Here is a 57,413-nt window from a genome sequence, read left to right on the forward strand (position 1 = left end):
TTGTTCGGGACGGTTGATGCGGTCCCAGTATTTGCTCACCGCTTTGAAGGCATCGTTGGTGCTGATGCTCAGGTCATGGAACTGCTCGATCTGTTGCAGCACCGGGTCCGGTTGGCGACTGGCGTAGACATCGCCGGGCAACAGCAGCAAGGGAATCCGGTTGGCGGTGGCCGTCGCCGCAGCGGTCAGCATGTTCGCTGCACCGGGGCCGACCGAGGAGGTGCAGGCGTAGATCTTGCGCCGTAGATTCTGCTTGGCAAAACCGATGGCGGCGTGGGCCATGCCCTGTTCATTGCGGCCCTGATGGACGATCAGGTCACCGCTGTCCTGTTCCAGCGCCTGGCCGAGACCGAGCACATTGCCGTGGCCGAAAATGGTGAAGATCCCGGCGACGAATTTGCTTTGAACCCCATCGACCTCGACGTACTGGTTATCGAGGAATTTCACCAGGGCCTGGGCCATGGTCAGTCGTGTTGTGGTCATGTGCGATCCTTCAATATACGAAGAAACCTTGTGGGAGCGAGCCTGCTCGCGATGACGGTTTTACATTCAACATCAATGGTTGCTGTCACACCGCTATCGCGAGCAGGCTCGCTCCCACAGTTGATCTCCATCAGTCTGACAGCGGTGTCAGGCCAGGGAGTTCTTCAGGTGATCCATGCTCGCGCCGATCGCCTGGCGGATATCCGTCAGCCCGTGCACGCTGTCGGCAAACGGCTCGAACGACAGGTAGCCGCTGTAGCCGGTGCTGAGCAAGGTATCGATCTGCGCCGCGTTAGCGAGGATGTCGCCCTCGCCCACCAGCACCCGATGACCATCGCGGATGGTCGCCAGTGGCGCTTGCGCGTCCTCGACGCCCGAGATGTGCACCAGCCCGGTCAGCTCAGGGAAGAACTCGTGTTCACTGGCCAGATGATGGTGAAAGGTGTCATGCACCAGACGGAACACATCCAGCCCGCCAATCGCCTTGATCGCATCCACTGCCGTGCGTTTGCGCCGCAGCGAACACTCTTCGAAACCCAGCGGTTCGATGAAACCGAGAATCCCATGCTCGCGCAGGATCGGCGCCAGTTCACTCAATGCGGTGCGCAGGCCGGCGCTGCGTTCGGCTTCGTTGCGCGGGTCGGTGCGATCGTTCAGCGGGCACATCACCAACCCTTGCGCGCCGCAATCACGGGCATAGGCGGCGAGTTTCAGGGTTTGCGCACGGCGCTCGTCGTTCCAGACATCGAACGGGTACAGCGCGTTGATCGACAGCACCTTGATTCCGTGTGTGGCGCACAACTCACGAACGCGTCCGGGCGGCGTACCGTCTTCAATCTCGATGCCCTTGAGGTCGTTGCGGATCTCGATGGCATCGGCTTTCAGGGCTACCGCCAGTTCAATGAATTCCGGCAGCGACAAACGTGGGGCAACCATACGGTTCAGGGCGAAACGCAGGGGCTGGCTCATTATTCTTGATCTCCGCACTCAAGGTGTTTATTTGGCAGTGGGCATGCTGAACTCAGGGCCTTTGGCGATGCTGTCCGGCCAGCGCTGCATGACGCTTTTGTAGCGGCTGTAGAAACGAATGCCTTCCTCACCGTAGGCATGGTGATCGCCGAACAATGAGCGCTTCCAGCCACCAAACGAGTGCCASGCCATCGGYACSGGRATCGGYACGTTGATGCCGACCATGCCGACCTTGATGGTGCGGGCAAACGCCCGGGCAATCCCGCCGTCGCTGGTGAAGCAGGACACACCATTGCCGAATTCGTGGGCGTTGATCAGCGCCACCGCACTGGCGAAATCCGCAACCCGGACGATGCCCAGCACCGGACCGAAGATTTCCTGCTGGTAGATGCTCATCTCGGTCGTGACTTTGTCGAACAGCGTTGCACCGACAAAGAAACCATTCTCCGCACCCGGCACCTTGAAGCCGCGGCCATCGACGATCAGTTGCGCGCCCTGGGCCACGCCTTGATCGATGAAGCCTTCGACCTTGGCCTTGTGCTCGGCGGTAACCAGCGGCCCCATGTCGCTGTCGCCCTGCATACCGTTGCCGACCTTCAACTGGTCGATACGCGGCAGCAGTTTGGCAATCAGCTTGTCGCCAACATCGCCCACGGCCACGGCAATCGAGATCGCCATGCAGCGTTCGCCGGCCGAGCCGAATGCAGCGCCAATCAAGGCATCGGCGGCCTGATCCAGATCGGCGTCAGGCATCACGATCATGTGGTTCTTCGCCCCGCCCAGCGCTTGCACGCGCTTGCCACGGGCCGTGGCTTGCTGGTGGATGTACTCGGCAATCGGTGTCGAACCGACAAACGAAATGGCTTCGATGTCCGGGTGCTGCAGCAACGCATCAACCGCGCTCTTGTCGCCCTGCACCACGTTGAACACACCGTCCGGCAAACCGGCTTCAGTGAGCAGGCGCGCCATCAGCAAACTGGCCGACGGATCACGCTCCGAAGGTTTGAGGATGAAGCAGTTACCGGTGACCAGCGCCAGCGGAATCATCCACAGCGGCACCATCACCGGGAAGTTGAACGGCGTGACCCCGGCGCAAACGCCCAATGGCTGACGCAGGTTCCAGTTGTCGATGCCGCCACCGATGTTGTCGCTGAATTCGGTTTTCAGCAGGTTCGGCGCACCGCAGGCGTACTCGACGATCTCGATGCCACGAGTGACTTCACCCTTCGCGTCGGAAAAAACTTTGCCGTGTTCGCGGCTGATGATTTCCGCCAGCTCATTGTGATGACGGTCGAGCAGTTCCTTGAACTTGAACATCACCCGCGAGCGGCGCAGCGACGATTGCTCGGACCAGGCCGGGAACGCCCGCAATGCCGAAGCCACGGCTTCATCGACGGTCTGCTGGCTGGCCAGCCCGACCCGCGCCTGAATCGCGCCAGTGGCCGGATTGAAGACATTGCTGAAGCGCTCACTGCCAGTGTCCTGCACCTGGCCGTTGAGGTAGTGGCCGATAAACGGGACGTCGCTCATTGTTTTTGTTCTCCAGTGCGTCTTCAGAATTCAGAGGTCCAGCAGCCAGCTGTGCTGCGGATCGTTATGGAACTGCCAAACCCGTTTCGGGCCGGCCATGACATTCAGGTAATACGACTCGTAGCCGTAAGGCACGCTGACCGGGTGATAGCCCTTGGGCACCACCACCAGATCGCTGTTTTCCACGGCCATGGCCTGATCGATAGAGCGGTCATCGGTGTAGACCCGCTGAAAAACGAAGCCTTGCGGTGGGTTGATCTGGTGGTAATAGGTCTCTTCGAGAAAGCTCTGGTGCGGCAGGTCGTCGGTGTCGTGCTTGTGCGGCGGGTAGCTCGACGAATGCCCGGACGGCGTGCGCACTTCCACCACCAGCAGTGAGTGCGCAGGCTCGGTGTCGGGCAGGATGTCGCAGACGTAACGGGTGTTGGCGCCCTTGCCACGCACGCTGCGCTTCATGCTGTCGGCGGTGATCAGCCGTGGGCCGAGACCTGCCGAGGCCGAACCGGGAGCGGCGCACACGGCGATCTGTACATCGCTGAGTGCGACTATCTGCGCCTGACTGCCGGGCGGCAGGTAGGCGGCGAACGGTGATTTGTCTTCGAACACCGATTGGCGGTCGCCGATGTTGTCCCAGTTGAACGCGCCCTGCCCCGGCGCTTCACCGCTGACATCAACCCGACCGCTGAGCAGCACCAGGCACAGTTCTTTATCGCCCGCACTGACCGGCAAGGTTTCGCCGAGGCTCATGCGGTAGGCGCTGAAACCAACGTATTCCAGCGCTCCGGCGGGTAACTCGACCAGGGTCCGGCCCTTGGCGTTGCTCTTGACCAGCAGGCTCATTGTCCGGCCCTCTGGTCAAGCAAGGCGCGCAAGGTCTCGTAACCTTTCTTGGCATAGACGTAGCTCGGCGCGACAGCCGGATCCTGCTCGGCCTCGACCACCAGCCAGCCGTGATAATCGGCGGCCAGCAATACGTCGAGCAGCGCGGCAAAGTCGATATCACCGTCGCCGGGCACGGTGAACGTGCCGTTGATGATGCAGTCCGGGAAGCTCCAGAGATTGTTGCGCGCCAGTTGCACCACCGGTTTGCGCACGTCCTTGAAATGCACGTGACAGATACGCCCGATGTGCTTGCGCAGCACTTCGAGCGGTTCCCCACCGCCCATGTAGCAGTGGCCCGAATCGAACAGCAGCCCGACTTCGCTGCCGGTCAGGGACATCAGTTTATCGATGTCCGCCGGCGACTCGACGTACGCGCCCATGTGGTGGTGATACGCCAGGCGCACGCCTCGGGACAGGGTGAAACGTGCCAGCTCGGTGAGCTTGTCGGCGTATGCCTGCCAGGCCTGCTCGGTGTGAAAACGCGGGCGTTCGACCAGCGGAATCCGCTGGCCCTGGATCGAATCGGCGACTTCGCCGTAGACCAGCACCTTGGCGCCGTTTTGCGCCAGCAACTCGACATGGCTGCCAATGGCCTCGATTTCTTCAGCCACCGAACGCCGGGCCAGACGGCTGGAGTACCAGCCGGAGACCAGCGCCAGGTCGTAAGGCCGCAGCACGTCGCCGACGCCTTTGGCGTCCTTGGGGAACTTGCCGTTGAGTTCAAAACCTTCGTAGCCGATGTCCTTGCCTTCGCTCAGGGCAGTGCTCAACGGCGTTTCCCCACCGAGGGCCGGCAGATCGTCGTTGCTCCAGGAAATCGGGTTGATGCCAATTCGGATAGCGGGCATGGCTGCACCTTTTATTGTTTTCTAAATAAACGCTGAAAGTGTCGACCGAACACTTGTGGCGAGGGAGCTTGCTCCCGCTCGGCTGCGAAGCAGTCGTAAAACCTGTAGACGTGGTTTACCTGTTGCACTGTGCTGCCAGGTTTGGGCCTGCTTCGCAGTCCAGCGGGAGCAAGCTCCCTCGCCACAACAAGCCCGTCGCCACAAAATCTTCGTCAGCTGCGGGCAGTGCGCCAGGCATTGATCAGTTCGACAAACGTGCCCTGCACTCTCTGGATCAGCGCTTCGTCATCGATCTCACCGGCCAGCCACGCTCGGCTCGGTTCCTGGAAAATCGTCCGGCCTACGGCAAACCCTCTGCAGGTCTTGCTCTGGCTCGCTTGCGCAAAGCCTTCGGCCAACGCTGCGGCCGGTGCATTCAGGCCCAGCAGCACCACGCCCCGGCAATAGGGGTCGCGCTCCTGGATCAGCTCATCGAGCTGTTTCCACTCCTCGCTGCTTTGCGCCTCGATCTTCCACCAGGCCGGAAAAATGCCCAGGTTGTACAGGCGTTTGATCGCGCGATAGAGCACGTCCGGATACGCTGACGGGTGATCCTTGGGCGGGATGATTTCCAGCAGCAGCTCATGGCCGCTGACCTGCGCCGCCTGATACAAACCCTTGATCTGCGCTTCCTGTTCCAGGCGCAACAGCGGCTCGTCGTCCGGGTGAAATTGCACCAGGCACTTGATGATTTGTTCCTGCGGCCAGGCGATCAGGTTGCTGCCAATCGAACGACCATGTTCGAAGGCCAGTGGCCGTGAACCTTGCACTTCCACCGGACGCGCCACCCACCAACCGCGACCGGTGGCGGCATTCAGCGAGTCCTGACCGAAACGCTGGTCAGCCAGCAGACCGACATCCGCCTCGATGCCCTGCCGACGCAAGTCCGCTTCGACCCGCTCCACGGCCTTGATGAACAACTGCTTGAGCTCGCCGATGCTGCTCAGCTCGCGACCGCCCTTTTGCGCCAGTTCCACCAGTTGCCCACGATGGTCGAAGGCAAAGATGAACAGCTGCTTCCAGGTTTTGCGCGGTACGCTGACCTGATGCAGGCGTTGCAATACGGCATCCTGATCCGGCCGGGTGATCGGCACCGGGCTGTTGAACAGGTAATCCAGCTCGGCACGGGTCGGCATCGCCGGGGCGCAGGCGTGGCGTGAAACCACCAGGCCGCCGCAGGCATTGGCCAACTGGCAGCAGCGTTCATCGCTGGCCTCGATCAGCCAGCCGCTGAGGAAGCCCGACATGAACGCATCGCCAGCGCCCAGCACATTGAGCACCTCGACCTGTACACCGGGATAGATCGCACCGTCTTCGAGACGAACCGGAATCACCCCGTGAATCACCGTGCAGCCTTGCGGCCCGAGCTTGACCACCAGGGTCGCTGCCGTCAGACGACGGACGTTGCGCAGTGCACTCAACAAGTCCTCGCTGCCACCGGCAATCAGGAACTCCTCTTCGGTGCCGACAATCAGGTCGAAACGCGGGAGGATTTTCTGTACGTGCTGGCTGACCTGCTGGTCGGCGACGAAACGGGTTTCGCCATCCGCCTTGCCCGCCAAGCCCCAAAGAACCGGCCGGTAATCAATGTCGAGAATGCGTTTGACGTTGTGCTTTTCGGCGTACTCCAGCGCCTGGATGCTCGCCTTGTAGACGCCGCCGGTAGAGAAATGCGTGCCGGTGATCAGCAAGGCTTTGCTGGAGGCGATAAAGGCTTCGCTGATGTCTTCGGCGCGCAGGGCCATGTCGGCACAGTTTTCGCGGTAGAACACCAACGGAAAGGTTTCGCGGTCCTTGAGGCCCAGCAGAACCATGGCGGTGAGGCGCTCCGGATCGACCTTGATGCCACTGACGTCGCAGCCTTCACGGGCCAGGGACTCGACCAGGAAACGCCCCATGTGGTCGTCCCCCACCCGGCTGAGCATGGCCGACTTCAGCCCCAACCGGGCCGTGCCGAAGGCGATGTTGGCGGACGAACCTCCGAGGTACTTGGCGAAGCTTGCGACATCCTCCAGCCGTGCACCGACTTGCTGTGCATAGAGGTCGACGCCAAGGCGCCCGAGGCAAATCAGATCCAATTGACGCCCACTGGCAAAACGAGTCTGGCCCATGCTGGCTCCTGTTATTTTTATCAGCCTGCGTTCGGGGCGGTGGTGGCGCCGAACGCTCTTGGTGGATGCAGACTAAAACGTGTGGCGCCGACAAATCAATATTTATTCCAATAAATTTTTACGTGGAATATTTTTTCCAATAAACTTCTACGGAACTGCCCTAGACACCGTGCATCGTTTCAGCACGTGTCTGGCTGACCCACGGCTCAAGATTTTATTCACGCCTACCCTGTAGACTGCGCACAGCCAACCTATTGTCATGGGCAACGCTTTACCGAGCGGCCCAACAAGAACAAGCCAGAAGGATCATTTATGTCCCGCACCGATCAGCCGGCTACCACCGAGACCACGCCGCAAAGCGACCTCGCCAGCCCCCCGATCAATGCCGAACGCTTGCTGCAGCTGATCACCAACGAGTACGAAAGCCTGCCGCGGCAGCTCAAACGCATCGCCAGCTACATGAGCCAGCAGAGCGACCGGATCATGGTCGACCGCATCAGCGACATCGCCCGCGAATGCGAAGTGCACCCCTCGGCCATCGTGCGTTTCTCCCAGCGCTTTGGTTTCAGCGGTTTCAGCGAAATGCAGGCGTTGTTCCGCGAGGCGTACACCCACAAGACCACGCCGGTGCAGAACTACCAGCAGCGCATTCGCAGCATGATCGCCAACAAGTCGCAGAAGGCCAGCGGCGGCGACCTGGCGCGCGAGTGCATCAACGCCACGCTGTCAGGCATCGAACGCCTGGGCCTGGAACTGGATGACCAGTCCTTCGAGAAAGCCGTGGACCTGGTGGTGAATGCCGACAACATCTACGTGGTCGGGGTGCGCCGCTCGTTCGCGGTGGCCGATTACCTGGTCTACAACCTGCAACACACCAACAAGCGCATACACCTGGTCTCGGGACTGGGCGGCAGCTACCGCGAGCAAATGCGCAGCGTACGGGCCAATGACCTGGTGATCGCCATCAGCTTCACGCCCTACGGCAAGGAAACCCAGCACTGCCTGCGCATCGCCCAGCACCATCAGGCGAAAACCCTGATCATCACCGACAGCAACCTGTCGCCGCTGGCCAAACGGGCGAACACGGTGCTGCTGGTCAATGAAGGCTCTTCGTTTGCGTTCCGCTCCTTGAGTGCGACCCTGTGCCTGTGCCAGGCGCTGTTCATCGCCGTGGCCTATCGCCTGGAGCTGAAGATGGATGAGATTCACGAGCAGGTCGGGTTCGAGGACTGACCCTCAGCGCCATGATGGGTATGGGTGTGGGCCTGCAACGAGCCCGGCACCCCGGCGCGAAACAGCCCGCCCTCCTCGATCCAGGCCTGGGTCGACTGATAAGCGCGCTGCAGCAGTTGATCGGTCTGGGTGAAATCGAACACCGAGATCCCCAGCGGACAGAGCGGCGCGACCACATGGATCGCCGCTCGCGGTGAATACAGCTCAATGTCGCGCACCAGCTGGCGCATGCTCATCAGGTTCAAGGTGTGCAGCGCCAACGCCACCAGCCCCGAGGGCGGACTGGGGCAGTCACAGCCGAACCCGGTCGGCACCACCACAACCCGCGTCGCGCCCAGGTACACCGCACTGGCAATCGGCGTATTGCTGGCCACGCCGCCGTCGATCAACAGCTTGCCGCCGATCTGCACACACGGAAACACCAATGGAATCGCCGCACTGGCCAGCAACGCCTGCTCGACACTGCCGCTGGACAGCAGTTCTTCGGCGCCGGTGAGCAAATTGGTGGTGACGATGTGCAGCGGCAACTCGGTGTCTTCGATCTGCTTGAAGGGCAATGCCCGCCGCACCAGATGCTCCAGCGCCGCAGACTGCAACAGAAAGCCCCGGCGCCGAAAAATCGCCGACAGGCTATCGAACAGCGAAAACGGAAACACATCGGCCTTGCGCAAACCGCGCCAGAAGTCCGCCAGCTCGGCCACCCCTTGCGCGTTCGGGCGTGCAGCAAAGTACGCACCGTTGATGGCACCGACCGAGGCACCGATCACCATATCGAACGACACGCCCGCCTCGACCAGCGCCTGCAACATGCCGACCTGAACCGCACCGAGGCTGCCGCCACCGGCAAGGACGAGCGCAGTTTTTTCGGCGGGCATGACAGACCTCCAGAAACATCCGGGTACCTAGACTCTCAAGCATAGCGGTTGAGCCCGAGTGCACTGGCGAAGGTCATGGGTTTACCGCTAAATTGGCGACGCACTGTCTACGCATTATCAAAGGAGCTGTACATGAAGCTGATCGGAATGCTCGATTCACCTTATGTAAGACGCGTCGCCATTAGCCTGAAGTCGCTGGACATCCCGTTCGAGCACGCCTCGGTGTCGGTGTTCCGGCACTTTGCGAAGTTCCAGCAGATCAACCCGGTGGTCAAGGCCCCGACGCTGGTGCTGGACAACGGCGAAGTGCTGATGGACTCGACCTTGATCATCGATTACCTGGAAGCCTTGAGCGGACCAGACAAGAGCCTGATGCCGACGCAACTGGACCAGCGCGTGCATTCATTGCGGCTGATCGGCCTGGCCTTGGCGGCTTGCGAAAAGTCGGTGCAGATCTATTACGAGCGCACTTTGCGACCTGCCGAGAAACAGCATGAGCCGTGGCTGGAACGCGTCAGCGGGCAGTTGCTGGCGGCGTATTCGGCGCTGGAACAGGAGCTGGACAAGCAGCCACTGAAGACCGACGGTTCCCTCGACCAGGCGGGCATCACCCTCGCCGTGGCCTGGAGCTTCACCAATCTGGTGGTGCCGGATCAGGTCAGTGACGCGCAGTTCCCGAAAATCCGCGCATTCACCGCCTACGCCGAACAGCTGCCGGCGTTCGTCAGTACGCCGATAACCTGAGGACCTCCTACAGAACCAAGCCACTAGGGCTAATGCCATTCAGTGAATGGCAATACGTTCTGTAAAACGAAGCAAGACTCGTGTGGGAGCGAGCCTGCTCGCGATGACGGTGTATCAGCCAACATAGATATTGAATGTGATGGCCTCTTCGCGAGCAGGCTCGCTCCCACAGGTTTCGCGCTTTGACTGACTGCCGGTAGCCGTTAGGGCTTCGTTTTGTACCCTTCCTCCAACTGCCCCACCCGCAGTTGAATCACCTCCAGCACCGCACACCCTTCACGGGTGAGCAAATGCACGCCACGGGTGACGCGGGTCAGGTCGCAATCGGAAATGCCTTTGAGGGACAGGCTGGTCAAGGTGTCCATCAGGTCGCGAACCACGGTAAAGCGGTGCGCGGCGCAAGCGGCCAGGTCGCTGAGTTCTTTGTGGGTGTTGATGAAGAGCACAGGGTTTGCGGAGTCGTAGGTGTCGACGGGGAGGTAGCGAGGCATGACTTGTTCGTGCATGGGTGTGGCTCCTGTAAATAGAGCTTCCACCATTCGCGGCCAAACGAGGGAGGTGGCAGCTGTGCGAGGGTTGGCCGACCGGCTACAGGAGTACCGGCACACCCGAAGGTGTCCCGCGCACAGCCGCCATAACACGATATTTCAGACATAAAAAAGCGTCTGCAATGATGTTGGGGACGCTGATGCGCTCCTGAGTTCGACCGGCCAAGGTCATTCGCGGATTTTTCCGCGAGCTCGAACTATAGGAGCGACGCTGAGACGCGGCAACAGGGTACGTTGTCGGAAAGGTCTTGGAAAGTTGTAGGGTGGTTTTGAAGACCAGGCTGATACGCGATACCGGATCATAAAACACTGGCTTGAGGGCAGCGATGGATGGCTGAGAGCATTTGACCCAAGTAGACCGATAACCCAGTAGGATTTCAGCCCGTCCAGAAATTTCTACTTTGATTTTTACTCAAGAGGGAGGGTAGCCAAGGCCGCAGTGAAGTTATTTTGAGAACAGCACACTAGCATAACCCTACCCCCACGCTCGATACATGTCCTGATCGCTAATTATAAACTGCACACAAAAGCATTTTCGAACGACTACCAAGGATCAAGAATCGTCACGGTAAATGAGTTACTGCGCCAGGGGCATGTATACGCTGCGGGAGCTTGGTTGCTTCCACGCAGAGGAATCGCGCGTCCCAAAACGAGCGAGTCCTCCAAAGGCAACACTCGGCGTCAGTCCCTGCGGTCCCTATGGCAGTAACTCCAATGCAGGAAAAATAGACAGATTCTGGAGTTACCTGTGAAGCACATCCAACATCCTCGTAAGACCCCCACCCAGACTCGCTCGAAAATAATGGTCGAGATCATCCTCGACACAACTGCCAACGTGGTGGTCAAACATGGCTACGCCGGGACCAATACCAACCTGGTCGCACAGATGGCCGGCGTCAGCATCGGATCGGTCTATCAGTATTTCCCCAACAAAGACTCACTGATAGCCGCCCTGCATTATCGCAAGGTCAAGGCCACTCATGAAGCCATCCAAGGCCTTCTGACCCGCTCAGATATCTCCAGCCTGCAAGGGTATATCGAGCACTTGGTTCGAGCTTTCCTGACCCCGCATACGAAGGCGCCGGAGCTGCATCGACTACTGGAGCTAGAGTTCTCGTTCTTGAATGATCAAACGAGCGAGGATGCCTATAAAGCGCAAATCCCGCTGTTGGTGCAGGACCTGTTGGGGCGCTGGGCCGACCACCTGGTACAAGACGATATCCAGTTGGCCGCCCGGCTAGTAACCCAGATGATCAAGTCACTGATACATGCCTATGTGATCGAATGCCCTGTTTTTTGCCCCAAGGCTATCGAAAAAGCCATCTGCGATTCAGTCATGGGCTATCTGTGCGGGACAGCCAACAATACTTCGCTACTGGTTTCCCGCGCGCGACGGATTGCCAAAAACCGCACCAACGCGCGCATCGCGCACTCATGCGCCCCCGCGGCGTGACGCCTGCACCGCGCGCAATTGCTCATAACGATTGAGCAGCCGTCTGGATTGTAGATAGCTTGGCACCTCAACAATTAGCCCATCCACTTCTGCCCGCATCTTACCGCCACTGGCAGCCTGTTCGAAGGCCGCGATCTGGCGAACTGACAACTCGGCATCAGCACTTGTCGGCGTCAGATAGCGATTGGCAACGGCCACGTGATCCGGATTGACCACACCTTTAGCCTGATAACCGATAGAGCGCGCAAAGCGGATGTCCGCTTCGGCACCCTCGTCATCAGCAAAGGTATAAGGCGAATCAATCGCCAGGACTCCGGCAGCAGCGCATTCAAGGAGAAAACGGGATCGGGGATAGAACAGCTCGGTCCCTTCTCTACTGCGCCCGGCACCGAGGTCAGCGACCATATCTTCAGTCGCTACCAGCATGCCCTTGATTCGCGGGCTCGAATGCGCGATATCGATCGCACGTACCACACCCAGGGCGGTTTCGATATTCGGGACAATCAGCGTTGAGCCCTGCTTGATCGAAAGCATCGACTCCAACCGGGTAATTTGCCGGTCCAACTCGATCATCTGCTCAGTGGATTCGACTTTCGACATCATGATGATTGCCGGCCGGCCGACCATAACCGCACTCAGATCATCATGGCCGCACGTTTCGAAGGGATTGATGCGCACCGAAGTGATACGCCCACACTCGCGCCAATGGTCCATGACTCGCGCCGATAATGCGCGGGCCTCTGCGCGCTTGGCCGGCGGCGTAAAATCTTCCAGTTCCTGTACCAGAACATCGGCACCCGTTTGCAGTGCCGAATGCAGCGCGACTTCTTCTGCGCCTGGTACAAACAAGAACGTACGGCATAGAGCCAACGGGTTTTCGGGGGACATCGCCATAGCATCTTCCTGATGATCTGTTGGGTTGAGAGAGGAAAAAATACGAGGTGCTTCTAGAGCATGGTCAGGCCGCCATCCACCGGAATGGTCACACCACTGACAAATGAGGCCTTACCGGACAACAACCACGCGATAACCTCGGCGGCTTCGTTTGCCGAGCCTTCACGACGCAATGCGGTCATCTCATGCAAACGCTGCAACTGGCCATCCTGACGAGTGGTGTCATCGAGCATCGGGGTACGAATCACGGCAGGGGCGACACAATTGACGTTAATACCTCGAGGGCCCAATTCGCGGGCAAGGCCCTTGGTCATGGTCACCACCGCGCCCTTGCTGGCGGCATAGGCCAGAGTCCCCGCCAGGCCACCACCGCGCAGCCCGGCAACACTGGCCACAGTGCAGATGCGAGCACCCGGGCTCATTCGCGGCACAGCCAATTGCACAACACTGAAGGTCCCGATCAGGTTGATATCCATAAGGGTTCGGAAACGCGCAGCCGTGAGCGAATCAAAAGGTGAGGTATCGACTACCCCGGCACAGGTTGCCAGGGCGTCTATCCGCCCCTGCCAGTCATCGATCTGCTGGAACACCCGAGCCAGCGCCTGCTCGTCACAGACATCGGCAACAAACCCTCGGTGCTGGCGACCCAGCCCACCGATCGCTACCTCCAGCCCCTGCGCATTCATGTCCAGGCCGGCGACCAAAAATCCCAACTGGTGCAGGTATCGTGCAGTGGCTGCGCCAATGCCGCTGGCGGCGCCGGTTACTACGGCCACGGGTTGTGATGAAGACATCTGGGCGGGACTCCTTGAGCATTCCGTTGCAGGTAGGCGTCAGCCTTGATCAGGTACCCACCCACTCGACTGGCCAAGCCAGAACGAGCGCATATGCTAAAAGAACCCGGACAACCTCACTACTCGCATGCCAAACAGACCCTCCTTGGTTAATAGAGTCCTCTAAAGCGACTTATTACTCGCATTTGTCTTCTACTCGCGCATTTATTTCCTGCTCGGTCTTTAATACGTACGGTCCTACAATATCGATCCAACCGCATTTTGTTAAAAATGCGAGCACGTCCGATTCAGACGAACTGAAGTTGCTCTTCTGTTTGTGCGCCCCTCAGATCAAATAAGACCGAGAATCGTAACTCTGCGCTACCTGTCGACATGTCCGCGCTCGCCAAACTGGAAGTTTAGTTGAGTCTTTCCGACAGTACCGGAATGCGAGTAGCCACGCTAATACGCGTGCCGTAGCATGAGTAACAAGTTGTGACAAGCGCCGAGAGCACCTTGAACTATAGTCATCAAAGCGTCATAAAGTTCAACGCTTTGACGAACGCATCAACGTTTCTCGGCAGCACAGCTCTGACGTTTCACTAAACCAAGAGGGTACTGCAATGGGCAACAATGGATTTGATACCGTCATCGAAGTTAAATATCGCGACACCGACTCGATGGGTCATGTAAGCAGCCCTGTTTACTACGACTACTTGCAGCACGCCTATCTGAGCTACATGCACAACCTGCTGAACCTGCCGAAGGATCAAAAGCTTCCGCACATCATGGTCAGGACGTCCTGCGAATATGTTAAGCCCGCTGTCTATGGCAACATCGTGACTGTCACTAGCCGCGTTATCGAGTTCGGCAATAAGAGCTTTGAGATGGAGCACATCATGCACCTTGGCGATGCGGGAAAAACCACTGTCGCTAAAGGCCTGTCCAAGCATGTGATGTTCGACTACGCGGGCAATCACACCATCACCGTCCCCGACGAATTCAAACACCAGGTTCTGGCCTTCCAGGAAAAGTGATCGAAATCCGACCACGACTTGAACAACGATCGCTGGCCGATACCATCAGGCCAGCGTCTAGGGTGTATTGATAGGTAATGCAAACATGATGCTGTCCTGGACCACCGAACAACAAAGCCTGCTCGAGAAATACCGTGAAATCGGCGGGCAACTGGCGAGCGCAAACAAAGGCACACCGGCTGGGTTCGACCACGCCGGCTGGAACCGCCTCTGCGAGGAGGGACTCTGGAAACTGGTCATTCCAACCAGTTACGGCGGCACGGGAGAAGACTGGTGGGGCTTCACTGCGGCGCTTGAAGGGCTGGCCTCTTCGATCCGCACCCCAGAGCTGCTGCTCTCGGTCATCGCTCAGGCCGGTATGGTTCGGGCGTTGATGCTGTATGGCAGCGAAAGCCAGAAGGACCGATACCTTCAGGCAATTCTCAACGGCGCAATCAGCGCCACCGGGATCGCCGAACCAGGCACCGGTACCGACGTCAGAAGCATTGACAGCACGCTCAGCCCTACTGCCGACGGCTACAGCCTGACCGGCAGTAAATACAATATCGCTCACGCACCGATCGCCGACTTCATGCTTATCGTGACCAAACTGGCCGATACGCCAAAGCAGAATATCGCGCTGGTCCTGCTTGACGGCGACATGCAAGGCCTGAGCAGAGGCGAGCCGGACGACAAGCTCGGCAACAAGAATCTACCTACCGGCCCGTTGTACTTCGACAACGTTCAGGTACAGGCTTGCCAAGTACTGGGTAAAGCCGGTCGCGGCCTGCAACAACTGATCGATATTATTTCTCTGGGCCGACTTTATTACGGTCTGGCGGCTGTCAACCTGCCAACGCCTTATGTTACCGACGCCGTGCGCTACGCCGCCGAGCGACAAAGTTTCAATAGTTCAATCGACAGCCACCAATATGTACAAAAGCGCCTGATCAACATGACCATTGGCATGGAGCGCAATCGCTGGATGGTCTATGCCGCGCTGCACCAACTTCTTAATCGTCATCCGCAGGCCTTGATGAGTTGCTCCATCGCTAAACTTACCAGTGCTCAAGACTTGATAGATACTGCACTAAGCCTGGTGAAACTGTATGGCAGTATCGGCTATCACGAAGGTGACATTGCTACCTTCGCCAAAGATGCCCTGGGCTTTGCCAGCGTCGGCGGCACCGAAGAAATGCATCAAAAGAATATCTTCAATCAAATGCTTCGACTGGCCTCCCATACAGAATAACAAAACAGCAATACAGCCAACTATATAGCCGGTTGATCGTGCGCACACTAAACAGTGTGCTGTCTGCTTTAGGTTGAGCTGTGATGCCTTATCGAATGCACAACACTGCGTGCGACGTTGTATCCGCCTCACTGCGTGGTTAACCGCCGTGTGCCGGCACAACCGATTGCATCAATGATGAGTGACTTGAGATGAATAGCGAGAACATCCTTTTCTCTGTGGATCAAGGTGTTGCTGTCGTGGTTCTGAATCGTCCGGACCAATTCAACAGCTTTACCACCGACATGCACGAGCAACTGCGCCACGTGTTGGCTCTGGTTCGGCGGGATCCAAGTATTCGCGCCCTGTTGCTGACCGGCAAAGGCCGGGCGTTTTGCGCAGGGCAGGATCTGGCGTCGTTGCAGATAACCCCTGACGGAACACCGGCAAACCTGGGCGACCTGCTCGATCACGACTACAACCCGCTGATCAGAGCCTTGCGCGACCTGCCAATTCCGGTGATCTGCGCCGTCAACGGCGTAGCAGCCGGAGCTGGAGCCAGTATCGCTCTTGCCGCCGACCTGGTCATCGCCGCCCGCAGCGCCAGCTTTATTCAGGCCTTCGGCAAGGTTGGCCTGATACCCGATTCAGGCGTCAGCTGGGTACTTCCGCGCCTGATAGGCAACGCTCGAGCCAAAGCGCTGTTTATGTTGGGCGAGCGCATCAGCGCCGAGCAAGCACAACAATGGGGAATGATCTGGCGTTGCGTAGATGACACCGAACTTGCAGACGAAGCGCTGTTGCTGGCTCGACACCTTGCCACGCAACCGACCTACGCTCTCGGGCTGCTCAAGCGCTGCATGGATTTGAGCCAGCAACACAGCCTGGACCAGCAGCTTGAAACGGAACGCGAGCTGCAGACACTGGCAGGACAAAGCGAGGACTTCAGTGAAGGCCTCAATGCTTTTATCGAGAAGCGCAGCACTCACTTCAAGGGGCGTTGAAAATGGACGCAATCGCACGTTTGGACCCTGCGGTCAGGCCGCTGCTGAATACTCACGATGACGCACTGGAACACGCGTCGATCGACCAACTGCGGCACCACCAGCTGGAACGTTTGCGCTGGAGCCTGTCGCAGGCCTACACCCACGTCCCATGGCATCGCCAGCAGTTCCATGATCTGGGAGTTCACCCTTACGACCTGAACAACCTGGAAGATCTGGCACTCTTCCCGTTGACCAGCAAAGCCGAGCTGCGCGAGCACTACCCTTTCGGGCTATTCGCCGTGCCCATGGAGCAAGTGGTTCGTCTGCACGCCTCCAGCGGCACCACGGGCAAACCGACGGTGGTCGGTTACACCCGCAACGACATCGATGTCTGGGCCTCACTGGTGGCCCGCTCAATTCGCGCGGCGGGCGGGCACAGCGGCGACCGTATTCACATTGCCTACGGTTACGGTCTATTCACAGGAGGCCTGGGCGCACATTACGGTGCGGAGAAACTCGGCTGCACGGTTATCCCGATGTCTGGCGGGCAGACCGCGCGACAAGTCCAGCTGATCCAGGATTTCCGTCCCGATATCATCATGGTCACGCCGTCTTACATGCTCAACATCGCCGAAGAAATCGAGCGTCAGGGTATCGCCCCCGAGGAGCTGTCACTGCGGGTCGGCATCTTCGGTGCAGAGCCGTGGAGCGCGCGGATGCGGAGCGAGCTGGAACAACGGCTCGGCATTCAAGCACTGGATATCTATGGTTTGTCCGAGCTGATGGGGCCGGGCGTTGCCATGGAATGCCTGGATACCAAAGACGGCCCGACACTTTGGGAAGACCATTTCTATCCCGAAATCATTGACCCCGACACCGGTGCGGTATTGCCCGACGGGCAGTTCGGCGAGCTGGTGCTGACCTCGCTCAGCCGCGAGGCACTGCCGATGATTCGTTATCGCACCCGTGACCTGACCCGACTGTTGCCAGGCACTGGTCGAGCCATGCGCCGCCTGGACAAAATCACCGGTCGCAGCGACGACATGCTGATCATCCGCGGGGTCAACGTGTTCCCCACGCAAATAGAGGAGCAACTGCTCAAGCAGGCACCGCTGAGCCCGATCTATGAGCTGCACATCTATCGCAGCGGCAACCTCGACAGCCTTCAAGTGCATGTCGAACTGCGCCCGGAGCACGCCGCGCTGAGCGAGCCTGAACGGGATGCGCTGTGTCGCGAATTCAGCCGTCAGATCAAGGTCCATGTCGGCATCAGCACGCAGATCAAGTTACACCCCTACTACACGCTCAAGCGCTCGGAAGGAAAGGCTTGCCACGTCTTCGATCGACGCGGCGAGTACTGATTGCGCACCTCACACGTCTTCGATCCACACGAGAAACTGCTCATGCAATCGTCATCGCTAAAGGATTTCGGCTCGAGCCACGAGTCTGACGAAGAAGCCGCCTTTATGGAAAAAATCCAGGCTGAAGTGAAAATCGAGCCCGACAACTGGATGCCCGCCGGCTACCGAAAATCACTGATCCGTCAGATATCCCAACATGCCCACTCGGAAATCGTCGGCATGCTCCCGGAAGGTAATTGGGTCACCCGCGCGCCAACGTTCAAACGCAAGTTACAACTGATGGCGAAAATCCAGGATGAAGCCGGTCATGGCCTGTACCTGTATTGCGCCGCAGAAACACTCGGCGCCGACCGCGACCAGGAGATCGCCCGCTTGCATGCCGGGCAAGCCAAGTACTCGAGTATTTTCAACTACCCAGCGCCGAGCTGGGCCGACGTCGGCACTATCGGCTGGCTGGTCGACGGCGCCGCAATCGTCAATCAGGTAGTCCTGCAACGGACCTCCTACGGCCCCTATGCAAGGGCCATGGTGCGGATCTGCAAGGAAGAAAGTTTCCATCAGCGCCAAGGCTACGAGCTGCTGTTGGTGATGATGAAACAAGGCAACGAGGCACAGAAGGCAATGGTTCAGGACTCGATCAATCGCTTCTGGTGGCCGGTACTGATGATGTTCGGACCCAGTGACGCGCACTCGCCCAACAGCGCGCAATCGATGACCTGGAAGATCAAACGCAACAGTAACGACGAGCTGCGTCAGCGCTTCATTGACCAGACCATCCCGCAACTGGAATTCCTCGGTTGCACAGTCCCGGACCCGGACCTCAAGTGGAACGCCGAACGCGGTCACTACGACTTCGGTGAGATCCAGTGGGATGAGTTCTACCAAGTACTCGAAGGCAATGGCCCGTGCAATCAAGAACGCCTGGATACCCGCCGCCAAGCCTTCGAAGAAGGTAGCTGGGTACGCCAGGCGGCAGCCGCCCACGCCCGCAAACAACAGGAAAAAAACCGAGAGGCCGCGCATGTCTGAATGGTCGCTGTATGAGGTCTTCGTGCGCAGCAAGCACGGTCTCAACCACAAACATGTTGGCAGCGTGCATGCCACTGATGCGCGCATGGCCATCGAGAACGCTCGTGAGCTCTACACCCGGCGCAATGAGGGGATCAGCCTGTGGGTGGTCGCGGCGGACCAGATCACCGCCTCCAACCCGCAGGACAAGGAAATGCTGTTCGAACCGTCTCAGGACAAGGTTTATCGACACGCCAGTTTTTACCAGCTGCCCGACGAAGTGGGGCACATGTGAGCCAGGTCATGAATCAAACCGACGAGCTAATCGACTATCTGCTGCAAATGGGCGACAGCGCAATGATCACCGGCCAGCGCCTGTGCGAACTGTGCGGGCATGCCCCGGCCATCGAGGAAGAACTGGCGCTGATGAATGTCGGCCTCGACCTGGTCGGCCAGGCCCGCAACTGGCTGGAGTACGCTGCCGAACTGCTCAATGACGGGCGCAATGCCGACTGCTTGGCGTTCCTGCGCGGTGAACATCTGTATCGCAATCTGCTGTTGGTCGAACAGCCCAACGGAGACTATGCGCAAACCTGCGTCCGCCAATTCTTGTATGACGCCTGGCACTTTCATCGGCTGCAGGGTCTGCAGCACTCGAGCGACAAGATGGTCGCCGCTATCGCCAACAAAGCCCTGAAGGAAGTCACCTACCACCTGCGCCGCTCCAGCGAGTGGATGCTGCGCCTGGGCGACGGCACCGACTACAGCCATCAACGGATGCAAAACGCGCTGGATCAGCTATGGCGCTTCACTCATGAACTGTGCACGGTCAGCGAACGCGAGCAGCGTCAGTATCAAGCCGGTTTGAGCAGCGACCCACAGCAGCAGGTGAACGCCTGGCGCGAGACCGTAGAGAGCGTCCTCGTCCGCGCGACCCTGACCCTGCCGCCGCCAGCGCGCTACTTCTACTTGAGTGGCATCGAGGGACGGCACACGGAAAACCTCGGCCCACTTTTGGCAAACATGCAGTCTCTATCACGAGCTTATCCAGATGCACGCTGGTGAGCTGATCGCTTCCGACTGGTGTGGTCGTCGGGCGAAGGCCGAGGACCTGCCAAAGGCCTGGGCACTCATGGAACAAGTGATGGACCCGGAAGTACCAGTGGTCAGCCTGGTCGACTTGGGCATCGTGCGCGACGTCCTGCTCCAGGACGGCCGGCTGAAAGTGGTGCTGACGCCCACCTATTCCGGTTGCCCGGCGACCGAAATGATCGAGCAACGTGTACGCCAAGTGCTGGAATGCGCTGGCTATGCCACGCCCTATCTGGAACAGCGACTGGCGCCAGCCTGGAGCTCGCAATGGATCACCGGCCTGGGTCGGCAACGCCTGCTGGACTACGGCATAGCCCCGCCACAGGAAAAATCCGGCCCGGTGCCCTGCCCGCAATGCGCGAGTCTCGATACCGAACCCGTCAGCGAGTTTGGCTCGACCGCCTGCAAGGCTTTGTACCGGTGCCGCCGCTGCAAAGAGCCCTTCGACTACTTCAAGTGCATTTGAGTCTGTAGCTGACTCAGGAGAAATCCATGAACACCTTTCACCCACTGGAGGTCCGGGACATTCGGCGCGAAACCCGCGATGCTGTTTCGATTCTCTTCAATGTGCCCCGGGCATTGCGCGATACCTTCCAGTTTCAGCAGGGCCAGTATCTCGTACTGCGCACGCAACTGGATGGCGAAGAGATCCGCCGCTCCTACTCGATTTGCAGCGCTCCACATGAAAACGAGCTGCGGGTGGCGATCAAGAAAGTCAGCGGCGGACGCTTCTCCGAGTTCGCCAATCAAACGCTGGTCGTCGGCGACTATCTGGATGTCATGGCGCCAAGCGGCAACTTTTTTGTCGAGCTGAACGCGCAACGTCACGGTCACTATCTGGGCGTCGCCGCCGGCAGCGGCATCACGCCCTTGCTGTCGATTATCAAGACCACGCTCGAGCAGGAACCACATAGCCGGTTCACCTTGCTCTATGGCAATCGCTCCAGTTCCGGGACGCTGTTTCGCGAGCAGCTGGGGGACCTGAAAGACCGCTATCTGGAACGCCTGAAGCTGATCTTCGTGATGAGCCGCGAGCGCCAGGATGTCGACCTCTATAACGGTCGCCTGGATGGGGAAAAATGCCGGCAATTTTTCACTCGCTGGATCGACGTCGCCGCGTTGGATCATGCGTTTATCTGCGGCCCACACGCGATGACCGTTGAGGTTCGTCAAGCGTTGATCGAGCACCGGCTTGACCCCGCACGGGTGCACTGCGAACTGTTCGCCAGCCCATCAGCCGGCCGTAAACAGGCCGACCGCCAGACCACATCGACAGACACCGGCAGAACCAGCCTGATCACCGTAATCAGCGATGGCAACAGCCTGGCCTTCGAGCTGCCGCGCAACACCCTGAGCATTCTCGACGCCGGCAACCAGAACGGCGCGGAACTGCCCTACGCCTGTAAGGCCGGGGTCTGTTCGACCTGCAAGGCCAGGTTGGTCGAAGGTGAAGTGGAGATGGACAGCAACTTCGCCCTTGAAGATTACGAGATCGAAGCAGGCTTCGTTCTCTCATGCCAATGCTTTCCCCTTTCTGATCGAGTGGTGCTGGATTTCGATCAACTTTGAAACCCCACAACAAGAAAACCACTCCGCTGCTGCAGCACTTTTAGCACCGCCCTTTTCTGGTACCTGCCTGACTAAGCCGCCTTTGAACTGCCTTTGCGCAGAGAAGACTCGACTCATCAAGGAACTCTGAGGAAAAACGAATCATGGACATGACTATTGGTGATTTTTTATTGCGACGCTTGCGCGAATTCGGCATTCGTCATCTGTTCGGCGTACCAGGGGATTACAACCTGGCGTTCCTCGAACAGGTAGAGCGCTCGAGCGAAATCGAGTTCATCGGCAATTGCAATGAACTCAACGCTGCCTACGCCGCAGACGGCTACGCCCGGACCCAGGGCTTTGGCAGCGTATTGACCACCTATGGAGTCGGCGACCTGAGTGCCCTGAATGGTATCGCCGGCGCCTATGCCGAACGCGTACCGGTGATTCTGATCTCCGGCATGCCGCCCCTGCATGCGATTCTCGACCGCGCGTTGTTGCACCACACGCTGGTCGACGGCAACTACGACAACGTGATGATCACCCTGCGCGAGTTCACCGTGGCGCAAGCCCGTATCACTGTGGAAAACGCTGCGGCGGAAATCGACCGGGTGCTGCTGACCTGTTATCGAGAGCGGCGACCGGTTTATCTACAGCTACCGTCTGACCTCGCCACGCTGCAAATCGAAGTGCCTGAGCATCCATTGCAGTTGAGCGAAACCCGCAGCGATCCGAACCAACTACAGGATGTGGTTGAACAGATTGTCCAACGCCTTTCAAACGCCAGCACGCCGACGCTGCTGGTGGATGCTGATGTCTCGCGCTTTGGTCTGACCGGCCTGGTGCAGAGCCTGGCTGAAACACTGAATGTACCGTTTGCAACCATGGCCCCGGCCAAGGCCATGCTGCCGGAATCGCATCCTCTGTTTCTCGGCACCTACGTCGGCGCCGGTTCGGCTCCGGGCGTACGCGAAGCGATTGAAAACTCGGACTGTGTGATCAGCATAGGCGCTCGATTTACCGACACGAGCACGGGGCTGTTTTCGCAAAAATTCAGAGCCGGCTCGTTGATTCAGCTGCACCCTTACGCCGTATCCCTCAACCGCGTCCACTACACCGCCGTATCGGTGCGCCAGGTGTTGGCGGGCGTTCTTCAGCAGGCCACCAAGCACCTCCAGGCCTGGCCGATACGCGAGTTGCATGGGCAACGTTCTGTCATGCCGTTCAAGCCACAACCGGATGCCAAGCTGAGCCAACTGCGTTTCTGGCAACGCATCAGTCACTTCATAAAACCGGGCGATCTGATCATCGCTGAAAGTGGCACTTCTTCAGCCGGTCTCAACGGCTTGAGCTTGCCGCACGATGTCACGTTCATTTCCCAACCGATCTGGGGCGCTATCGGTTTCACACTGCCGGCCCTGCTCGGCTCGCTGCTGGCTCAACCACAACGCCGACAGATGCTGTTCATCGGCGATGGTTCGATCCAGATGACCGTGCAGGAACTGTCATCGATTCTGCGTCGAGACCTCAAACCGATTATTTTCCTGATCAACAACGACGGCTATACCATCGAGCGCCTGATACTCGGTGAGAACTCCAGCTACAACGACGTCAACCGCTGGCGTTACGCCGAGCTGCCGTATGTACTGGATACGCGCAATCGCTCTCGACGGCTGATCGTGCACACCGAAGATCAATTGGAGGCCGCTGTCGAAGAGGCGGCGACAGCTAACGAGCTGGTGTTTATCGAAGTGATGATGGAGCGCATGGATGCCCCTGAGTCGCTCAAGCGTTTCGCGAAGATGTTTGCCGATTTCGACTTCGGTCCCAGCCCCAAAGCGACCGAAACGTTGTCGATGGCAGTCTGAGCCAAAGGCATCGGCGGCGGTCACCGCCCATGCCTTCTTGCCGGCAGTGACCGTCAACGGTCACCCTCTGCATCAGGCGATGGAGCGAACCACGCCACCATCGACACGCATCGCCGCACCGGTGGTAGCACTGGCTTGAAGCGACGCCAGGTAGACCACCAGATTCGCCACTTCTTCAGTCGTCGCCAAACGCTTGATCAACGAGCTTGCACGATGTTGCGCGATGAAGCTCTTTTCCAACTGCTCAGACGGCACGCCTTGTTCTTCGGCCATCTGCGCGAAGAAACCGCCGACACCTTCAGAACGAGTGGGTCCCGGCAGTACCGCGTTGACCGTCACACCGGTGCCGGCCAGGGTTTCCGCCAAACCACGAGAGATGGCCAGCAGCGCGGTTTTGGTGGTGCCGTAGTGGACCATTTCAGTCGGGATCTGCAACGCCGATTCACTGGACAGGAACAGCACCCGACCCCAGCCACGTTCAGCCATGGCCGGGGCATAGTGACGTGACAGACGCACTGCGCTCATCACGTTGATGTCGAAAAAACGCTGCCAGTCGGCATCGGTAATATCAAAGAACCCCTTGGGCTCGAAGATCCCCAGGTTATTCACCAGAATGTCGACATTCGAGACTTTGGAGAACAGTTCCTGCGCGCCTTCCACGGTGCCCAGATCGGCCGCAAGACCGATCAGCCGAGCACCCGGCAGTCGGCTCAGAATGTGCTCAATAGCCTTGCGCACCCGTTCCTCGCTGCGCCCGTTGATGACCACTTCAGCACCCGCTTCGGCCAGACCGAAAGCGATAGCCAGACCGATACCGGCCGTGGAACCACTGACGATCGCGCGCTTTCCATGCAACGATATATTCATGCTTACTTGCTCCGATGATGTAACAACACAAAAGGCGGACTCAAAGTCCGCCGTAATTGATTCGAAAAGCCTGGTGCCTCAATCAGAGGTACCGGCATCTGCCGTTGCCAGCGGATAGATCGACTGCCAGCCGCCACCGAGTGATTTATATAGCCCAACCATGGCCAACGAAACCGTGGTCGAGCTTTCCACCAATTGTTCCTGATTCGCCAACAAGGCGCTCTGAACCGTCAGCACGTTGAGAAAATCCACCGCCCCTTCGACGTACTGGCGTTGCGCAGTTTCCAGCGCAATCCGGTTCTGCCGCACCGCTTCGGCCAGTCGGTCACGTCGCAATTGGCTGGCGTTGTACAAGGTCAGCACATCATCAATTTCATGCCAGGCGCGCAGCACCACCCGCTGGTAATCGAGCGCCGCTTCCTGTTGTTGCGCCTCGCGCAACCTGACCATCCCTCGCAGACGTCCACCCTCGAAAATCGGTAGGCTCAACTGTGGGCCGATAGCAAATTGGCGTGAGCCCCAGGACCCGAAATCCGATAGCTGCATCGACTGAAAACCAACGTTGCCGGACAGACGAATGCGCGGATAGAAATCACCCTTGGCCACTCCGATCCCAGCCGTCGCGGCATGCAGACTGGCTTCGGCCCGACGAATATCCGGACGACGCTCGGCCAGCTCCGACGGCAAGCCAATGGCGAAGTTTTGAGGGGTTTGCGGTACTTGCGCCGCTCGCTCGAGTTCGGCCTGCAAGGCTCTTGGTGGCTCGGCCAACAGCAGGCTCAAAGCATTGATCAACTGCGCCTGACGCTGTTCGAGCGACGGTAAGCGAGCTTCAACCGCGGCGACCTGTGCAGCGGCTTCAGCCACATCCAGATTGGTCGCGATGCCATCAGCCAAACGCATCTGCGACAGCTTCAGACTGTGCCGGGAAACATCAAGGTTCTCGCGAGTGACCGCGAGGGTGCTCTGCACGCCGCGCAGCTGAATGTAATCGCCAGCGGTCTCGGCCAGAATCGACAGCAGGACCATGCGCCGTTCGTTCTCAGCCACCTCGACCGATGCGTCGGCCGCTTCCACTTCGCGTCTGACCCGCCCCCATAAGTCTAGCTCCCAGGCAGCGGTGAAATCGCCCTCCCAGAGATTGAAGGCAGACTTGCCATTCTTGCCCGAAGGGTCGCTCAGGCCCTTGCTGCTGTTGCGTGCCCGCTCATAGCTGGCACCCGCATCAAGGCTCGGATATTGATCGGCGGCGATGGTCTGGCGCGCCGCTCGACTCTGCTGCAGACGAGCACTGGCGATTTTTATATCCAGGCTGCTGGTGACAGCACGACGAGCCAGGGCTGACAACTGCGTATCGTGAAAGATGTCCCACCAGCGCTCTTCAACCGGCGAAGCCTCTGGGCGACTGTCGGCTAACTGGCCTTGCAGCACGGACCACTTTGCGTTGCCTGGCCCCTGAGACTTCTGAAAATCCGGACCGACGCTGCAAGCCGGGAGCATCAACACGCTCAACAGCAAAAATGGCTGAACAGGGAAAGTCCGACTCATCGAAGGGTGACCTCTTTACGTGCGTCATTGCCCTGCCGGTCCTGCGTCTCGATACTGGCTTCCACCGACATGCCCACACGCAGGCGGCTCGCCAACGGTTGATCGGCATCCAGCGCAATCTTCACCGGTATCCGCTGCACGACTTTGGTGAAGTTGCCCGTCGCATTGTCCGGTTTGACCGAAGCAAAGGTCACCCCGGTCGCCGGCGCAATACTCTCGACCCGACCGGTGAGGCTCTGGCCACTAAAGGTGTCGACGCGGATCTTCACTGGCTGCCCTGGCTGCACATGTGTCAACTGGGTTTCCTGGAAGTTGCCAACCACATAGGCGCGCTCCAGAGGAACAATCGCCATGATCTTCGCGCCTGGACTGACATAGGCCCCGACACGCGCAGCACGCTCACCGACTACACCATCCATCGGAGCCACAAGGCGAGTGTAGGACAGGTCAAAGCGGGCCCGCTCCAAGGATGCCAACGCCTGTTTGAAGCCTGCGTCGGCACTGTCGAGCTGGGCCTTGAGGATATCCACCTGTTTGCGCGAAGCGGCCAAGGCAGCGGTCGAATTGGCCAGACGAGCGTTGGCTTGATCCACCCGGCTACGGGCCTGCTGAGCATTTTGCACGGTACCGGCGCCCTGGCCTGCGAGATGGCTGTAACGCGTCAGTTCGTGCTCAGCGAATGCTTGTTCAGCCTTATCTGCAGCCACCATGGCCTGCGCCTGAGCGATCAATGACGACTGGCGTTCCAGAGTCGCTTTCGCGTTCTGCAACTGCGCCTGCGCAACCAGCGACTGTGCCTCGGCCGCCTGGAGCGCAGCCTGATAGTCGCGATCATCGATTTGCACCAGCAATTGACCAGCCTTCACCGTCTGGTTGTCCTCCACCAGCACCTGACTGATGAAACCCGAAACCTTCGGCGCCACTAGCGTGTAGTCCGCCGTGACAAACGCATCGTTAGTGGTTTGCAGCGAGCCGGATGCAAACAGGCGCGGCGCTGTCAGGTAGATGACCCCGCCAAGAGCAACCAAGGCAACCGTGTACAAGGCAATTTTCTGATTTTTACTCGTAGTCATAATGACTTTCTCTCTGAATGGAACGCTATGCCACCGCACGAGGTGGATAGATCCGGGAAGGCATCAACGGGATCAACAGAATCAAAGCCAGTGCCAGCAGCGCCATGCAGTAGTACAAGTCCGAAGACGTCAGTACGACCGCCTGTACGTGGATGCGATGGGCAAGCCCCGCAACTTCGCTGTCCGCCAAAGGCGAGTTGCCCAGACGATCGACCAGCGTGTTTGAGTGAAAATGCAACCGCGCCGTGGTCAGCGCCTCCAGCACACCAGTAGCAAGGACCGCCGAAAAACCTTTGACCGTGTTGAACCAGGCGGAAGCGAACGGGCCGTCTTGCGGCGCCAGGCCGCCGGTAGCAAGCATCAGCAGCGGGATCACCGCCATCGGCTGACCAAACACCTGGAACAGCTGCAAGATGTAGAAGTTGTCGCGAATCCACTCTGAAGTGATTTGCGTGCCGCCAGCACAGGCCAGCGCCAGCAATCCAAGACCGATCGCCAGAATCCACCGGCAGTCGACCCGACGGATGTTGCACAAGGCCGCCACCAGCGGTAACGCCAGCAACTGCGGCAAGGCCACCATCAGCAATACCGGCGCAGTTTGTACCGGGCGATAACCCTGCACCTGGGCCAAGTAGCTGGACGGGATGATGATTACCGCCAGCAACACGATCAGTACCCCGCCGAGGGTTAGCAACGAGTGCGACAGGTTCAGGTTAGTCAGCATCTGCAATTTGAAGAACGGCAGCGGGTGCGACCATTCATTAATAAAGAACAACACCAACAGCACCAGACCGCCGCCAAGCAGCCAGCAGATCAACGTGGACTCGAACCAGTCCAGACGATTGCCCTGGGACAGACCGATCACCAGCGCACAAATCGCCGGTAAACCGAGCGACAGGCCACGCCAGTCAAACTGTTTGAAACGCTCAAAGCGCATCGGGTCCTGCGGCAAGCCATAGGCAACCGCGACCATCGCCAGCAGGCAGGGTGGGACGATCTGCCAGAACGCCCATTGCCAACCGACGTATTCGGTCCACAATGCGGCCAACGGAGTCCCCAGGCTCGGGCCGAAGGTGGCGGTCAGCGCATAACTCGCCAGCCCGTAAAGCTTGACGCCGGGTGGGAGGAAACGCAGCGCGACGGTCATCAGCATCGGCGGTAGACTGCCCCCGGCCAGCCCCTGCAAAGTTCGTAACACCATCAGGCTTTCGAGGTTCGGAGCGAACGGGCAGAGAATCCCAAGCACGGTGAACGCACCTATCGCGCTCAGCGTGAAGCGACGCAGGGAGAAGGTGACTGAACACCAGGGCGCGAACGCCATGGCCGAGACTGAGGTGGCCGCGTAAGTGGCTATCAACCAACTGCCTTCATCCGCACCGATATACAGCGCGCCACGGATGTCAGGCATGGCCACTTTGGTGACCATCTCATTGAGACCGGCCACCAATACCGCAATCAGCACCCCGATCAACCCGATCACGATACGCAGGCCAAACACTGGCGCAGCGGCCGGTGCGGGTTTCACCACTTCCAGCGCCGGGGCTATAACAGCAGAGGCTGCGAGCGAACTCATGGGTTCACCCATCGGCCAGTGCCCCGAAAGACAGAAAACAACACAAGGCACATTGCGTCATGACTCCAGGTAAAGGATTTACCTGGATAGTTTATGAAGACGCAACAATGCCGAAAACTGACATATGGGAAGCTTTAAGCTGCACCCAACGCACGCATCAATCCACGGCAACTATCAACCTGCAAATCGCCACTCGGCAATTGCTTACGGCAATGGGCGCTCACCTCGAAAATATCGGATTACCCGGTTGGCGTAGCGTCAGGCACAGGTTGCGATAAGCCGGGGCATGTTCGTTCCGAAGGGGCTTGCGGCGATCCTAAAAGCGCAAGCTGCTTCAAACCCGTGGCGAGGAGTACTTGGCACAGCTCTCTTTCAACGTCTGACGCAGCCAGCGATGGGCCGAGTCGTTATCAAAACGTGGATGCCAGGCCTGCATGATCATCACCGTCTCCAGCGCCATAGGAATACGGAACGAACGTAACGGCAAGCCCAGCCGCGAGACACTCCACAGCACATGCTCCGGCAATGGCAGCAACAGGTCGGAATCGGGCAATGCGAACATCGCCGAGTGAAAGCTCGGGGTGATCAACGCGACTCGCCGCTGCAAGCCCATCCCGGCCAAAGCTGTATCGATAGGCCCGGTTGCACGCCCGCGTCGCGACACGCTGACCTGCGCATAGGAGGCGAAACGCTTGGGAGTGATTTCTTCCTGAAAGATGGGGTGATCCACCCGGGCCAGACCGACAAAGGTCGTGGTGAACAGGCTCTGGACTTTGATTTCCGGTCCAAGATTGCGCGTCGCACTGATATAAAGATCAATCCGCCCTTCGCGCAACGCATCATCCTCACCCTCGCCTTCCGGCACAAAGCGCAGCACGGTACGTGGGGCCTTTTCGCGCATGGTTTCCAGCAGCTGCGCGCCAAAGGCTGCGACAAATACGTCATTGGCCCGCAAGTTGTAGCAGCGCTCCAGGGTCGTCAGATCGACCTCGTCCCCCGAAAGGAACACCTGCGCCGCTTGCTCGACCACACTGCGCACCTGACTCCGTAATGCCAGCGCCTTGGGTGTCGGCACCAGGCCACGCCCGGCGCGCACCAGGATCGGATCACCAACCGCGCTGCGTATCCGGGTCAAGGTCCGGCTCATGGCCGCGGGACTCAAGTTCATGCGCCGGGCGGCACCGACCACGCTGCCCTCGTCCAGCAGCGCATCCAGGGCCACCAGCAGATTCATATCTGGAAGATGCACAACAAACACTCCATGTGAAACTCAATTAATCCTGGCGCAATCCTAGCAGTTCCTGACCAAACACCGATGCGCGCGAGACCTGCGCTGCATGCAACTATTAAGTGCGCGACGAACCATTTACCTAGACGTACGATTTTCCAAGAATACCTGCCTTCCGTTAATTCCCGGTTGGAACAGCCATGCTTCGCTCCTTACTCGTTGCTATTGATGGTTCGCCCCAGAGCCGATCGGTTCTGGACCTGGCCGCACAGTATTCCAAGCTGGGTGCCCCTCGACTCTACGTCCTGCTTTCCGTCGACAGTGCGTACACCCTGCCCTCGGAAAACGGACACATCGAGCCTGCCGATGAGCAGGAATATCCCGCGGCCAGCAGTGAGCAACATATAGCCAATAACGCGATGCAAGAGGCGCTGGACTATTTATGGTCACTCGGGCTTGACGCAGAAGGAGTGGTGATTGACGGAGAGCCGGCCTCTTCGATCGTTTCGCAAGCCGAGCGGCTGAAGGTCGACTTGATCATCGTCGGCCACCGCCATCTTTCGCGGATCAACCGTATCTTCGACCCTTCAGTCAGCGCCCGAGTCATCGAAGTCGCCCGCTGCCTGGTGCTGGTGGATGTTCGCCCCACGCCAGGCCAGCCCAAGAATTGAGCAGCCTTTTGCGGCTTCCGACCGAGGCCCTGGATCTCGCAGGTGATATATGAAACTGGAATATCTTTTACTGGAAAAGCATGGCCATGTGGCGATGATCACCCTCAACCGCCCCGAGGTGCTGAATGCGCTTTCAGCCGGACTGAATACCGAATTGGCGCAACTGCTCGATCATCTGGAAACAGATGACGAAACTCACGTAGTGGTGATTACCGGCAATGAAAAGGCCTTCGCCGCCGGGGCCGATATCAAGCTAATGAAGGATTGGAGCTACATGGATGTATACAAGGCTGACTTCATCAGCCTTGACTGGGAGCGCCTGAGCACCTTTCGCAAGCCGAGCATCGCTGCGGTGGCCGGCTATGCGCTGGGCGGAGGCTGCGAGCTGGCGATGATGTGCGATTTCATTATCGCAGCGGAAAATGCACGCTTCGGCCAACCAGAGATCACCCTCGGTACCATCCCCGGCGCCGGTGGCAGCCAACGATTGGCAAGGTTTGTCGGCAAATCAAAGGCCATGGACATGGTGTTGACCGGGCGCACCATGGATGCCGTCGAAGCCGAACGCTGCGGCCTGGTCAGTCGCGTGGTTCCCACCGCGATGCTCATCGATGAGGCCTTAAGGAGCGCTTCGCTCATCGCCGGTTATTCTACCCCTGTGACATTACTCGCCAAGGAAGCGGTAAACCGCGCCTTCGAAACCAGCCTGGCAGAGGGCGTGCGCTTTGAGCGCCGACTATTCCACTCGACCTTCGCCATCGAAGATCAGAAAGAAGGCATGAACGCGTTCAACGAAAAACGCCCGCCACAATTCAAACACTGCTAGGGAAACTCAACAGCGGTCGTGAGCCTCTTCCTGTAGTGCTCTTATGAAATCTATGGTCATTTTGCCTGGAAACCTTTTAATGAGTGATATTGCGCTTCTTCCACAGGTCAAAGCCTTTCTACAACGCGATCACGGCCAGTTTATTGACGGAATTCATTTTAATAGCAGCACATCCATTAAGTTGAAGGTTATAAACCCTGCAACTGGCGATGCCATCGCAATGGTGAGCGAAGCCAGCCAGGCCGACATTAGCCATGCGGTGGAATCAGCCAGTCGTGGGTTCAAAGTCTGGTCGCGCACCAATCCCGCCATACGCGCAAATGTGCTGCTGAAACTGGCCGATTTGCTGGAAAAAAACCGAGAGGAACTTGCCCAGATAGAAACCTGCCAGTCTGGCAAAATTATCCAGATCGCTCGCGCGTTCGAAGTCGATCAGGCTGCACATTTCCTTCGTTACTACGCTGGCTGGGCCACTAAGATTACAGGCGAAACAATAGTCCCATCCTTACCCTCCGTTGCCGGAGAACGCTACACCGCATTTACTCAGCGCGAGCCGGTCGGCGTAGTAGTGGGCATCGTCCCGTGGAACTTTTCAACCATGATCGCCATCTGGAAGCTGGCTTCAGCATTGACCACTGGTTGTAGCATCATTATCAAACCCAGCGAATTTACACCGCTAACCATACTGCGTATCGCAGAACTGGCCATTGAGGCTGGATTACCAGCGGGTGCGCTCAATGTGGTAACCGGCGGCGCCTCAGTTGGCAAAGCGCTCATCGAGAACCCTGGCACAGACAAGGTATCGTTTACTGGATCGGTGCCTACCGGCATCGCCGTAGGCACATCAGCGATGCAGGCAAAGTTGACACGCACCACTCTGGAGCTGGGGGGGAAGAACTCTGCGGCGTTCCTGGTCGACGTCGATATGGAGGTAGCGGTCAACGGCATTATCGAAGCCGGATTTCTACATTCAGGTCAAGTCTGCGCGGCAGCAGAACGTTTTTTTGCTCACCGCTCGCAGATCGAACCCATGATGGAGAACCTCTCCCAGCGCCTGACGCAATTGAGGATCGGCTCGCCGCTCAATGAATCAACTCAGTTCGGTCCGGTGACGAACAAGCAGCATCAACAGAAACTCGGACAGTTCTTCGATACTGCCCGTGCCGAGAACAGCACCATCATTCACGGAGGCAAGATAATCGATGGTCCTGGCTGCTATGTGGAGCCTACGATCATTCTGGCGAACTCGATCAACGACACACTGCTCAACGAAGAAACATTCGGCCCCATTGCGACCTTCTTTCCATATGACACAGAGGAAGAACTGCTGGAGCTGATGAACAACACGCCTTACGGCCTCAGCGCCAGTCTCTGGACAAACGACCTGTCCAAGGCTCTGCGTATGGTTCCTGAAATCGATGCGGGCACGGTTTGGGTCAACATGCATACCATGATCGACCCAGCAGTCCCTTTCGGCGGTATCAAATCCTCGGGGATTGGTCGTGAATTTGGCGCAGCCTTCATTGATGAATATACCGAACTCAAATCTGTGATGATTCGATACTAGACCTCTTCAACCAACCAGACATGCGCTCGATGATATTGCGCTGCCGGTACTTTGGTTTGTCGACCAGGCTGGCGAGACCTGCTGCGCTTTCAACTATGTTTCGTCGTATCCTGGGACACGCGCCAACAACTTACTTAGACAGTCTTTAAACGATCACCGTCAAACCACCCCCATCGCCACCCGCTGCACCAGCCCATCGGCATGGCAGATCACCCGGTTACGCCCGGTGGTCTTGGCCGCATACAGCGCTTCATCGGCATCATTGAGCCATTGCAGGGCGTCAGTGTGCATTGGGTCGAACGCGGCCAGGCCGATGCTCAGGCTGACTTTCAACGCCGGATTCTGCTCGTAACCCAGCCCCGAAAACCGATCGCGCAAGGCGTCCATCGCCTGGGCCGCGTGGGCCAGTGGCACGTCGGGCAGGATCACGCAGAACTCGTCACCGCCATAGCGCCCGGCCACATCACTGGCGCGCAGGTTTTGCTTGAGAACTTTGCTCAACTGGCGCAACACGATATCGCCGGCCACATGCCCGTAGGTGTCGTTGATCATCTTGAAGTGGTCGATGTCGATCAAGGCAATCGCCCCGCCCCGCTGCTGGCGCTGACAACGCTGGAACTCGACCTCCAGCGCATCTTTCCAGGCGCCGTGGTTCAACAGCCCTGTGAGGCTGTCGGTGCGGCTCAGGGCCAGCAGTTCGCGTTTGTGTTTGCCCAATGTGTGGGCCTGCCGAAAGCAGATCCAGCCCAACACCAAGGGGTAAAACGTCAGCAACGGCAAACAGGCATACAACTGAGCAGGGCTGGTTTGCGCGATGATCACCGGAAAGAAGATCAGCCACCCAACGCCCATACCCAACAGCTGAGCCACCGTGCCGACGAGCAGAAAACGCAGGCCTCCAATGGCGACGTTGTTCATCGCCATCATCGACAACGTGGCAGTGCTGGGTAAGGGGTTGAACTGCATGGCCGCGACCCAGAATCCGCCCATGAACGCGTCGATCAGAATATTCCGGTGTTCGGCGTGATAAGGCACGGGCGAGCGGCGCGCCCATTGATAGGCCAGGTGCGGCCAGACAAGGCCGTTGAACAGCATCAGCGCCAACAGCCAATGCGGCGGTTTGAGCGGAATGATCGCCGCGCCCACGCAGAGCAGGCCCAGGACCATTCCCAGGATTCGCGATGTGTAAAGCCTCCTTGCCAGTGAAAGTCCCTTTCCTCCTTTATGGTGCATAGGGGGACAAAGCTCCTCTTCACTACTACTGACCTGAAACTTCGAGTAACTCGGACAGGGATGCCTGGAAGTCTATCAGGGCGCAATCAAATAGCCATCACCGCTTGGCGGCCCGGAATAGCCCCTTCGGCAGGCCCACTGTCGAAATTTTGACTATAAATGACAAAGAACCCGGGCTTGAACACACCTCTGTAGCAGCTGCCGAAGGCTTGTCATCTGATGAACATTCTCTACGACGAACGCATCGACGGTGCCCTGCCCCCGGTCGACAAGGATGCCTTGCTCAACGCCTTGCGCGAGCAGGTGCCGGAGCTGGACATCCTCTACCGCGAAGAAGAACTCAAGCCCTACGAGTGCGACGGGCTCTCGGCCTATCGAACCACGCCGATGCTGGTACTGCTGCCACGCTATGTCGAGCAGGTTCAAGCCGTGCTCAAACTCTGTCATGCCCATCGGGTGCCCGTGGTGGCGCGTGGTGCCGGCACCGGGTTGTCCGCAGGCGCGCTGCCGTTGGAAAAAGGCGTGCTGCTGGTGATGGCGCGCTTCAACCAGATCCTCCACATCGACCCCGCCGCCCGCACTGCACGGGTTCAGCCGGGGGTGCGCAACCTGGCGATTTCCCAGGCCGTTGTACCGCTTGGCCTGTATTACGCGCCGGACCCGTCTTCGCAGATCGCCTGTTCGATTGGCGGCAATGTCGCGGAAAACGCCGGTGGCGTGCACTGCCTGAAATACGGCCTGACCGTACACAATGTGCTGAAACTGGAAGTGCTGACGATTGAAGGCGAACACCTGACCCTGGGCTCGGACGCACTGGACTGCGCGGGGTTCGACCTGTTGGCGCTGTTCAACGGCTCCGAGGGATTGCTGGGCATCATCACTGAAGTCACGGTCAAACTGCTGCCCAAACCACAGGCCGCCAAAGTGCTGCTGGCGAGTTTCGACTCCGTGGAAAAAGCCGGAGGCGCCGTGGCGGACATCATCGCCGCCGGGATCATCCCTGCGGGCCTGGAGATGATGGACAACCTGGCCTTGCGCGCCGCCGAAGACTTCGTTCACGCCGGTTACCCGGTGGACGCCAAGGCGATTCTGCTGTGTGAACTCGATGGCGTCGAAGCCGATGTACGCGATGATTGCCTGCGGGTTCGCGCCGTGCTGGAACGGGCCGGTGCCAGTGAGGTGCGCCAGGCCCGCGACGAGGCGGAACGGGTGAAATTCTGGGCCGGACGCAAAGCGGCGTTCCCGGCGATCGGGCGCTTGTCGCCGGACTACTACTGCATGGACGGCACCATCCCGCGATGCGAGTTGCCTCGGGTGCTCAAGGGGATTGCCGAACTCGCCAGTGAATACGGCTTGCGAGTGGCCAACGTGTTTCATGCCGGCGACGGCAACATGCACCCGCTGATCCTGTTCGACGCCAACCAGCCCGGCGAGCTGGAACGCACCGAAGCTCTCGGCGGGAAAATCCTCGAACTCTGCGTCAAGGTGGGCGGCAGCATCACCGGCGAGCACGGTGTCGGCCGCGAGAAAATCAATCAGATGTGCGCACAGTTCAACAGCGACGAGCTGACGGTGTTTCATGCAATCAAAGTCGCGTTCGACGCCAAAGGCCTGCTCAATCCCGGCAAGAACATTCCCACCCTGCACCGCTGCGCTGAGTTCGGCGCCATGCACGTCCACGGCGGGCAACTGCCCTTCCCCGACCTGGAGCGTTTCTGATGCGCACCGAACAGGACCGGGACGCCAGCGCCGAGTTACTGGAGCAGATCAACCAGGCCCGGGAGAACGCCACGCCGCTGCGCATTCAAGGCGCCAGCAGCAAGGCCTTCCTCGGTCGCGAGGTGGCTGGCGAGGTGCTCGACACCCGCGCCCATCGCGGCATCGTCAGCTATGACCCGACCGAACTGGTGATCACCGCCCGCTGCGGTACACCGCTGAGGGAATTGCTGGCGGCGCTGGATGCGGCCGGGCAAATGCTCCCTTGTGAACCGCCCTCCTTCGGTGAAGACGCCACGGTCGGCGGCCTGATCGCCGCGGGGCTATCAGGCCCGCGGCGCCCGTGGGCCGGTTCGGCGCGTGACTTTGTGCTCGGCACCCGGCTGATCACCGGCAACGGTAAACAGCTGCGTTTTGGCGGCGAGGTGATGAAAAACGTCGCCGGTTATGATCTGTCGCGGTTGTTGACCGGCAGCTTCGGTTGCCTCGGCGTGATCACCGAAGTCTCGCTCAAGGTCCTGCCCAAACCGCGCCAATGCCTGAGCATCAGCCTGGAACTCGACAGCGCCCACGCCTTGAGCAAACTCGCCGAATGGGGCCAGCAACCGCTGCCCATCAGCGCGGCGTGCCATGACGGCCGGCAATTGCACCTGCGGCTGGAGGGCGGCGAAGGTTCGGTCAGCGCCGCTCATCAGCGCCTCGGTGGCGAGGTGCTGGACGCTCAATTCTGGGAGGCATTGAATGAACAACAGCTGGCATTTTTCGATGAAGGGCTGCCGTTGTGGCGTCTGTCATTGCCGAACAACATCGGCCCGCTGACGCTGCCCGGCGAACAGTTGATCGATTGGGCCGGCGCGCAACGCTGGTTGAAAACCGAGGCGCCGGACATCCAGTCGCTGGCTGCGGATCTGGGCGGCCATGCCACCTGTTATAGCCACGGTGTCAGCGACACGCCGTTCCAGCCGTTGGCGCCGGCGCTGTTGCGCTATCACCAACAGCTCAAGGCCCAACTCGACCCTCAGGGGTTGTTCAACCCTGGCCGGATGTACGCGGAGTTCTGAAGCATGCAGACCACCCTCAGCGAACAGGCCAAACGCCTGCCCCGCGCGGCAGAGGCCGAAAGCATTCTGCGCACCTGCGTGCATTGCGGGTTCTGCAACGCCACGTGCCCGACCTATCAGTTGCTCGGCGATGAACTGGACGGCCCGCGTGGACGCATCTACCTCATCAAGCAAGTGCTCGAAGGCCACCCCGCCACGGCCCAGACCCAATTGCACCTGGACCGCTGCCTGTCATGCCGCGCCTGCGAAACCACCTGCCCGTCCGGGGTCGATTATCACAACCTGCTGGACATTGGCCGCGCTGTCGTCGATCAGGCGGTGCCGCGCTCGGCGGCCCAGCGCGTGTTGCGCCAGGGCTTGCGGGCGATGGCGCCAAACCCCGGACTGTTCAAGGCCTTGTTGCAAATCGGTGCAACCTTCCGACCGTTGATGCCGCGCGACCTCGAAGCCAAACTGCCACGCGACGTGCCGCCAGCAGGAGAATGGCCAACCACGGTGCATACGCGAAAAGTGCTGATGCTCGAAGGCTGTGTGCAACCGGGTTTGTCACCGAACACCAATGCCGCCGCGGCGCGGGTGCTGGATCGACTGGGGATCAGCGTCGGCACTGTTCACCAGGCCGGATGCTGCGGAGCGCTGGACTATCACCTCGACGCTCAGGAACAGGGACTCAATCGCGCCCGCCAGAACATCGACGCCTGGTGGCCCGCGCTGGAAAGCGGCGCCGAAGCCATCGTGCAAACCGCCAGCGGCTGCGGTGCGTTTATCAAGGATTACGGGCATTTGCTCAAAACCGATCCGACCTACGCGGCTAAAGCCAAACGGGTCAGCGAGATGAGCAAAGACCTGGTGGAGATCCTGCGCAACGAACCCTTGGAGCGAGTGTGCGCAGCCACCGAACGACGAATTGCCTTCCACTGCCCGTGCACCTTGCAGCACGCGCTAAAACTCGGCGGTGCAGTCGAAGAACTACTGACCCGCCTCGGTTTCAACCTCACCAGCGTGCCCGACAGTCATCTGTGCTGCGGCTCGGCCGGGACGTACTCATTGACCCAACCGGCACTCGCCCGGCAACTGCGCGACAACAAGCTCAACGCTCTGGAAAGCGGCCGACCGGAGCTGATCGTCACCGCCAACATCGGTTGCCAGAGCCACCTCGCCAGCGCCGGACGGACACCCGTCCGGCACTGGATCGAGCTGGTGGATCAGATGCCGCGCTGAACGCAGCAGTCGTTTGCAGAATGAAGTTCAGAAGAAACTTCGTTTGTCAGCGTCACCTGTGCCGAACAGAATCGGCCTACTCCACTGTCACTGCGCCGGGATTCGTGTTTATGAGCAACCACAACGTCGTCAGCCCAGACCTGATCCGCCAACGCTTCTCGCGGGCGATGTCAGACATGTACCGCGAAGAAGTGCCGCTCTACGGCGCCTTGATGGAACTGGTGGCGCAGACCAACGCCCAGGTGCTCGACAGCGATCCGGCGATTGCCCGACAGTTACGCAGCACAGGTGAAATCGAGCGCCTGGACCTGGAACGCCACGGGGCGATCCGCGTCGGCACCGCGCAAGAACTGGCGACCCTCTGCCGCTTGTTCGCGGTGATGGGCATGCAACCGGTCGGCTATTACGACCTGACGCCGGCCGGAGTGCCGGTGCATTCCACGGCGTTCCGCGCCGTGCATGAAAGCTCATTGCAGGTCAGCCCGTTCCGGGTGTTCACCTCGCTGCTGCGCCTGGAGCTGATCGAAAACCCCGAGCTGCGCACGTTTGCCGAATCGGTGCTGGCCAAGCGTTCGATCTTCACCGTGCAGGCGCTGAAGCTGATCGAGCAGGCCGAACAACACGGCGGGCTCGACGAGCAACAAGCCGAGGACTTCGTCGAACAGGCCCTGGAAACCTTCCGCTGGCACCACCGCGCCACCGTCACCGCCGCGCACTACCAACAACTCAGCGCCCAGCATCGGTTGATTGCCGACGTCGTCGCCTTCAAAGGCCCGCATATCAACCACCTGACACCGCGCACGCTGGACATCGACATCGTGCAGACCAAAATGCCCGAACACGGCATCACCCCCAAAGCGGTAATCGAAGGCCCACCGCGCCGCCAGTGCCCGATCCTGCTGCGCCAGACCAGTTTCAAAGCGCTGGACGAGCCGATTGCGTTCACCGATCAGCAGCAAGCCCTCGGCAGCCATAGCGCCCGCTTCGGCGAAATCGAACAACGCGGCGCCGCACTGACGCCTGAAGGTCGCGAGCTCTACGACCGCCTGCTCAACGCCGCCCGCGATGAACTCAAGGACTTCCCCAACGAAGCCAACGCGGCGCGCTACAACAGCCTGATGGAAGAGCATTTCAAAGCTTTCCCGGACAGCTACAGCGAAATGCGCGAACAAGGTCTGGCGTACTTTCGCTACTTCGTCACAGAAAAGGGCCTGGCGGCTGATAGCGAGGAACTCGGGGCCGCGTCGTTGCAAGGCTTGCTCGACGCCGAGTACATCCGTGCAGTGCCGCTGGTGTACGAAGACTTTCTGCCGGTCAGCGCAGCGGGGATTTTCCAGTCGAACCTCGGGGATGCGGCGCAAACCCATTACGGCGAGCACTCGAATCGGCAGGCGTTTGAACAAGCGCTGGGGCGATCGACTATTGATGAACTGGCGCTGTATGCCGATACGCAGCGGAGGTCGATTGAGGAGTGCTGCGCCGCGCTTAATCTGCCGTTGCTGAGCTGAGTGGCTCGCCCACTGAACCCAACACGCCAGCCCAAGGAAAGGGCTGGTTGTAATAGCACGAGAGTTGCGCGGTAGCAGTTAATGAGCAGAGCTGGTCGACTGCTTTGAAGTTACATAATTATGCAAAGCGCGTCGGCCTACGTACAGAGCCACTACAGCTTTAGTGTCCGCATTACTTAAAATCATCTTATCTCTAATTCCTCCACCTTTAAGAACTCCAAACCCTATCGACTGCCGATCAGAACTTCCGAACACAGACTGCAAGCGATCGTCAGAAATCTCACCCTTTGTAATATCCATTGAGACATCAAAAACATCTTTGGTACGAGAACGCCCCATTCTCAAAAGGCCTTTATCGAGTTCCTGAACACTATATTTATCAGACAAAAAAACCGGTTCATTTTTTCTCTCAAAATGATTATAAAAATCCACTGTATGGGACACTATATGCGAGCTCTCATGAAGAATGGTCCTAACCAGTGGAATGATCCCTTCTTGAGTGTCAAAAAAATAAGGCGTCAAAAAAAGTCGCCGCCCGTCATCATAACGCCGAACAAAAGCTATGGCCTTTCGATCTTTATCTTTGGCTTTTACAAAGACTATTTGATCACTCAGCGCGCCATTCTTAAAGTAATCGGACACCAAACTCCTCATCTTTCTAAACTCACTAAGCATATCCTCGGCAGACACTGCAATTCGACCATATATCTCACTCACATCCCTAAGCGCTTCACCTTGGACATCGTTACTACCAAGAACAACTATTGACTCGACAAGCACCTTATGCGCAAGAAGCAAAGCTTGGTCAAATACCTCGAGATGACGTGTTTCAAATTGCGCACGACCACGAGAAATAATCTTGAAATCTTGTTCAGTCCCCTGCTCATGGATGTCCCCCTCCCCACTATACAACCCCATCACATCCCGCCGCCCCACCGGACTATTCCCCACCATACAAAACACATTCAACCCATCAGCAATCCCGGCCGGGTCTGGGTTAATCCACCGCTGCAACCACGACGCGTAATACCGGAAGCCGTAGTAATACAATCCGGTCACATCCCGTTCTTTCCCGGAATAACGCACACACTTGTATTTGGCCCCAACCTGCGAACGCCCCATCCACCAGGCCGTACCGCCATATGCGTAATACCCCTCATAACTGATCAAGTTGCCACGGCCATCCAGTTCCAGCGTGCTGCTGCCCAAATGGTCGTCGAGGCTGTAACGCAACTGATCTTCTTCGACTTCATCCGGTTGACCGTGCGCCCAGTGCAAAAGCCGGACACTGCTGCGTCCCGCCTGAACATTAATTACCTGCAACACTTCGTCGGGGCTGTCCGCCCCTTCGCTACGAATCTCCAGCCCCGGCAAGTACCGCACTTCGGTATTCCGGATCACGCTTGCCGCCAGCGCATGACGGACTTTGCGCACCCGCATACCGGCACTGTCGTAGAGATAACGCTCGCTATCGCTTTGTCCGTTTGCGCGGGTCACCAACAGGACTTCGCTCAGTTGATTGCGAGTCGTCCAGCGCATCGCTTGCCCGGGTGCGAGAAATTTGAGATTGCCGTTGTCATCGAAGCTCGCAGCAAAGTCTGGCTCTTGGCCTTCGACCTGGGTCAACCCGCGATTGCTGCCAGGATCAACGAGCATGACGTGCGTGGGCTTACCACTGTGATGCTGTTCGAGCAGATTGCCGCCTGCGTCATAACACCAGGTCTGGGTATAGTGCTGCAGTCGGGCGGGATCTGGCGGTGAGATCAGCTCAGGTAACGCCGGACCGTTTCCGGCTGACGCCACTTCACGCCCGGTGGCGCTGATCAATTGATTGAGCGAGTCGTAGCGATAGCGGTTGACCGGTTCGACCCGTTGATTGGCAAACCAACTGACGGGTTGGGATGCATCGGTCATGCAGACGATGTTGCCCACCGGGTCATAATCGTAATGCAGGTCTTGCAGGTGCCGTTCACCTTTACATGCGAGCACCCGCCGCAGTCGGCCATCGGCTGGATCGTAGGCGCTGCTGCTGATGACGCCATTGCCCGCCTTCTCCCGTTCGATCTGGCCCAACGCGTTATAGGCCATGTCGCTGACCAACACCTGTTCCGGCTTGCCGGCAACCGTCAGCCAGGTACTCTGCAATTGCCCTTGAACAGCGTAGGCATAGCGCCGAGTATGTTCGGCGGCATCAAACTGTTTAAGCACGCCACCCAACGCATCGTATTGCCAATGGGTGTTGTAGATTTTGTCCGCTCCTTGTTCAAGCAAGGCATCCTGCTGGTGTTCGTCAGCCGGCCAACCCGGAGGATCCAGTTCTGCCAGAAAACGCCGCGACTCCGTGAGCGGTTCCCCTCGCAGGCTGTAGTCGGGCACCTCGCGTGCCCCGGCGGTGTCTGCATGGCGAATCAATCGACCACACTGATTTCGAGCGCTGACCTCTGATTCAGCCGAGCCGTAATAAAACCGCTCCACACACTGCATGGCAGTCTTGGGTGGGGCTTGCTCGATACTCAGTGGCCGGCCCATCGAGTCATAGTCAAAGCGCGTTGTATTCCCCGCTCCATCCCAGCTCTGCCGAACCTGCCCGGTTTCATCCTGCAATGCCAACCGCCAGCCGGCATCTACGCTGATGGTCAACAAGGGTTGTCCCGACAAGCCAGGCACACGAGTCATCGAGGCAATCGGCGTACTGCCTGAGCCCAAACGCGGGTCCCAATTGGCCAGCGATCGACCGGCCGCATCGAAAGTCTCGCGCGTTACTCGCGTCTCAGGCCACGCATCGCTGCTGGCCTTGCGGTAATAGGCAACGGACGCCACGGCCAAGCCACGAGCGTCGACTACCGCCAGCGTGGGGGTATTGCGGTGCACAGCGTACTCGGGTTCCATCGGCAGGCTCTCGATGCACAATCACCGGAGGTTAGACGAACATGCTGAGGGCCGCTTGAAACGGGCTCTTGGGCGAGAGACAGCAGAAACACGAGCTTCGGACATTTCCTGCACGCTGTAGCGGTTTTGGTGAACTTGTGCCGGGTGGGCCAGGCGAATAGCCTTCGCTTGTCGCTGCAAAATCAGCGACAAGGGGGTGGAAGCCCTTCAAAAAATCTAGGTGCACGAGCGCCTATAAATTCAATCAGGCGCTTTTTCTTGATTTGATTTCAGGAACAAGCCAATGAAAAAGATCATCCCCAATCGTCCCAGCCCTGCCAGCTCTATCTTCGCCCTCACCGTCGACGTCGACACCGAAACCCTGCTGATCCACACCTCCGAAACCCTCGCCTCGCTCAATGCCATGGCCACCGATCTGGCCTTTGAACTCGAAGGCTCGCGTCGCAGCGTTGCGTTGGCGATTCAGCAATTGACCGTTCTGGCCGAGCTGATGGTCAACCGGGCACTGGAGCACCTCGATATGCCTGATTTGGCATCCGGCGTTCGTCACTGAGTGTTCAGGTTCGTTTATCCAATGGAGGTACAGCCATGGCTCGCTACATGCCCATCACCGGGATCGACAACAACTTTCACTCGCTGCTCATCGACACCGAAGCACCGCTCGACGTGCTGCACGACACCGCCGCTTACCGCATCAGTGCGGTGACGCAGTTGCTGGAGAATCTTGCCCTGCGTGAAGCCCCCCACAACGATGCCGTCGTTTTGCAGGACTTTGCACGGGTGTTGGCGATTCCGCTGCGCGACGGTTGTGATTTGCTGGATGTCATTGGTCGACGACTGCAAGCGCAGGTGTCGGCGCAGTAATGAAAATAGGCGATCTCAGGGGTTAATGCCGGTCTGTAAAGGAAATGCATTCTGTAAAACGAAGCAAGTCCCCTGTGGGAGCGAGCCTGCTCGCGATAGCGGTGTGACAGTCAACATTGATGCCGAATGTAAAACCGTCATCGCGAGCAGGCTCGCTCCCACATTTGATCGTTGCTGTTTCGAACTTTGCGTTCACTTGATTGACCGTCATCAACCCCTGGGGTCACCCATTTTTCTGTGTTGCAACGCCCCTCACTTCGCCGCACTGACAATAATCTTCCCAACCATCTGCGGGTGCAGTGCGCAGTAGTATTCAAACGTCCCCGGCGTATTGAACTGATAGGAAAACTGGTCGTTGGTGTCGAGCGCCGCTGAATGAAAGACCTTGTGGGTTTCCATCACCGTATGGACCGTTTGATCGTCGTTGACCCAGGTCACGGTGGTGCCCACCGCTACCGTCACGTCCTTGGGCGCAAACATGAATTCCTTGATATCGATTTTGATCCCTTCTGCCCACGCCGGTATCGACACCATCAAGCAACCCAAGACCACTACACGCAGTAAATGCTTCATGTCAGCGCCGTCCTCAAACGAGTGTCGAATCGATCAGTGCCAACGGATGATCGCCCTGCGTCGCTTTTACCTCGGTAATCCCCAGGTAGTTGCGCAGTTGATCGGCTGCCACGGTCATCGGTCCCGGAGCTGGCCCGACACCGGGTGCGGGTTGCGGGTAAGCCGTGCCGCGTGCGGTGTGGAAGGTGATGTTGCCCTCGACTTTCTGGATGACCTGATGGATATGGCCATTGAGGACCGTCACCGAACCGTATTTGCGCAGCATGGCAATGGCCTGATCGCCGTCTTCGGTGCCCCAGCCCCATGGCTGGTAGATCGTCCACAATGGAATGTGGGTAAACACCACAACCGGTGTGCTGGTGCTCACCGCCTTTAAATCATCCTGCAGCCAGGCCAGTTGCTCGGCACCGAGCGTCGCCTCATGGCCGGCCTGGAAGTTGAAGACGTTGACCAGCGCGATGAAGTGCACGCCATGGTCGTTGAAGCTGTACCAGCCATTGCCTTTGGTACCTTTGCCATAGCGCTCGAGGTAGAGCTTTCCGCCGCCCTCATCGAGGGTGTCGTGCTCGCCCGGAATGTAGTGCACGGTTGAAGGCAGGCCTTTGAGCACAGACGCGGCAGTATCGAATTCCTCCGGTTTGGAGAGGTGGGTGATGTCCCCTGTGTGCAGGATCAGCGAAGGCCGTTTCGGCAGCGCGATAACTTTGTCGATGGCGACCTGCAAGGTCTTCAGCGGTTCGGGATTGGCTTCCTTGTTGAAGCCGATGTGCGAGTCGCTGATTTGTACGAAGTGGAAGGTGCTGTCCAGCGCTTTCGGGTCCTTCACCTGGCCATCTTCGCCCAGGGCGAACGCTCGCGGAATCCCACCGCTCAATGCCCAGATGACACCGGCACCCGCCCACGCCGAGCACTTGAGCAGGTGCCTGCGGTCGGGGTCCAGGGGGCCATCTGTACGTTTTTCATGTGATGCCGGACGAATGTTCATGGGAACGCCCTCGTAGCGGTCTACATTGATGAACTGACAGGATGTACAACCGAGCCGGTCGAGGTTTTATTCCCGGGAAAAAAATATTTTTCATTCCGGGAATAAAACGCAGCGAATCCGGGTTATAGGGGGCAAAGGCTGGGGCACTATGAAGCGATTTGAGGAGCTGCTTGCACCGCATATGGATGCCGCTTACAACCTCGCGCGCTGGCTCACCGGCAGTGACAGCGCGGCACATGATGTGGTGCAGGAAAGCGCGTTCAAGGCGTTCAGATTTCTGCATCGCTTTGCCGATGGCAATGCCAAGGCCTGGTTCCTGACGATCGTCCGCAACGAGAGTTACAACTGGCTAAAGGGCTCGGCCAGCCATCGTTGGGTCGCCATCGGCGATGAAATCTCGCAAGACAACGTTGCCCTGAGCCACAGCCAGACACCGGAACTGCTCGCCATGCGGGCCGAAGACGCCGCACGGGTTCAACAGGCACTGCGCGCCCTGCCCCCGGCCTTTCGCGAAATGATCGTCCTCAAGGAGTTGGAGGACATGCCTTACAAGGACATCGCGAAGGTGGTCGACATACCTCTGGGAACCRTCATGTCGAGACTGGCCCGGGCTCGCGCCATGCTCAAGCTGGAACTACTGAAGTTGCAAGGCCATGAATGAGATCAACTGCACGGTCTGCCACGAATTGATTCATGGCTACCTGGACCATGAACTGGATGCAACGACCACTGCGAACGTCGCCGGGCACCTGTCGCACTGCGTCGACTGCCAACGCGTGCACGACGAAATGCAACGGCTGATCACCAGCGTCAAGGCCTATGCGCCGTATTACGCGGCGCCCGATGCGCTGATTCAACAGATCTTCGTCAATCTCCCGTCACCGACCTCTCCCTGGCAAGCGTTGAGAGATGCCATGCGCAAGTGGCTGGCGCCGGCTTTTTCCGCGGCCGCACTGGCCATGGCCCTGGTGCTGTATGTGGCCACGCCTTCGCCTGAGCAACCCTGGCTGGAGGAAGCGGTGTCCAGCCATGTGCGCTCGCTGATGGCCCAGCACTTGAACGATGTCGTGTCCTCCGACCGGCACACGGTCAAGCCCTGGTTTACTGGCAAGCTGGATTTTTCGCCGCCAGTGTTCGACTTCTCGGCACAGGGTTTCCCTTTACTCGGTGGGCGCCTGGATTACCTGCAACACCAGACGACCGCTGCACTGTCTTACGGACGGGCGAAGCACATCATCAACGTGTTCATGGTGCCGACGACAGAAACCGATCAGCCCCGGCAAAACCAGTTCATCCGCGGTTACAACGTGGTCGCGTGGCAACACAATCACATGCGTTTTATCGTGATATCCGATCTGGAGAAAACCGAACTGGAAACCTTCAGCCAGTTGCTGGAACAGGGTGCTTTTTAACGAGAGGTGTGACTTGAAAGTTGTCGGTGTGATGAGGCGCAGCATGAAATGTTGTTTATCGCGCCTGGAGAAAGGTGTTCGCCCAGTGTTATGGCCTGGCAATCCATGCACCGGTAAAGAGCCCTGACACTGAGCGAACGGGGAGATTTTAATGCAACGCAAACGTTCTGTCCGCTCACAAATTCTGAATAAATCTGGACACAATGTTCCCGCTAATTTGTTTGTAACGAAAAAAAACGAACCAATCCGACCACCCTTGTTTCCCTGAGCAAGAGCGCATAGATACCCGGCGGCGCTCTGGATCAGTACCCGGTCATTTCCAGATACCCGTTGCCGGCATGGCTGCCGCTCAATTGCACCGGTCCTTCCCAGTAGGGAATGCGCAAATCCATCCACGCCCTGGGGTTCAGCGCGCTGCTGGTGATGTCCAGGCCTTTACCCGGGACCTTGATTGACCAGCGTGTCGGCAAACGCCGCCCGGCCACCTCGGAAGACGCCAACGGCGTGAGGCTGATCTCGTCTCGCGAGAGTTGCACAACGCTGCCGTCCGGGTTGATCCAGCTGCCGGTCAGGTACACCCCTCCGTCCTTCTGTCGAATCCGATACAGCATCACTTGCGCGCCACTGTCCAGGTGCAGGGAAAACCAGTCCCAACCGGTCTGGTTCGCCGTCAGCGRCTGGCTGCTCCACTCACGGTCGAGCCACGCCGGCCCACTGACCTGATAGGTTTTGCCATCAATTTCCAGGCTGCCGCTGGCCTGGAAGAACGGCTGGCTGTAGTAGTACGACGCCTGGCCCTGCTCGGATTTTTGACTGAAGCCCTGCTCGCCTTGCAGTACCAATGGCCTATTTGAGGTGAGGCGCAGCCGATAGTTGAAGCCCTTGCCGCTGGCCTGCATGTGCATTTCGGTCAACGGGTTCGCGGTGTCGGTTTGAGTGTTCAGGCGCCAGTCATCGATCCACGCCGCAAACGGTACGTTCTGAACCCCGGCCTGGCCGACGCCACCGCGGGCATAACGCTCGGCGGCGTGGTGAACGGTCGCCGAGGTCACTGCCGCATGACCGAGCCAGATGATCTGGCTGGCCCAGCCGGGTTGCTCGGGCCCGGCCTTCAGCGCATTGCGAAACAACGTCCACTGCACGCCAAATTCCCGGCCCTGCGGGTCCTTGAGGTTGGCGGTGATGTACCACCACTCGACGCGGTAACCATCATGGGCACCGTGATCGACCGGAAAGCTGAATACCCGGCCCGGCGTCACTTGCTGGAACGCCGCCGCTTCACTGCCCAGCCCGGCGAAACTTTCGTCGTGCGTCGATGAGTCATCGCACCCCGTCAATGCCAGCAACAACACGCCAACGGCCCAGTTAATCCTCATGGGCAAAGCTCCTCAGCAGGTCCGCCGGTTGCGTGCGATAGAGCTTGAACAATGGCCAGGCCGAGGCCAGTAACGTCGCCAACATCGCCAGCCCCATCAATTCCACGAGTTGCAACGGGAACACCCGCAACGGCAGGCGCCAGCCAAACGCCTGAACGTTGATCACCGTGTCCAGGCACCAGGCCAGCGCCAGCCCCAAGGGCAATGCCACCACCAATGTCAGCAGGGCCAACAACCAGGTCTGCCCGAGGTTGAGCAGCATCAATTGTCGGCGCGTCACGCCCAGCGCCCACAACGGCGCCAGTTGCCCGAGACGGCTCTGACTCTGGGTCAGCAAACTGATGAACAGCGCCACACCGGCCACGCCGAGGGTCAGGCTGTTGAGTGCCGCCGTCGCCGCGAAGGTCCGTTCGAACACTTGCGTCGACCAGCCCTTGAGCCGGGCCTGATCGACGATGCGGCTGTCATCCAGGGCAAAGCGCGCCTGTAGCGCCGTCAGCAACGCCGGGATTTGCGCCGGATCGATACGCAAGTTGAAGCGACTCGGCGTCAGTTGCGGCCAGTAACGCAGCAGGTGTTCCGCGTTGACCAGCAAGTGCCCCTTGGGGTTGCCGTAGTCGGCATAGATCCCGATCAATTGCGGTGACCACGCGCCTTGTGGCGTGGGAATGCTCAGGTGGTCACCGAGCCGCAGCTTGAGTCGGCGGGCCAGTTGTTCGCTGAGCATCACCGTGTCGTGCGCCACCAACTGATCCCAGGGACGCTCGCCCAGCGCTTCAAGCAACGGCCAATGCTCGCGATAGGTCGGATGGTCGATAACCCCGTAAAGGTCCGCCGGCCAGCCCTGCAACGACACCGCAACCTGCCAGCTCGGCAACACCGCGTTGAGTTTTTGTCCCGGCAGCCACTGCTGCAGTTCGGTGGCCTGCGCCGGGTTCTGCGGGGTGACGTAAAGCTCGGCAGTCAGCCGTTGCTCCAGCCAATCACTGAAGGTCTGACGAAAACCAGCGGTCATGCTGCCGGCACCGATGTTGGCCGCCAGCGCCAACAGCAGCGCCATCAAGGCCAGGCTCAGGGCAGGCAGTTGCTGACGGCAATCGGCGAGAAACCATTGCCCCAGCACTGACCGGCTACGCCCCACGAGCCGATTCAACACAGCGTCGAGCAGCACCGGCAAACTCAATGCGGCACCGATCAACAACGCAGCCATCAACACAAAACCGCTGGCCAGGCTGTCACCCCACGTCAACGCGATCAGGCCGATTACCGCAGCGACTGCCGCCACCCAGGCCTGACGCCGCAACCAGCGCGCGTGAGCCTGATGCCAGGCTTGCGGATTGGCCAACGCCAGCAGCGGCAATTGCGCCGCCCGCAGCAAACTGTTCGCCCCGGCCAGCAGTGCGCCGAGCAGGCTCAAACCGAGCCCGCTGAACCACCACAGCGGGCTGAGGCTCAACTGCCCCGCCACTTCGGCGCCATACAAACCACGCAAGCTGGCGGCAACATCCGGCAACAGCAGGCTGGCCAACAGGTAACCGCTGACCACCCCGGCCAACCCGCCGAGCAGTGCCAGCCCACCCAATTCAAGGCTCAGGCAGAAGATCAGCCTTCGCACGCTGACGCCACAGGCGCGCAGGGTTCTGAACAACCCGCGACGTTGCTCCAGCGCCAGACCGATAGCCGCGTGGACAATGAACAAGCCGACCACGAACGACAGAAACCCCAGCGCGTCGAGGTTCAGGTGAAAGCTTTCGGTGAGCCGCGCCAGATTGTTTTCCTCGCCGCTGCGCTTGAGTTGCAACTGCCCCGTCAATTCGCTGGGTAGCTGAGGCTCGGTGGCGGCGAAATCCCTGGGTAACAACAGGCGCGACACCTGTGCCGGCAAACCCAGCACCTGCTGGGCAACTCCGATGTCCACCAGCAGCACGCCGGGGGCCATGTCGACCTGGCTGTGCAACGGCGGCAAGGTCTGCCCGTTCAGGCTTTGTGGTTGAGCGCCCTCACGCAAACCGAGCGCCTGCAAGGTTGACGGGGCAATCCAGGTACGGCCTGGCGGGCCGACAAAATCGACCATCTGCGCCATGTCGAGGTGTTGTCCGGCCAGCGCCGAACCGCTGGGCAACGACAACGGTTCGATGCCCATCAACTGCAAGCGCAGGTCTTCATGCCCCTTGAGTTGAAGTCGCGCCTGCAACACCGGTGACACCGGCCAACCCGCCCGGCGCAGGTCGACGAACAACGCCTGAGAGAAGGTCGCACCATTCGGCGCACTGAGGCTGGCCTGGGGTTCACCGCCAATCAGTTGACTGGCGCGGGCGTAACTTTCTCGCGCCTGACTGTTCAGCGCCTGCACCCCGGTCAACAGGCCGGTGGCCAGCCAGAGCCCGGTCAGCACACTGAAAAACTGCACCGGGTGCTGACGCCAATGGCTGAGCAGCGCGCGCAAGGTTTCACGCAGAATGTCCATATCAGCGTTGGCCTGCGTCGACCAGGCGCCCACCGTGCAACAGCACTTTTTCTGCCAGCCGTGCGGCAACCCGTGGGCTGTGGGTGACCATCAACAAACTGCTGGGGCTGTCATCAAGCAGCTCCAGCAGCAAGTCGAGCACCTCGTCGCTGGTGTGTTCATCGAGACTGCCGGTCGGCTCATCGGCCAACAGCAGACGCGGACGCGACGCCAGCGCCCGACCGAGAGCAACCCGTTGCTGCTGACCGCCGGATAACTGCTCCGGATAACGTTGGAGCAAATCCCCCAACCCCAGCCGCGCAACCAGGTGCGTCTGCCAACGCAGGTCATGACGCCCGGCCAGGCGTGCCTGGAATGCCAGATTGTCCTCGACCCGCAGGCTGCCAATCAGGTTGTACTGCTGGAACACCAGGCCGATTTCAGTGCGCCGCCAATTTGCCAGTTGCCCTTCGTTCATCTGCTCGAGGCGCTGATCGCCCATGCGGATACTGCCGCGATCAACCTTGTCGAGCCCGGCAATCAAGTGCAGCAAGGTGCTCTTGCCACTGCCCGACTCGCCCATCAGCGCCAGGCTGCTGCCTTGCGCCAGGTGCAAGTCGACACCTTGCAACACCGCCAACGGACCTTGCGGGGTGGCGTAGCTCTTGAACACGCCGTGCACTTCAAGCATGGGAACGCTCGTTCAACAGAAGGTGAGATCAAGGATAGCGGACAGGATTGAACGCCCAAGTCTCCCCTTCGCGCAGCCGATGGCGCCTGGTCGGGTGTCACGCTGGTCTGGATGTAGACCGTGCGCGTACCGCCATAACGCAAGATCACGTTGGTGTCGGCGCTGCAATTGGCGGCGGACACAGCGCTGACCGGCTCACGCGGACCGACGGTGTTAACCCGATGCCCATGGCGTTCAGGCGTTCCAGGTAGTAGCCAGCGCTCTTCAGCAGGTACAAACCAGCAGCAATTCCTTCAGGTATCTCGTCATGAGACTTCTCTCGCTCCCGATCAATATGGCGAGTGAGTGACTGGTCATTTTTTGACACTAGCAGCACGCACTTAAAGCGCAAGAAATGCCATCTAACGTGCAAAAAGCGTCAAAAAACAGATGACTCAAAAATGACACACCTACATCTTGTAACCCTTGTAACTCAAGCCTTACGACCGTTTATCGCTTTCTTTACAGCGTCTGTAATGCCTCAACCACAGGCAGAGCCGCTATCTGACGGCACTTGATGGCAGATAGCCTGACGCCTGACCATTTTTCAACATGAGGATCATGTCAGTTTGCTGACATGGTTTGTCCACGCTGGGCTATACCGTGGCAAGACGGATATGGAGAGCCTGCGAAGCGCCTGCTGCTGCAGATAAGCGCTTACAAGATTTTACGAGATTGGCTGTGCCACGGCTGGCGGCTCATATTCCGCATTGACCTCCAAGGGGGGGTGAATTCGATGAAGAGGTATTTGAGCAATGTTGGCAAAGACGCCTGGGTCGCGCTCCTTGCAGTCTGTTCTGTTGGCTTGGCGGCCTGCTCCTCGCCGGCTGACAAGGCCAGCAAGTATTACGAGAAGGGTCTGGCACTGATGGTTCAGGGCAACTTGCTCAAGGCTCTGGCACCAGGAGAGCTGCCAATGTGGTGCGAATCATCGAAGCTGCGGTGCGCCGCTGATGGATCATTCAACGCTGACAAGTTAATTAATAATTATATCTTCACTGCCTTTTATTACTTAATAGATAAGCGTTTTGGATTCTCAATTTAATGAGGTCTAATGATGATATTCGAACCCAGCAGTAGCCGCTCCATACTCCAGCGACGAAGCAGTACCAGTAACGCTATTCAGGCCGGTCTCGATTTTGTTGCTGTGATCGGTATCGCATGGTATTTGATCGATTATCATATCGGCGTTATAACGCAGGCTTATGTCATTATGCTCCTGTTGCTGCTTGGGGCGTTGGCCGTCGTGTACGACCATTATGCTATTTACCGAAGCAATGTTGGATTTACCGTCAAAGCCTTTAAGCTTTTAAAGGCGTGGCTTGCCGCTTTTGGTTTTCTCGTTGTCATGGCCTTTCTGACCAAACAAAGTGAACAGTATTCGCGCTTATTGGTTGCGCAGTTATTTATTATTGGATATTTCGCTCAGTTGCTTTTGCACCTGGCGACACTCGAAGTGCAGAAAAAACTCTTGACCCACCCGGATCACTTGGAAGCCGCCCTTATTATTGGCTCGGGGGAGCTCGCCAGTTTCCTTCACCAGAAAATAAGCAATAATCCCTGGCTGGGTGAACGGGTGGTCGGTTGTGTGTTGATTGGGTCGCGCGATGTTCGAGGGAAGGAGGGTTCAGAAAGCACGCAACGTTTGTCGATACTGGGCAATATCTCTGACCTTGATAAGTTAATCGTGCGACATTCCATTCGCACCGTATATTTCGTTACACCGCTGGATGGCTCGGTAGTCATAAAGGACGTTTACTTAAAGCTACTTGATAAGCACATTGCTATTAATTGGGTGCCTGACATTTTTTCACTGCGCTTGATCAATCACAGCGTTCGTGAAATTGCCGGTATTCCCGTGCTGACTTTGTCTGAAACTCCGCTGATGGGGATGCGTCTGTTTCTGAAGAATTTTGAGGACAAAGTCTTGGCTTTTCTCATCTTGCTTCTGGCGGCTCCATTGCTGGTGGCTATAGCGATTGCCATCAAGGTCGATAGCCCTGGACCGGTGTTCTTTCGACAGGAGCGCATGGGGTGGAGTGGAGTTTTTCGTATCTGGAAGTTCAGAAGCATGGTCGTCCATCAGCCCAAAGACGGCATCGTCAAGCAGGCAGAAAAGAATGATCCGCGCATGACCAGGGTTGGAGCCTTTATTCGGCGAACTAGCCTGGATGAGCTACCACAGTTGTTCAACGTCTTGATGGGGGAAATGTCCCTGGTGGGGCCTCGCCCGCATGCCATTCAGCATGATGCGCAGTACTCGCCTGGCATCGCAGACTACTTCGCGCGTCACAATATCAAGCCAGGCATCACAGGCCTGGCTCAGGTGCGTGGCTTTCGCGGTGAGACGAGAGATATAGAGCAGATGATTCAGCGTGTTGAGTCTGACATTGAGTACATCAACAACTGGTCGCTCTGGCTCGATTTCGTCATTCTTCTGCGAACGCTGTTTGCCTTCACCGGCAAGCGAGCCTATTAGCCAGTCTTGTAAGCGACTGATAAACCACACAGAGTGCCGGAAATGAAAGCGTATTTAGCGGTGCCGATCCGAAAACTCATATCTCCCTCAATACGATTTGAGCTAAGAAAAACTGCAGCCTGGCTTCGAGACATACTTGGGCGAGCCTGTTTCTGGCGCTGGGAAATTGTCAGATTCAAGCTGCGCCAAGACAGTCCTTACGACATCCTCTATGTGGGAAGAAGAGCACAGCGGGAGATGGCCAAGGTTCTCATGGGGGTGGAGTCTCCTGTGGTCGACAGCAAATCGGAATCGGATCAATCGAACCGTACGGTTCTGGTCAGTGAAATGCCCACCTTCGGCGCGTTGTATGTGCCTCACTTTCTGAGTGCTATCGTGCCGCTGGGTCGCTCCATTGACGATATCACGGCGGGATACGATAGTAAGTTACGTCGAAACATACGCAAGAACCAGTCGCGCTACCGAATGAAGCAGGCGCTGACGGACGACGAAATTGAAAGAGCCGACCGGGAAATGCTTCAACCCTATGCTATTGCAAGGCATGGCACTGCCGCCTCGCAAATCGCCACACATGAAGTTTTAAGGATAGCAAAGACTTTCGGGCGGCTCGATCTAATATTGCTGGAAGACGAAATTGTTGCATGCCAACTTGCATGCGTCATTACCCGGGCCGGAAAGCGCTACTGGAGCATGATACGGGCTGGCTATCCTGAGGCGGTTTTTTCAGATGCCAAAAGGCTGAATGAAGTCAACTCGATCACTACATTTATGGAGCTTGAGTGGGCAATAAACAATGGCTTTGACTATTATGACATCGGTACTTGCCTGGCCCGTCCAGACGACGGACTTCTCGAATGGAAAAGAAGACGTGGCGGTGATATTGATACACTGGGCAACCACGCTTATATGTTTGTCCGACTACCCAAGGTGGGTGCAGCCCAACTCCTTTGGCATACACCGTTATTTGCTGTCGAGGAAAAAAAACTGACACTTCATCTTGGCTTGCCGGACGGACAAAACGATGAGGAAGTGGCGACTCGTTATATTAATATGGGGTTTGGCGGGCTATACAAAATTTATCTCTATTGTACCAAGAGCCCAAGCGAATTTCTTCTCGACAGGTTACGTAGTCGTTATGCCCATTTGAAGTCCCCGCCCATTGTGGAGCGGATTATATCTACCTGAGTAGCTTTCTGATGTTAAAAATGCAGTTTAGGCGCTTGCGCCATTTACTGTTTTTTGTAGAGGCGGATGAGAGTGAATATGATATGTCGGAATTACGCGTGTTAACGAGCAGCCACCGGACAACATGGAACCTTGCTGCATATCGGCATATTGTAAGAGCGCGGATTATGCGAAAGCCGGCGGAGCCCCCGCAAAGTGCAGCGGTGAAAACCTGGACTATCGCGCCTGGCGAAACATCAATTTCTCCACCGGCTTTTTTCCTGCCCAATCAACTCGAACGTGTGACAGGATGGGAGGAAGAACGCTTTTTTCCTTACGAACACCCCCGTCGTACAATGGAAGGAATCGGCAGCGTTGATCATGGTCCAACACGGGGCCACCTGCTTAAAGATGTCTGGCTGATAGATGGAACACTCTACAAGGGCAACGCAAAATCCTGCTTATCTCCTAGGTCTGGTTGGCTTCCAAAAATCTCTGTGGAAACCGAGATGGAGCGCGGGGCGATTTACTGTACAGCAGGTGGAAACCAATGGTTTGGCTCCTGGCTGATGGAAGACTGTGTCACTTACCCATTAGCATGCGACGAAGGAGTTCCGGTGACGACTGCGCCATCCACCGGGTCTCCTCTATTTCCCCAGGCTCCCGAATATGAGGACTGGCTTGGCATAACACCGGTTCGTTTGCGCAATGCGTTTTTTCATGAGCTCGTGATATTCGATGATCTAAGTCAAAATCGAAACAGGCATTTACGCTTTCGCGCAATGGGTGAAAAACTACTGTCACACGTAAGGTACAGCTCTCACCCCGGAGTATTCATTCTGCGAGGCGGCAACGGTGAATTGCGACTGTTACACAATGAAATGGAACTCGCTGAACGTCTGCATAACCGCAGAGGTTTTCGCATTATCGACCCTTCGAAAACTGATGTTCCAACCATCGTAGCGACCTGCGCTGGAGCAAAAACCGTGGTGGGGGTCGAGGGGAGTCATCTCGTACATGGTGTCAATGTACTTCAGCCTGGTGGCTCACTGCTGGCGCTGCAGCCCCCGAATCGTTTCATCTGTTATTACAAGTACCTAACGGATCGCGATCACCAGAATTTTGGCTTTGTGGTGGGAACGCCAGAGGGCGATGGCTTTACCATCGACCCCGATGAGGTTGAGCGCACTCTGGACCTATTCCCTTCATGAAGACTTGATCTGAACCACGCTCCCCGTCTCAAGGTCGAGCCCCCATTCCGAGTGATCAAACGCCAATTTGGGTATCAGCAACGCGCCTTGGGTCAAATAGAGTCCGCTTGATTGACGACTGACGTGTTTGTTGTGACGTTATCTTGACGAAATTACACTGACTTTCTATTTATATTTATCGTGGCGACGTACGATTGACGTAGCAGCCATGTGCCTACTATGCTCAATTTTAGTAGATAAAGATTCCTTCGTCCGACAAAAGAATACTCCTCTGCTCAGGGAGGCGATGTTATGCACCCGACACTTTTTATTAATTCCGTTTTGTTATTAATGCTCCTGAATGCTGCGACTGTTTCTAGTGCTCAGGCGGCCAGTTTGGTCTATAAATCTAGTTGCATGAGCAACTCTGGCGAGGACTTAGGGCCTCAATCAGGCATGCTGATCGAAGAGCACGCGGGTGGCGCGCGGTTTATTTTCAGAAACAGCATTGACGTACCTTTGTCTCTTCCAGGTGGCAACGCCATTGGCTTTCACACCGACCTCTCCGGTGATTCTGACACGCAGAGCATTGCTACTCAGGGCGTGCTTAACAATGGGGTCAACACTCTCGGCGAGTGGTTCAGTTTCCTTGGGCCGTGCGCCAATGCTTCTTCGTTCAACAGTTTAATTGCGGCGCTTGCCAATGGTCAGTTCAGGGTTGGTCGGCATGTCCAGGGTATAGGTCTGGCTGGGACAGCCAATTCTTATATCAATCAACGGAGTGCGGTACCGCTTCCTGCGGCAGCATGGTTATTTTCTTCCGCGTTGTTAGGATTTATCGTGTTTGCCAATCGACGGAAGGTGTAGGTAGTGCTTTCGTACAATGCCTCTCCATGGTCGGATCGCTGTAACCGAATCAGTTCTGCAACAGATGCACGCGCAACATCGCCATCAACGCAGAGGCCGGACGAACCGCCCTCACCCTTCGGGCAATGTATTTCAGGGTTTCCTTAATGTAGACGCCTCTCTGCAGATCAGCGTGCGCAACAAGAACACTGGGTTACCAACCACATAGCGCCTGAATAACCGCCTTGGCTCACACATCAGCCTGAACACCCACTCACAACCGAGACGACGCACCCATCGCGGAGCCCGAACAACCTTGCCACCGAGAAAATCCAGGATCGCCCCGCCGCACACTATCAGGCATGGCACGCCGCTGGCAGCCAGCCTGGCAGCAACGGCTTCTTGCTTGGGCATGCCCATGCCCAGCACAACCAATTCTGGCTGCAGTTGCCGGGCAAGGTCGATGTAGGCATCCACCTCAGCAAAACCATGGTGAGCAGAAACTACATTGACCGCAAATACCGCTTCGCTACGCTGTACCGCATTCGCTAGAAAGGGCTCTGCAGTGCCCCAAAAAGCCACCCGCCGGCCCTTGAACGCGGCCAGTAATTTGGGGATAAAATCCGTGCCATTCATATTTAGCCCCGGCACCAAGCCGAGTCGGCGAAACAGGATAGCCATGCCGGAGCCATCCCGTAGTAACACGTCAGCAGCGGACAGCGCGTTATAGTAATCGGTGTTGCCCGCCACCAGGTTCATGGCAAAGGCATTGACGAATCCAAGTACTGTCGCCGCCTCAGGCTTGGATAAAGCATCAATCAATCCTTGCTCATCATCGAGATCACTGACCACCCTGAGTTTCTGGATAATCGTTT

Annotated in this window: 52 protein-coding genes (2 of these 52 cut by a window edge); 29 read left to right on the plus strand and 23 right to left on the minus strand. The window is 58.2% G+C overall.

The window, feature by feature from the left end; genetic code table 11:
- The 6 genes from iolD to AC1DIH_RS15480 all read right to left on the minus strand — a co-directional run.
- A protein-coding gene (gene iolD / locus AC1DIH_RS15455; RefSeq protein WP_477772321.1) for a 3D-(3,5/4)-trihydroxycyclohexane-1,2-dione acylhydrolase (decyclizing) crosses the window boundary here: on the minus strand, positions 1–483 show its beginning. 1,449 nt of this gene lie to the left of the window's left edge; the window shows 483 of its 1,932 coding nt (coding positions 1–483); its start codon is at positions 481–483; its stop codon lies off the left edge, out of view.
- Between the two features lie 147 nt (positions 484–630).
- Positions 631–1,452, minus strand: coding sequence for a TIM barrel protein (locus AC1DIH_RS15460; protein ID WP_477772322.1), 822 nt, complete (start codon positions 1,450–1,452; stop codon positions 631–633).
- Between the two features lie 27 nt (positions 1,453–1,479).
- Complete coding sequence (locus AC1DIH_RS15465; protein WP_477772323.1) at positions 1,480–2,982, minus strand: CoA-acylating methylmalonate-semialdehyde dehydrogenase; 1,503 nt, start codon at positions 2,980–2,982, stop codon at positions 1,480–1,482.
- A gap of 30 nt (positions 2,983–3,012) precedes the next feature.
- Entirely contained in the window at positions 3,013–3,822 is an 810-nt protein-coding gene (iolB, locus tag AC1DIH_RS15470; RefSeq protein ID WP_477772324.1) for a 5-deoxy-glucuronate isomerase, read from the minus strand.
- Positions 3,819–4,712 carry a myo-inosose-2 dehydratase gene (gene iolE, locus AC1DIH_RS15475; protein ID WP_477772325.1) on the minus strand — a complete coding sequence of 298 codons (894 nt, stop codon included), beginning with the start codon at positions 4,710–4,712 and terminating at the stop codon, positions 3,819–3,821. The genes iolB and iolE overlap by 4 nt, the downstream gene beginning before the upstream one ends.
- A gap of 212 nt (positions 4,713–4,924) precedes the next feature.
- A complete protein-coding gene (locus AC1DIH_RS15480) occupies positions 4,925–6,862 on the minus strand; it encodes a bifunctional 5-dehydro-2-deoxygluconokinase/5-dehydro-2-deoxyphosphogluconate aldolase (RefSeq protein ID WP_477772326.1) in 1,938 nt (645 codons plus the stop codon).
- Between the two features lie 312 nt (positions 6,863–7,174).
- On the opposite strand from AC1DIH_RS15480, the gene AC1DIH_RS15485 reads away from it, so the two are divergent.
- Entirely contained in the window at positions 7,175–8,095 is a 921-nt protein-coding gene (locus tag AC1DIH_RS15485) for a MurR/RpiR family transcriptional regulator (protein ID WP_477772327.1), read from the plus strand.
- Here the strand turns inward: AC1DIH_RS15485 and AC1DIH_RS15490 are convergent.
- Positions 8,068–8,970, minus strand: a complete 903-nt coding sequence (locus AC1DIH_RS15490) for a patatin-like phospholipase family protein (RefSeq protein WP_477772328.1) — start codon at positions 8,968–8,970, stop codon at positions 8,068–8,070. The genes AC1DIH_RS15485 and AC1DIH_RS15490 overlap by 28 nt on opposite strands.
- 132 nt (positions 8,971–9,102) lie before the next feature.
- Here AC1DIH_RS15490 and AC1DIH_RS15495 point away from each other — a divergent pair, with 132 nt between their 5' ends.
- The gene (locus AC1DIH_RS15495; protein ID WP_477772329.1) at positions 9,103–9,714 is read left to right on the plus strand and encodes a glutathione S-transferase; all 612 of its coding nucleotides are present in this window, start codon (positions 9,103–9,105) and stop codon (positions 9,712–9,714) included.
- Positions 9,715–9,917: 203 nt separating this feature from the next.
- Here AC1DIH_RS15495 and AC1DIH_RS15500 read toward each other — a convergent pair whose 3' ends face one another.
- Positions 9,918–10,220: a hypothetical protein gene (locus AC1DIH_RS15500; RefSeq protein ID WP_477772330.1), complete on the minus strand. Its 303-nt coding sequence runs from the start codon at positions 10,218–10,220 to the stop codon at positions 9,918–9,920.
- 844 nt (positions 10,221–11,064) lie between these two features.
- Between AC1DIH_RS15500 and AC1DIH_RS15505 the strand changes: the two genes are divergently transcribed.
- On the plus strand, positions 11,065–11,715 hold the full coding sequence (locus AC1DIH_RS15505) for a TetR/AcrR family transcriptional regulator (RefSeq protein WP_477772331.1): 651 nt from the start codon (positions 11,065–11,067) through the stop codon (positions 11,713–11,715).
- Here the strand turns inward: AC1DIH_RS15505 and AC1DIH_RS15510 are convergent.
- Positions 11,695–12,609 (minus strand): HpcH/HpaI aldolase/citrate lyase family protein, encoded by a 915-nt coding sequence (locus AC1DIH_RS15510; protein ID WP_477772332.1) that lies wholly within the window; start codon positions 12,607–12,609, stop codon positions 11,695–11,697. The two genes, AC1DIH_RS15505 and AC1DIH_RS15510, sit on opposite strands and share 21 nt — an antisense overlap.
- Before the next feature lie 53 nt (positions 12,610–12,662).
- Complete coding sequence (locus tag AC1DIH_RS15515) at positions 12,663–13,403, minus strand: SDR family NAD(P)-dependent oxidoreductase (protein WP_477772333.1); 741 nt, start codon at positions 13,401–13,403, stop codon at positions 12,663–12,665.
- A 602-nt stretch (positions 13,404–14,005) separates the two neighbouring features.
- On the opposite strand from AC1DIH_RS15515, the gene AC1DIH_RS15520 reads away from it, so the two are divergent.
- From AC1DIH_RS15520 to AC1DIH_RS15565, 10 genes are all read left to right on the plus strand, one after another.
- Positions 14,006–14,419, plus strand: coding sequence for an acyl-CoA thioesterase (locus AC1DIH_RS15520; protein ID WP_477772334.1), 414 nt, complete (start codon positions 14,006–14,008; stop codon positions 14,417–14,419).
- An 85-nt stretch (positions 14,420–14,504) separates the two neighbouring features.
- Complete coding sequence (locus AC1DIH_RS15525) at positions 14,505–15,650, plus strand: acyl-CoA dehydrogenase family protein (RefSeq protein ID WP_477772335.1); 1,146 nt, start codon at positions 14,505–14,507, stop codon at positions 15,648–15,650.
- Between the two features lie 191 nt (positions 15,651–15,841).
- Positions 15,842–16,633 (plus strand): 2-(1,2-epoxy-1,2-dihydrophenyl)acetyl-CoA isomerase PaaG, encoded by a 792-nt coding sequence (gene paaG, locus AC1DIH_RS15530; RefSeq protein ID WP_477772336.1) that lies wholly within the window; start codon positions 15,842–15,844, stop codon positions 16,631–16,633.
- Between the two features lie 2 nt (positions 16,634–16,635).
- Entirely contained in the window at positions 16,636–17,976 is a 1,341-nt protein-coding gene (paaK, locus tag AC1DIH_RS15535) for a phenylacetate--CoA ligase PaaK (protein ID WP_477772337.1), read from the plus strand.
- A gap of 42 nt (positions 17,977–18,018) precedes the next feature.
- The gene (gene paaA, locus AC1DIH_RS15540; RefSeq protein ID WP_477772338.1) at positions 18,019–19,005 is read left to right on the plus strand and encodes a 1,2-phenylacetyl-CoA epoxidase subunit PaaA; all 987 of its coding nucleotides are present in this window, start codon (positions 18,019–18,021) and stop codon (positions 19,003–19,005) included.
- A complete protein-coding gene (gene paaB, locus AC1DIH_RS15545; protein WP_477772339.1) occupies positions 18,998–19,279 on the plus strand; it encodes a 1,2-phenylacetyl-CoA epoxidase subunit PaaB in 282 nt (93 codons plus the stop codon). The genes paaA and paaB overlap by 8 nt, the downstream gene beginning before the upstream one ends.
- A gap of 8 nt (positions 19,280–19,287) precedes the next feature.
- Entirely contained in the window at positions 19,288–20,049 is a 762-nt protein-coding gene (paaC, locus tag AC1DIH_RS15550; RefSeq protein WP_477772340.1) for a 1,2-phenylacetyl-CoA epoxidase subunit PaaC, read from the plus strand.
- A complete protein-coding gene (gene paaD, locus AC1DIH_RS15555; protein WP_477772341.1) occupies positions 20,036–20,542 on the plus strand; it encodes a 1,2-phenylacetyl-CoA epoxidase subunit PaaD in 507 nt (168 codons plus the stop codon). The genes paaC and paaD overlap by 14 nt, the downstream gene beginning before the upstream one ends.
- 26 nt (positions 20,543–20,568) lie before the next feature.
- A complete protein-coding gene (paaE, locus tag AC1DIH_RS15560) occupies positions 20,569–21,645 on the plus strand; it encodes a 1,2-phenylacetyl-CoA epoxidase subunit PaaE (protein WP_477772342.1) in 1,077 nt (358 codons plus the stop codon).
- A gap of 143 nt (positions 21,646–21,788) precedes the next feature.
- Complete coding sequence (locus AC1DIH_RS15565; protein ID WP_477772343.1) at positions 21,789–23,492, plus strand: alpha-keto acid decarboxylase family protein; 1,704 nt, start codon at positions 21,789–21,791, stop codon at positions 23,490–23,492.
- Between the two features lie 72 nt (positions 23,493–23,564).
- Here AC1DIH_RS15565 and AC1DIH_RS15570 read toward each other — a convergent pair whose 3' ends face one another.
- The 5 genes from AC1DIH_RS15570 to AC1DIH_RS15590 all read right to left on the minus strand — a co-directional run bounded on the left by AC1DIH_RS15570 (position 23,565) and on the right by AC1DIH_RS15590 (position 29,802).
- Complete coding sequence (locus tag AC1DIH_RS15570) at positions 23,565–24,359, minus strand: SDR family NAD(P)-dependent oxidoreductase (RefSeq protein ID WP_477772344.1); 795 nt, start codon at positions 24,357–24,359, stop codon at positions 23,565–23,567.
- Positions 24,360–24,437: 78 nt separating this feature from the next.
- The gene (locus AC1DIH_RS15575; RefSeq protein ID WP_477772345.1) at positions 24,438–25,907 is read right to left on the minus strand and encodes an efflux transporter outer membrane subunit; all 1,470 of its coding nucleotides are present in this window, start codon (positions 25,905–25,907) and stop codon (positions 24,438–24,440) included.
- A complete protein-coding gene (locus tag AC1DIH_RS15580; protein ID WP_477772346.1) occupies positions 25,904–26,980 on the minus strand; it encodes an HlyD family secretion protein in 1,077 nt (358 codons plus the stop codon). Before AC1DIH_RS15580 ends, AC1DIH_RS15575 begins: the two co-directional genes overlap by 4 nt.
- 25 nt (positions 26,981–27,005) lie before the next feature.
- Positions 27,006–28,553, minus strand: coding sequence for an MFS transporter (locus tag AC1DIH_RS15585; protein ID WP_477772347.1), 1,548 nt, complete (start codon positions 28,551–28,553; stop codon positions 27,006–27,008).
- A gap of 334 nt (positions 28,554–28,887) precedes the next feature.
- Positions 28,888–29,802, minus strand: coding sequence for a LysR family transcriptional regulator (locus tag AC1DIH_RS15590; RefSeq protein ID WP_477772348.1), 915 nt, complete (start codon positions 29,800–29,802; stop codon positions 28,888–28,890).
- Between the two features lie 179 nt (positions 29,803–29,981).
- Between AC1DIH_RS15590 and AC1DIH_RS15595 the strand changes: the two genes are divergently transcribed.
- From AC1DIH_RS15595 to AC1DIH_RS15605, 3 genes are all read left to right on the plus strand, one after another.
- Complete coding sequence (locus tag AC1DIH_RS15595; protein ID WP_477772349.1) at positions 29,982–30,452, plus strand: universal stress protein; 471 nt, start codon at positions 29,982–29,984, stop codon at positions 30,450–30,452.
- A gap of 49 nt (positions 30,453–30,501) precedes the next feature.
- On the plus strand, positions 30,502–31,278 hold the full coding sequence (locus tag AC1DIH_RS15600; RefSeq protein ID WP_477772350.1) for an enoyl-CoA hydratase: 777 nt from the start codon (positions 30,502–30,504) through the stop codon (positions 31,276–31,278).
- Positions 31,279–31,357: 79 nt separating this feature from the next.
- Complete coding sequence (locus tag AC1DIH_RS15605) at positions 31,358–32,845, plus strand: aldehyde dehydrogenase family protein (RefSeq protein ID WP_477772351.1); 1,488 nt, start codon at positions 31,358–31,360, stop codon at positions 32,843–32,845.
- A 159-nt stretch (positions 32,846–33,004) separates the two neighbouring features.
- Here the strand turns inward: AC1DIH_RS15605 and AC1DIH_RS15610 are convergent, their stop codons facing one another.
- Positions 33,005–34,078, minus strand: a complete 1,074-nt coding sequence (locus AC1DIH_RS15610) for a diguanylate cyclase (protein ID WP_477772352.1) — start codon at positions 34,076–34,078, stop codon at positions 33,005–33,007.
- Positions 34,079–34,297: 219 nt separating this feature from the next.
- Between AC1DIH_RS15610 and glcD the strand changes: the two genes are divergently transcribed.
- The 4 genes from glcD to hglS all read left to right on the plus strand — a co-directional run bounded on the left by glcD (position 34,298) and on the right by hglS (position 39,584).
- Positions 34,298–35,797: a glycolate oxidase subunit GlcD gene (gene glcD / locus AC1DIH_RS15615; protein WP_477772353.1), complete on the plus strand. Its 1,500-nt coding sequence runs from the start codon at positions 34,298–34,300 to the stop codon at positions 35,795–35,797.
- Positions 35,797–36,855, plus strand: a complete 1,059-nt coding sequence (gene glcE / locus AC1DIH_RS15620) for a glycolate oxidase subunit GlcE (RefSeq protein ID WP_477772354.1) — start codon at positions 35,797–35,799, stop codon at positions 36,853–36,855. The genes glcD and glcE overlap by 1 nt, the downstream gene beginning before the upstream one ends.
- Positions 36,856–36,858: 3 nt before the next feature.
- Positions 36,859–38,076 (plus strand): glycolate oxidase subunit GlcF, encoded by a 1,218-nt coding sequence (glcF, locus tag AC1DIH_RS15625; protein ID WP_477772355.1) that lies wholly within the window; start codon positions 36,859–36,861, stop codon positions 38,074–38,076.
- 110 nt (positions 38,077–38,186) lie between these two features.
- Entirely contained in the window at positions 38,187–39,584 is a 1,398-nt protein-coding gene (gene hglS / locus AC1DIH_RS15630; protein ID WP_477772356.1) for a 2-oxoadipate dioxygenase/decarboxylase HglS, read from the plus strand.
- A 78-nt stretch (positions 39,585–39,662) separates the two neighbouring features.
- On the opposite strand, the gene AC1DIH_RS15635 is transcribed toward hglS, so the two are convergent.
- Positions 39,663–42,473, minus strand: coding sequence for an RHS repeat domain-containing protein (locus tag AC1DIH_RS15635; protein ID WP_477772357.1), 2,811 nt, complete (start codon positions 42,471–42,473; stop codon positions 39,663–39,665).
- Between the two features lie 283 nt (positions 42,474–42,756).
- Here AC1DIH_RS15635 and AC1DIH_RS15640 point away from each other — a divergent pair, with 283 nt between their 5' ends.
- Positions 42,757–43,026, plus strand: a complete 270-nt coding sequence (locus tag AC1DIH_RS15640) for a DUF6124 family protein (RefSeq protein WP_477772358.1) — start codon at positions 42,757–42,759, stop codon at positions 43,024–43,026.
- Positions 43,027–43,061: 35 nt separating this feature from the next.
- Positions 43,062–43,337 (plus strand): hypothetical protein, encoded by a 276-nt coding sequence (locus AC1DIH_RS15645; protein WP_477772359.1) that lies wholly within the window; start codon positions 43,062–43,064, stop codon positions 43,335–43,337.
- 252 nt (positions 43,338–43,589) lie between these two features.
- Here AC1DIH_RS15645 and AC1DIH_RS15650 read toward each other — a convergent pair whose 3' ends face one another.
- The gene (locus AC1DIH_RS15650; RefSeq protein ID WP_477772360.1) at positions 43,590–43,910 is read right to left on the minus strand and encodes a cupredoxin domain-containing protein; all 321 of its coding nucleotides are present in this window, start codon (positions 43,908–43,910) and stop codon (positions 43,590–43,592) included.
- A 13-nt stretch (positions 43,911–43,923) separates the two neighbouring features.
- The gene (locus tag AC1DIH_RS15655) at positions 43,924–44,895 is read right to left on the minus strand and encodes a metallophosphoesterase family protein (protein WP_054596721.1); all 972 of its coding nucleotides are present in this window, start codon (positions 44,893–44,895) and stop codon (positions 43,924–43,926) included.
- A 148-nt stretch (positions 44,896–45,043) separates the two neighbouring features.
- On the opposite strand from AC1DIH_RS15655, the gene AC1DIH_RS15660 reads away from it, so the two are divergent.
- Positions 45,044–45,556 (plus strand): sigma-70 family RNA polymerase sigma factor, encoded by a 513-nt coding sequence (locus AC1DIH_RS15660; RefSeq protein WP_477772361.1) that lies wholly within the window; start codon positions 45,044–45,046, stop codon positions 45,554–45,556.
- A complete protein-coding gene (locus tag AC1DIH_RS15665; RefSeq protein WP_477772362.1) occupies positions 45,549–46,307 on the plus strand; it encodes an anti-sigma factor family protein in 759 nt (252 codons plus the stop codon). The genes AC1DIH_RS15660 and AC1DIH_RS15665 overlap by 8 nt, the downstream gene beginning before the upstream one ends.
- 302 nt (positions 46,308–46,609) lie before the next feature.
- On the opposite strand, the gene AC1DIH_RS15670 is transcribed toward AC1DIH_RS15665, so the two are convergent.
- Genes AC1DIH_RS15670 through AC1DIH_RS15680 form a run of 3 tightly spaced genes read right to left on the minus strand, consistent with a single transcriptional unit; the run spans position 46,610 to position 50,820 of the window.
- Positions 46,610–47,683, minus strand: a complete 1,074-nt coding sequence (locus AC1DIH_RS15670; protein ID WP_477772363.1) for a lipocalin-like domain-containing protein — start codon at positions 47,681–47,683, stop codon at positions 46,610–46,612.
- Positions 47,673–50,150: an ABC transporter permease gene (locus tag AC1DIH_RS15675; protein ID WP_477772364.1), complete on the minus strand. Its 2,478-nt coding sequence runs from the start codon at positions 50,148–50,150 to the stop codon at positions 47,673–47,675. Before AC1DIH_RS15675 ends, AC1DIH_RS15670 begins: the two co-directional genes overlap by 11 nt.
- A gap of 1 nt (position 50,151) precedes the next feature.
- Positions 50,152–50,820: an ABC transporter ATP-binding protein gene (locus AC1DIH_RS15680; protein ID WP_477772365.1), complete on the minus strand. Its 669-nt coding sequence runs from the start codon at positions 50,818–50,820 to the stop codon at positions 50,152–50,154.
- A 775-nt stretch (positions 50,821–51,595) separates the two neighbouring features.
- Between AC1DIH_RS15680 and AC1DIH_RS15685 the strand changes: the two genes are divergently transcribed.
- The 5 genes from AC1DIH_RS15685 to AC1DIH_RS15705 all read left to right on the plus strand — a co-directional run bounded on the left by AC1DIH_RS15685 (position 51,596) and on the right by AC1DIH_RS15705 (position 56,559).
- The gene (locus AC1DIH_RS15685; protein ID WP_477772366.1) at positions 51,596–51,904 is read left to right on the plus strand and encodes a hypothetical protein; all 309 of its coding nucleotides are present in this window, start codon (positions 51,596–51,598) and stop codon (positions 51,902–51,904) included.
- Positions 51,905–51,916: 12 nt separating this feature from the next.
- Positions 51,917–53,338 carry an undecaprenyl-phosphate glucose phosphotransferase gene (locus AC1DIH_RS15690; RefSeq protein ID WP_477772418.1) on the plus strand — a complete coding sequence of 474 codons (1,422 nt, stop codon included), beginning with the start codon at positions 51,917–51,919 and terminating at the stop codon, positions 53,336–53,338.
- 42 nt (positions 53,339–53,380) lie between these two features.
- Positions 53,381–54,523 (plus strand): hypothetical protein, encoded by a 1,143-nt coding sequence (locus AC1DIH_RS15695; RefSeq protein ID WP_477772367.1) that lies wholly within the window; start codon positions 53,381–53,383, stop codon positions 54,521–54,523.
- A gap of 83 nt (positions 54,524–54,606) precedes the next feature.
- A complete protein-coding gene (locus tag AC1DIH_RS15700; protein ID WP_477772419.1) occupies positions 54,607–55,713 on the plus strand; it encodes a glycosyltransferase 61 family protein in 1,107 nt (368 codons plus the stop codon).
- A 291-nt stretch (positions 55,714–56,004) separates the two neighbouring features.
- Positions 56,005–56,559 (plus strand): hypothetical protein, encoded by a 555-nt coding sequence (locus AC1DIH_RS15705; RefSeq protein WP_477772368.1) that lies wholly within the window; start codon positions 56,005–56,007, stop codon positions 56,557–56,559.
- A gap of 132 nt (positions 56,560–56,691) precedes the next feature.
- Here AC1DIH_RS15705 and AC1DIH_RS15710 read toward each other — a convergent pair whose 3' ends face one another.
- A protein-coding gene (locus tag AC1DIH_RS15710) for a WecB/TagA/CpsF family glycosyltransferase (protein WP_477772369.1) crosses the window boundary here: on the minus strand, positions 56,692–57,413 show its 3' portion. Its footprint extends 31 nt past the window's final position; only the last 722 of its 753 coding nucleotides appear in the window; the start codon falls outside the window, past its right edge — the gene reads right to left on this strand; its stop codon occupies positions 56,692–56,694.

The sequence above is a fragment of the Pseudomonas sp. 05N36 genome (assembly GCF_056397385.1).

Bases quoted from the DNA above. Each gene is read 5' to 3' on its own strand.
- paaC (WP_477772340.1), top strand. From the start codon at position 19,288: ATGAATCAAACCGACGAGCTAATCGACTATCTGCTGCAAATGGGCGAC.
- AC1DIH_RS15495 (WP_477772329.1), top strand. From the start codon at position 9,103: ATGAAGCTGATCGGAATGCTCGATTCACCTTATGTAAGACGCGTCGCC.
- AC1DIH_RS15485 (WP_477772327.1), top strand. From the start codon at position 7,175: ATGTCCCGCACCGATCAGCCGGCTACCACCGAGACCACGCCGCAAAGC.
- AC1DIH_RS15700 (WP_477772419.1), top strand. From the start codon at position 54,607: ATGTCGGAATTACGCGTGTTAACGAGCAGCCACCGGACAACATGGAAC.
- AC1DIH_RS15680 (WP_477772365.1), bottom strand. From the start codon at position 50,820: ATGCTTGAAGTGCACGGCGTGTTCAAGAGCTACGCCACCCCGCAAGGT.
- AC1DIH_RS15525 (WP_477772335.1), top strand. From the start codon at position 14,505: ATGATGCTGTCCTGGACCACCGAACAACAAAGCCTGCTCGAGAAATAC.
- glcF (WP_477772355.1), top strand. From the start codon at position 36,859: ATGCAGACCACCCTCAGCGAACAGGCCAAACGCCTGCCCCGCGCGGCA.
- AC1DIH_RS15500 (WP_477772330.1), bottom strand. From the start codon at position 10,220: ATGCACGAACAAGTCATGCCTCGCTACCTCCCCGTCGACACCTACGAC.
- AC1DIH_RS15635 (WP_477772357.1), bottom strand. From the start codon at position 42,473: ATGGAACCCGAGTACGCTGTGCACCGCAATACCCCCACGCTGGCGGTA.
- AC1DIH_RS15570 (WP_477772344.1), bottom strand. From the start codon at position 24,359: ATGAATATATCGTTGCATGGAAAGCGCGCGATCGTCAGTGGTTCCACG.
- paaE (WP_477772342.1), top strand. From the start codon at position 20,569: ATGAACACCTTTCACCCACTGGAGGTCCGGGACATTCGGCGCGAAACC.
- paaB (WP_477772339.1), top strand. From the start codon at position 18,998: ATGTCTGAATGGTCGCTGTATGAGGTCTTCGTGCGCAGCAAGCACGGT.
- paaK (WP_477772337.1), top strand. From the start codon at position 16,636: ATGGACGCAATCGCACGTTTGGACCCTGCGGTCAGGCCGCTGCTGAAT.
- AC1DIH_RS15655 (WP_054596721.1), bottom strand. From the start codon at position 44,895: ATGAACATTCGTCCGGCATCACATGAAAAACGTACAGATGGCCCCCTG.
- AC1DIH_RS15705 (WP_477772368.1), top strand. From the start codon at position 56,005: ATGCACCCGACACTTTTTATTAATTCCGTTTTGTTATTAATGCTCCTG.
- AC1DIH_RS15640 (WP_477772358.1), top strand. From the start codon at position 42,757: ATGAAAAAGATCATCCCCAATCGTCCCAGCCCTGCCAGCTCTATCTTC.
- AC1DIH_RS15480 (WP_477772326.1), bottom strand. From the start codon at position 6,862: ATGGGCCAGACTCGTTTTGCCAGTGGGCGTCAATTGGATCTGATTTGC.
- AC1DIH_RS15490 (WP_477772328.1), bottom strand. From the start codon at position 8,970: ATGCCCGCCGAAAAAACTGCGCTCGTCCTTGCCGGTGGCGGCAGCCTC.
- iolB (WP_477772324.1), bottom strand. From the start codon at position 3,822: ATGAGCCTGCTGGTCAAGAGCAACGCCAAGGGCCGGACCCTGGTCGAG.
- AC1DIH_RS15610 (WP_477772352.1), bottom strand. From the start codon at position 34,078: ATGCACCATAAAGGAGGAAAGGGACTTTCACTGGCAAGGAGGCTTTAC.
- AC1DIH_RS15675 (WP_477772364.1), bottom strand. From the start codon at position 50,150: ATGGACATTCTGCGTGAAACCTTGCGCGCGCTGCTCAGCCATTGGCGT.
- AC1DIH_RS15665 (WP_477772362.1), top strand. From the start codon at position 45,549: ATGAATGAGATCAACTGCACGGTCTGCCACGAATTGATTCATGGCTAC.
- AC1DIH_RS15645 (WP_477772359.1), top strand. From the start codon at position 43,062: ATGGCTCGCTACATGCCCATCACCGGGATCGACAACAACTTTCACTCG.
- glcE (WP_477772354.1), top strand. From the start codon at position 35,797: ATGCGCACCGAACAGGACCGGGACGCCAGCGCCGAGTTACTGGAGCAG.
- iolE (WP_477772325.1), bottom strand. From the start codon at position 4,712: ATGCCCGCTATCCGAATTGGCATCAACCCGATTTCCTGGAGCAACGAC.
- AC1DIH_RS15510 (WP_477772332.1), bottom strand. From the start codon at position 12,609: ATGGCGATGTCCCCCGAAAACCCGTTGGCTCTATGCCGTACGTTCTTG.
- glcD (WP_477772353.1), top strand. From the start codon at position 34,298: ATGAACATTCTCTACGACGAACGCATCGACGGTGCCCTGCCCCCGGTC.
- AC1DIH_RS15460 (WP_477772322.1), bottom strand. From the start codon at position 1,452: ATGAGCCAGCCCCTGCGTTTCGCCCTGAACCGTATGGTTGCCCCACGT.
- AC1DIH_RS15605 (WP_477772351.1), top strand. From the start codon at position 31,358: ATGAGTGATATTGCGCTTCTTCCACAGGTCAAAGCCTTTCTACAACGC.
- AC1DIH_RS15650 (WP_477772360.1), bottom strand. From the start codon at position 43,910: ATGAAGCATTTACTGCGTGTAGTGGTCTTGGGTTGCTTGATGGTGTCG.
- paaD (WP_477772341.1), top strand. From the start codon at position 20,036: ATGCACGCTGGTGAGCTGATCGCTTCCGACTGGTGTGGTCGTCGGGCG.
- AC1DIH_RS15505 (WP_477772331.1), top strand. From the start codon at position 11,065: ATGGTCGAGATCATCCTCGACACAACTGCCAACGTGGTGGTCAAACAT.
- paaG (WP_477772336.1), top strand. From the start codon at position 15,842: ATGAATAGCGAGAACATCCTTTTCTCTGTGGATCAAGGTGTTGCTGTC.
- AC1DIH_RS15690 (WP_477772418.1), top strand. From the start codon at position 51,917: ATGATATTCGAACCCAGCAGTAGCCGCTCCATACTCCAGCGACGAAGC.
- AC1DIH_RS15565 (WP_477772343.1), top strand. From the start codon at position 21,789: ATGGACATGACTATTGGTGATTTTTTATTGCGACGCTTGCGCGAATTC.
- AC1DIH_RS15595 (WP_477772349.1), top strand. From the start codon at position 29,982: ATGCTTCGCTCCTTACTCGTTGCTATTGATGGTTCGCCCCAGAGCCGA.
- AC1DIH_RS15600 (WP_477772350.1), top strand. From the start codon at position 30,502: ATGAAACTGGAATATCTTTTACTGGAAAAGCATGGCCATGTGGCGATG.
- AC1DIH_RS15585 (WP_477772347.1), bottom strand. From the start codon at position 28,553: ATGAGTTCGCTCGCAGCCTCTGCTGTTATAGCCCCGGCGCTGGAAGTG.
- AC1DIH_RS15695 (WP_477772367.1), top strand. From the start codon at position 53,381: ATGAAAGCGTATTTAGCGGTGCCGATCCGAAAACTCATATCTCCCTCA.
- AC1DIH_RS15520 (WP_477772334.1), top strand. From the start codon at position 14,006: ATGGGCAACAATGGATTTGATACCGTCATCGAAGTTAAATATCGCGAC.
- paaA (WP_477772338.1), top strand. From the start codon at position 18,019: ATGCAATCGTCATCGCTAAAGGATTTCGGCTCGAGCCACGAGTCTGAC.
- AC1DIH_RS15580 (WP_477772346.1), bottom strand. From the start codon at position 26,980: ATGACTACGAGTAAAAATCAGAAAATTGCCTTGTACACGGTTGCCTTG.
- hglS (WP_477772356.1), top strand. From the start codon at position 38,187: ATGAGCAACCACAACGTCGTCAGCCCAGACCTGATCCGCCAACGCTTC.
- AC1DIH_RS15575 (WP_477772345.1), bottom strand. From the start codon at position 25,907: ATGAGTCGGACTTTCCCTGTTCAGCCATTTTTGCTGTTGAGCGTGTTG.
- AC1DIH_RS15685 (WP_477772366.1), top strand. From the start codon at position 51,596: ATGAAGAGGTATTTGAGCAATGTTGGCAAAGACGCCTGGGTCGCGCTC.
- AC1DIH_RS15515 (WP_477772333.1), bottom strand. From the start codon at position 13,403: ATGTCTTCATCACAACCCGTGGCCGTAGTAACCGGCGCCGCCAGCGGC.